The organism is Desulfofundulus thermobenzoicus, assembly GCF_009428905.1.
GTDB classification, from domain to species: Bacteria; Bacillota; Desulfotomaculia; order Desulfotomaculales; family Desulfovirgulaceae; genus Desulfofundulus_A; species Desulfofundulus_A thermobenzoicus.
Window position 1 is genome coordinate 1 of record NZ_WHYR01000029.1, and the last position, 42,482, is coordinate 42,482.

General features: G+C 58.1%; 35 protein-coding genes, 1 tRNA gene, 2 pseudogenes and 1 other annotated feature. Of the genes and pseudogenes, 28 read left to right on the forward strand and 10 right to left on the reverse strand.

Going from position 1 to position 42,482, the window contains the following annotated elements; translation table 11 throughout:
* From GFC01_RS11155 to thiC, 4 genes and pseudogenes are all read left to right on the forward strand, one after another.
* Positions 1–354, forward strand: a pseudogene (locus GFC01_RS11155) (thiazole synthase); the annotation flags it as partial.
* Positions 355–580: 226 nt separating this feature from the next.
* Entirely contained in the window at positions 581–1,684 is a 1,104-nt protein-coding gene (gene thiH, locus GFC01_RS11160) for a 2-iminoacetate synthase ThiH (RefSeq protein ID WP_152947213.1), read from the forward strand.
* A gap of 18 nt (positions 1,685–1,702) precedes the next feature.
* Complete coding sequence (gene thiF, locus GFC01_RS11165; RefSeq protein WP_152947214.1) at positions 1,703–2,359, forward strand: sulfur carrier protein ThiS adenylyltransferase ThiF; 657 nt, start codon at positions 1,703–1,705, stop codon at positions 2,357–2,359.
* 62 nt (positions 2,360–2,421) lie between these two features.
* Positions 2,422–3,717, forward strand: coding sequence for a phosphomethylpyrimidine synthase ThiC (thiC, locus tag GFC01_RS11170; protein ID WP_341473916.1), 1,296 nt, complete (start codon positions 2,422–2,424; stop codon positions 3,715–3,717).
* Positions 3,718–3,790: 73 nt separating this feature from the next.
* Here the strand turns inward: thiC and GFC01_RS11175 are convergent, their stop codons facing one another.
* The 9 genes from GFC01_RS11175 to polA all read right to left on the reverse strand — a co-directional run bounded on the left by GFC01_RS11175 (position 3,791) and on the right by polA (position 14,040).
* Positions 3,791–4,648 carry a hypothetical protein gene (locus GFC01_RS11175; RefSeq protein ID WP_152947215.1) on the reverse strand — a complete coding sequence of 286 codons (858 nt, stop codon included), beginning with the start codon at positions 4,646–4,648 and terminating at the stop codon, positions 3,791–3,793.
* A gap of 15 nt (positions 4,649–4,663) precedes the next feature.
* On the reverse strand, positions 4,664–5,620 hold the full coding sequence (locus tag GFC01_RS11180; protein WP_152947216.1) for a phosphodiester glycosidase family protein: 957 nt from the start codon (positions 5,618–5,620) through the stop codon (positions 4,664–4,666).
* Between the two features lie 94 nt (positions 5,621–5,714).
* The gene (locus GFC01_RS11185; protein WP_152947217.1) at positions 5,715–6,572 is read right to left on the reverse strand and encodes a polysaccharide deacetylase family protein; all 858 of its coding nucleotides are present in this window, start codon (positions 6,570–6,572) and stop codon (positions 5,715–5,717) included.
* 123 nt (positions 6,573–6,695) lie between these two features.
* Positions 6,696–7,700, reverse strand: coding sequence for an ADP-ribosylglycohydrolase family protein (locus tag GFC01_RS11190; protein WP_152947218.1), 1,005 nt, complete (start codon positions 7,698–7,700; stop codon positions 6,696–6,698).
* Positions 7,697–8,398: a lytic transglycosylase domain-containing protein gene (locus GFC01_RS11195; RefSeq protein ID WP_341473917.1), complete on the reverse strand. Its 702-nt coding sequence runs from the start codon at positions 8,396–8,398 to the stop codon at positions 7,697–7,699. Before GFC01_RS11195 ends, GFC01_RS11190 begins: the two co-directional genes overlap by 4 nt.
* Positions 8,399–8,649: 251 nt before the next feature.
* Entirely contained in the window at positions 8,650–9,300 is a 651-nt protein-coding gene (coaE, locus tag GFC01_RS11200; protein ID WP_152947219.1) for a dephospho-CoA kinase, read from the reverse strand.
* A gap of 441 nt (positions 9,301–9,741) precedes the next feature.
* Complete coding sequence (gene ytaF, locus GFC01_RS11205; protein WP_341473918.1) at positions 9,742–10,407, reverse strand: sporulation membrane protein YtaF; 666 nt, start codon at positions 10,405–10,407, stop codon at positions 9,742–9,744.
* Between the two features lie 97 nt (positions 10,408–10,504).
* A complete protein-coding gene (gene mutM / locus GFC01_RS11210; protein ID WP_152947220.1) occupies positions 10,505–11,329 on the reverse strand; it encodes a bifunctional DNA-formamidopyrimidine glycosylase/DNA-(apurinic or apyrimidinic site) lyase in 825 nt (274 codons plus the stop codon).
* Positions 11,330–11,343: 14 nt separating this feature from the next.
* Positions 11,344–14,040, reverse strand: coding sequence for a DNA polymerase I (gene polA, locus GFC01_RS11215; protein ID WP_152947221.1), 2,697 nt, complete (start codon positions 14,038–14,040; stop codon positions 11,344–11,346).
* Between the two features lie 156 nt (positions 14,041–14,196).
* Here polA and GFC01_RS11220 point away from each other — a divergent pair, with 156 nt between their 5' ends.
* The 7 genes from GFC01_RS11220 to GFC01_RS11250 all read left to right on the forward strand — a co-directional run bounded on the left by GFC01_RS11220 (position 14,197) and on the right by GFC01_RS11250 (position 20,349).
* Positions 14,197–15,684 (forward strand): S41 family peptidase, encoded by a 1,488-nt coding sequence (locus GFC01_RS11220; RefSeq protein WP_194174917.1) that lies wholly within the window; start codon positions 14,197–14,199, stop codon positions 15,682–15,684.
* 91 nt (positions 15,685–15,775) lie between these two features.
* On the forward strand, positions 15,776–17,284 hold the full coding sequence (locus GFC01_RS11225) for a DUF7986 domain-containing protein (protein WP_194174918.1): 1,509 nt from the start codon (positions 15,776–15,778) through the stop codon (positions 17,282–17,284).
* Positions 17,285–17,559: 275 nt separating this feature from the next.
* A complete protein-coding gene (locus tag GFC01_RS11230) occupies positions 17,560–18,171 on the forward strand; it encodes a DedA family protein (protein WP_152947223.1) in 612 nt (203 codons plus the stop codon).
* A 167-nt stretch (positions 18,172–18,338) separates the two neighbouring features.
* On the forward strand, positions 18,339–19,598 hold the full coding sequence (locus GFC01_RS11235) for a D-alanyl-D-alanine carboxypeptidase family protein (protein ID WP_243137503.1): 1,260 nt from the start codon (positions 18,339–18,341) through the stop codon (positions 19,596–19,598).
* On the forward strand, positions 19,595–19,756 hold the full coding sequence (locus GFC01_RS11240) for a hypothetical protein (RefSeq protein ID WP_152947224.1): 162 nt from the start codon (positions 19,595–19,597) through the stop codon (positions 19,754–19,756). Before GFC01_RS11235 ends, GFC01_RS11240 begins: the two co-directional genes overlap by 4 nt.
* 129 nt (positions 19,757–19,885) lie before the next feature.
* Positions 19,886–19,960, forward strand: a tRNA-Val gene (locus tag GFC01_RS11245).
* Positions 19,961–19,989: 29 nt separating this feature from the next.
* Positions 19,990–20,349: a hypothetical protein gene (locus tag GFC01_RS11250; protein ID WP_152947225.1), complete on the forward strand. Its 360-nt coding sequence runs from the start codon at positions 19,990–19,992 to the stop codon at positions 20,347–20,349.
* Positions 20,350–20,479: 130 nt separating this feature from the next.
* On the opposite strand, the gene GFC01_RS11255 is transcribed toward GFC01_RS11250, so the two are convergent.
* The gene (locus GFC01_RS11255) at positions 20,480–20,983 is read right to left on the reverse strand and encodes a CBS domain-containing protein (RefSeq protein ID WP_152947226.1); all 504 of its coding nucleotides are present in this window, start codon (positions 20,981–20,983) and stop codon (positions 20,480–20,482) included.
* Between the two features lie 280 nt (positions 20,984–21,263).
* Here GFC01_RS11255 and ytxC point away from each other — a divergent pair, with 280 nt between their 5' ends.
* The 17 genes and pseudogenes from ytxC (at position 21,264) to tnpA (ending at position 42,395) form a co-directional block, all read left to right on the forward strand.
* Entirely contained in the window at positions 21,264–22,163 is a 900-nt protein-coding gene (gene ytxC, locus GFC01_RS11260) for a putative sporulation protein YtxC (RefSeq protein ID WP_341473919.1), read from the forward strand.
* Between the two features lie 219 nt (positions 22,164–22,382).
* Positions 22,383–22,611: a binding site (T-box leader), on the forward strand.
* Between the two features lie 56 nt (positions 22,612–22,667).
* Positions 22,668–24,578: a threonine--tRNA ligase gene (gene thrS, locus GFC01_RS11265; protein ID WP_341473920.1), complete on the forward strand. Its 1,911-nt coding sequence runs from the start codon at positions 22,668–22,670 to the stop codon at positions 24,576–24,578.
* A gap of 251 nt (positions 24,579–24,829) precedes the next feature.
* Positions 24,830–25,375, forward strand: coding sequence for a translation initiation factor IF-3 (gene infC, locus GFC01_RS11270; protein ID WP_341473922.1), 546 nt, complete (start codon positions 24,830–24,832; stop codon positions 25,373–25,375).
* 17 nt (positions 25,376–25,392) lie between these two features.
* A complete protein-coding gene (rpmI, locus tag GFC01_RS11275; RefSeq protein ID WP_152947229.1) occupies positions 25,393–25,590 on the forward strand; it encodes a 50S ribosomal protein L35 in 198 nt (65 codons plus the stop codon).
* 232 nt (positions 25,591–25,822) lie between these two features.
* On the forward strand, positions 25,823–26,182 hold the full coding sequence (gene rplT, locus GFC01_RS11280) for a 50S ribosomal protein L20 (protein WP_152947230.1): 360 nt from the start codon (positions 25,823–25,825) through the stop codon (positions 26,180–26,182).
* 149 nt (positions 26,183–26,331) lie between these two features.
* A complete protein-coding gene (locus tag GFC01_RS11285) occupies positions 26,332–27,702 on the forward strand; it encodes a TrkH family potassium uptake protein (RefSeq protein WP_423244388.1) in 1,371 nt (456 codons plus the stop codon).
* A 101-nt stretch (positions 27,703–27,803) separates the two neighbouring features.
* On the forward strand, positions 27,804–28,448 hold the full coding sequence (locus GFC01_RS11290) for a potassium channel family protein (protein ID WP_152947231.1): 645 nt from the start codon (positions 27,804–27,806) through the stop codon (positions 28,446–28,448).
* Between the two features lie 128 nt (positions 28,449–28,576).
* A complete protein-coding gene (locus tag GFC01_RS11295) occupies positions 28,577–29,365 on the forward strand; it encodes a TrmH family RNA methyltransferase (RefSeq protein ID WP_152947232.1) in 789 nt (262 codons plus the stop codon).
* Positions 29,366–29,459: 94 nt separating this feature from the next.
* Positions 29,460–29,552 carry a YqzL family protein gene (locus GFC01_RS11300; protein WP_152947233.1) on the forward strand — a complete coding sequence of 31 codons (93 nt, stop codon included), beginning with the start codon at positions 29,460–29,462 and terminating at the stop codon, positions 29,550–29,552.
* Positions 29,553–29,784: 232 nt separating this feature from the next.
* Positions 29,785–30,807, forward strand: coding sequence for a phenylalanine--tRNA ligase subunit alpha (gene pheS / locus GFC01_RS11305; RefSeq protein WP_152947234.1), 1,023 nt, complete (start codon positions 29,785–29,787; stop codon positions 30,805–30,807).
* Between the two features lie 20 nt (positions 30,808–30,827).
* Complete coding sequence (gene pheT, locus GFC01_RS11310; RefSeq protein ID WP_152947235.1) at positions 30,828–33,257, forward strand: phenylalanine--tRNA ligase subunit beta; 2,430 nt, start codon at positions 30,828–30,830, stop codon at positions 33,255–33,257.
* A 76-nt stretch (positions 33,258–33,333) separates the two neighbouring features.
* Positions 33,334–33,609 carry a cell division protein ZapA gene (locus GFC01_RS11315; protein ID WP_152947236.1) on the forward strand — a complete coding sequence of 92 codons (276 nt, stop codon included), beginning with the start codon at positions 33,334–33,336 and terminating at the stop codon, positions 33,607–33,609.
* Positions 33,610–33,862: 253 nt separating this feature from the next.
* Positions 33,863–34,981, forward strand: a complete 1,119-nt coding sequence (locus tag GFC01_RS11320) for a hypothetical protein (RefSeq protein ID WP_152947237.1) — start codon at positions 33,863–33,865, stop codon at positions 34,979–34,981.
* On the forward strand, positions 34,960–36,549 hold the full coding sequence (locus GFC01_RS11325; protein ID WP_152947238.1) for a hypothetical protein: 1,590 nt from the start codon (positions 34,960–34,962) through the stop codon (positions 36,547–36,549). Before GFC01_RS11320 ends, GFC01_RS11325 begins: the two co-directional genes overlap by 22 nt.
* A complete protein-coding gene (locus tag GFC01_RS11330) occupies positions 36,539–37,300 on the forward strand; it encodes a DUF6063 family protein (RefSeq protein ID WP_152947239.1) in 762 nt (253 codons plus the stop codon). The genes GFC01_RS11325 and GFC01_RS11330 overlap by 11 nt, the downstream gene beginning before the upstream one ends.
* The gene (locus tag GFC01_RS11335) at positions 37,269–41,735 is read left to right on the forward strand and encodes a coiled-coil domain-containing protein (protein WP_152947240.1); all 4,467 of its coding nucleotides are present in this window, start codon (positions 37,269–37,271) and stop codon (positions 41,733–41,735) included. The genes GFC01_RS11330 and GFC01_RS11335 overlap by 32 nt, the downstream gene beginning before the upstream one ends.
* 220 nt (positions 41,736–41,955) lie before the next feature.
* A pseudogene (gene tnpA / locus GFC01_RS11340) lies at positions 41,956–42,395 on the forward strand (IS200/IS605 family transposase).
* The last annotated feature ends 87 nt before the right edge of the window (positions 42,396–42,482 follow it).

Here is a 42,482-nt window from a genome sequence, read left to right on the forward strand (position 1 = left end):
GGGGCGGCGGCGGTCATGCCCCTGGGTGCACCCATCGGCAGCAACCGGGGGCTGCGGACAAAGGAACTGATCCGCATTTTAATCGAGGAAATACCGCTGCCCATTATTGTGGATGCCGGCATCGGGCGGCCATCCGAGGCGGCCGAGGCCATGGAGATGGGTGCCGCCGCGGTGCTGGTGAACACGGCCATTGCCACCGCCGGTGACCCGGTGGCCATGGGCCGGGCCTTTGGGTTGGCCGTGGAAGCCGGCCGGGCGGCCCACCTGGCCGGGCCGGGCGAGGTGCAGCAGTACGCCCGGGCTTCATCGCCCCTGACCGGCTTTTTAAGGGATGAAAATTTAACCGCATCCTGAATCACCGGAGGAGATCCGGGGTTTACTGCGGCCGCACCGGCCCATTACCTGCGGCAGTGGAAATCCGCCCACCCCTGTGGCAACGGTGCAGTTTACCGGGTGCCCGGGCAGCTTCAGTTACGGCAGCGGGTTTTATAAGCGTATGGGTGCGGGTATTTGTTAAGCACCTGCTTAACCGGCGGTCTGTGATGTATTTTAGTTACCTGTTTGAAAGGAAGCGAATTCCATGAGTTTCTACGAAGTCTACCGGCAATATCAGGACTTTGACTTTGCAGGCTTTTTTTCCTCTGTCACCGGTAGGGATGTGCTGCGGGTTTTGGGCAAGGACCGTCTAAAGCCCCTGGACTACCTGACGCTCCTCTCTCCGGCGGCGGAACCATATCTGGAGGAGATGGCCCAGAAGGCCCACCGCCTGACGGTCCAGCACTTCGGGCGCACCATCCTGCTTTATACACCTCTTTATCTATCCAACTACTGCGTCAACCGGTGCGTTTACTGCGGCTTTCATGCGGGGAATGAACTGGAGCGCAGAAAACTTTCGCCGTCTGAAGTGGAGGCAGAAGCCAGGGTCATTGCCGCCACCGGGTTGAAGCACATTCTCATTTTAACCGGTGAATCCCGGAAAGATTCCCCGGTGTCCTATATTAAAGAATGCGTACAGGTATTGAAAAAATATTTCACCGCCATCTGTATTGAAATTTATCCCTTGAAGGAAGAGGAATACGCCGAACTAATCGCCGCCGGGGTGGACGGCCTGACCATGTACCAGGAAGTATATGATGAAAAGGTTTACGCCCGGCTGCATCCCCCCGGGCCCAAGCGAAACTACCGCTTCCGCCTGGATGCCCCCGAGCGGGGTTGCCGGGCCGGCATGCGGGAGGTGAACGTGGGTGCGTTGCTGGGCCTGAATGAATGGCGCCGGGAGGCCTTTTTCACCGGCCTGCACGCCGACTATCTGCAGAACCGCTTCCCGGAGGTGGAGGTAAGCATTTCGCCGCCGCGCATGAGGCCCCAGCTGGGCGGTTTCTCACCCCCGGTGGAGGTCACCGACCGCAACCTGGTGCAGTACATGGTGGCCTTCCGCCTGTTCATGCCCCGGGGAGGCATTACCATTTCCACCCGGGAAAGGGCCTGGCTGCGGGATCGCCTGGTAAAACTGGGCGCCACCCGCATGTCGGCCGGTTCCTGCACCGCCGTGGGCGGGCGCATTGCGGAATCACCGGTCACCGGCCAGTTTGAAATATCCGATGAACGGGATGTGGCCGCCATGGCCAGAATGCTTTATGAACAGGGTTACCAGCCGGTGTATAAAAACTGGCAGTATCTTTAAGAAACAGGAGTGGGTAGTTTGAACGCCTTTGAGACGACCCTGGCGGCCACCCTGGGGCCGGAAAACCTGGCCCGCATTCAGCAGGTGAAGGTGGGCATTGCCGGAGCCGGCGGCCTGGGTTCCAATTGTGCCGCTTTCCTGGTGCGCACCGGTTTTAAAAGGCTCAAGATTGTGGATTTTGACCGGGTGGAGGCCGGCAATCTGAATCGCCAGTTTTTCTTTGCCGGCCAGGTGGGTCTGTTAAAGGTGGAGGCCCTGGCCGAAAACCTGCGCCGCATAAACCCCGACCTGTTCATCGAGTCGCTGGCACTAAGGATTGAAAAGGACAATGTGGCCGGCCTGTTTGACGACTGCCCGGTGGTGGTGGAAGCCCTGGACCGGCCGGAGTACAAAAAACTGGTGGTGGAGACCTGCCTGGGATTGGATAAACTGGTGGTGGCTGCTTCCGGCCTGGCCGGGTGGGGGCGCAGCGACGGGATTGTCATCCACCGGGTGAAGGAAAATTTCTTCCTGGTGGGCGACCTGGTTTCGGAAGCAGGTCCGGACTGCCCGCCCCTGGCGCCGGGTGTGGCCGTGGCCGCCGCCAAGCAGGCCGATCTGGTCCTGAGCCATGTGCTGGGAAAGGGCCTCCAGAGTCAGACCCCTTTGGGGGTAATCCGGGATTCGCAGGGGTAATTCCGGCTTAAGTCCAGTGACAATGACTGACTACCAACGATTAACCTGGGAGGAATGTAAAGGTGGAATACAGCACCCAGATGAATGCTGCCCGGCGGGGGCTCATCACAAAAGAAATGGAGGCCGTGGCCCGTAAGGAAGGGGTGGCGGTGGAAAACCTGCGGGATTTAATTGCCCGGGGCCAGGTGGTCATCCCGGCCAATAAAAATCATAAAACGCTGGACCCCTGCGGCATCGGCCGGGGCCTGCGTACCAAGATCAACGTCAATCTGGGCGTTTCCAAGGACTGCTGCCATGGGGAAACCGAACTGGAAAAGGCCCGGGTGGCCATAGAGTTAAAGGCCGATGCCATTATGGATTTAAGCTGTTACGGCAAAACGGCGGAATTCAGACGCCGGCTCATAACCATGTCTTCCGTGGCCGTGGGAACGGTGCCGGTTTATGATGCCGTGGGCTATTATGACAAGGATTTAAGGGAGATCACTCCGGAAGAGTTCCTGGGGGTGGTAGAAAAACACGCCGCCGACGGGGTGGATTTCATGACCATTCATGCGGGCGTCAACCGGGAAACGGCAGCCCGGTTCAAAAAAACGCCACGCTTGACCAACATCGTTTCCCGGGGGGGAGCGCTGCTCTTTGCCTGGATGGAATTAAACGGCCGGGAAAACCCCTTTTATGAGTATTTCGATGACTTGCTGGAAATCTGCCGCCGTTACGACGTGACCATCAGCCTGGGGGATGCCTGCCGCCCGGGCTGTCTGAAGGATGCCACCGACGCCGCCCAGATTCAGGAACTCATTACCCTGGGCGAGTTAACCAGAAGGGCCTGGGAAAAGGATGTGCAGGTGATGATCGAGGGGCCCGGACACATGCCTCTAAATGAGATTGGCCCGAACATGCTCCTGGAAAAGAAGTTGTGCCACGGGGCGCCCTTTTACGTTCTGGGCCCCCTGGTGACCGATATCGCCCCCGGATACGACCATATCACCAGCGCCATCGGCGGGGCCATTGCGGCGGCCCATGGTGCCGACTTCCTGTGCTACGTCACCCCGGCCGAACACCTGCGCCTGCCCACCCTGGAGGATATGAAGGAGGGCATCATTGCCTCCCGCATTGCCGCCCATGCCGCCGACATTGCCAAGGGCATACCCGGCGCCCGGCAGTGGGACGACGCCATGAGTGAGGCCAGGCGCAAACTGGACTGGGAAAAAATGTTCCAGCTGGCCATTGATCCGGAGAAGGCCAGGCGCTACCGTGAAGAGTCCCGGCCGGAAAAGGAGGACAGCTGCACCATGTGTGGCGAGATGTGTGCCGTGCGCAACATGAACCGGGTGATGGGGGATCCGGGGCCTGTTTAACAAAAAGGATACCACTTTGGACAACGCGGTATCCTGCCTGTGGCAGCAGTTTTAATGAACTGCTGCGGCCGTTTTATCCCGTAATGTCGCTCAGCTTTAAATCCCGGGTGTCCATGGGGGTTTTTAAATCCCTGTCGTGGGTAAAGCCCACCTGCAGACGCCCGCGGTAAATACTTTCGCCCAGGCCGTCCTGGTTGAGTCTGGTGATATAGATATTGTTTTCATGGTCCACGCCCACCAGACGGTACTTGGCCCCCGGAGGTGATATGACCCGCCAGCTGCCGTTCCCTTCCCGTATATTTACGGTGTTATTGGCCAGGTCATCGTAAATCAGGCAGTCCCGGTCAAACATGGTGGTGATGCGTCCGATGCGGCTGGTGTTTAACGGGATGCGGGCCAGGGTGTGGTTGGCATCGGTACGATAGATGTGGTAAGTATCCCGGCCGGTTTTTACCTGTATATAAATGACATTGGTAGCCGTAGAAAAGGCTACGTCGGTAATCTTGCTGCCGGCAGGCAACTTGCTGATGGTGGTGGATACTTCATGCATTCCTTCCTGGGGGAACAGCTGGGTCAGGGTGGCATAGGTATAGCCGGAAACACTCTGGTAAAGACCCATCAAGGCCAGATCCCGGTCATCCAGCCACTTGAAATAGGAAACCTGTTTGTCTTTCATCTCTACGGTACGAACCAGTTTTTTATTGGGCATGGCATAGATTTCCACCCGGTCCGTTTTGACCAGGGCCATATAGCGGTGGTCCCGGGAGTAGTAGACTTTCCCGCTGGTTACGGTGTCCGATTCCCCGGTGGCACCGCCCACCTGAAAGGAGGAGGCCGGAGCGAGCAACACCTGATCCAGGTAGAAATATATACCCCCCTGTAGCACCAGGGCTGTCGCCAGCCAGACGGCTAATTTAAAGACCTTTCGCACTGGCCGATCCCTCCCCTATTGAACGATAAAGGCAGTGGGGACCATCCGTTCCCCCAGCATATCACAGGGCTTGTTCACCACCCGGCCGTTGTAAAACATGGTGGTGCTGGAACCGCCGTCCAGGTTGGCCGCCACGTAGGCTCCCTGTTCATAGAGGATATTTTGCACATCCAAAAGGGTGGCGCCGATGGAATATCCCGGCTGGCGACCATCCAGCACCAGCAGCAGGATGGTGCCGTCTTTACGCTGGCCGATGGCCGTACGGGGAGCCACACCCCAGCCCCCATCGCCCTTGGTGATGGTTTTGCGTCCGTTGACAATCAGGGGCGGACCGAAGGTAACTCCCTCCGCCACGTGCATTTTTTTCATTTCCTGGACCGTATACTTGCCCGCCACCAGAACTCCCTCCCGGGTCAGGCCCACCAGGTCCACCTGGTCTTTTATTTCTTCACCCACCAGAAACCGGCCGTCGTGAATGATTACCCCATAGGGCAGCCTGCCCGTTCCCGTGCCCTGGGGATCGTAAAAACCACCGGCGTTGATGGCGGCAATGGCGTTATTGTTCAATGCTATGGTGCTTACCGTATCCCCTTTTTCATGCAGGTCCCGGGCGGTGGCCACCTTTACCCGGGTGGGATCGGGCACTTCCAGCAAAAAGCCCTGAAAACGGGTTCCCTTAATGTCCACCAGCCGTAACTGGTCATTATGGCGCCTGGTGGTGAAGCTGAATATATCCTGCCGCACGGAAGGGGTGTCGCTTTCATTGCCCAGAATAGATGAGATTTCTTCAGCGGAAAGAAGCCAGGTGATATATTGGGGGTGGCGCGAATTCAACACGGCACCCACCACACTGCGCTTTATGTTGTTAAAGGGACCGTAAAGCACCACCACTGGCCCGGTCAGCAGGAGCAATATCAGGTTGATGACCAGGAACCGGAAAAGCACCCGGCCGATTATGCGTAATTTGCGCATGGCAGCCACCTTTTGTCAGATGTCACCGTTTATTTTAGGATCGAAAAGTTAAAATTCGATTAAAAACCGGTAAAACCTTCTTTCTGCTGCAAATTTAGATTCTGGAATAATTTTCCCGGGTCAGCCTTTCCTCCAGCCGCCGGAGATCTATACTGTTGCCCACCCATATCCGGTGCAGGGCCAGGGGATTGTCGCCGGGTTGAACCCAGCCCGGCTGCATGGTGAAAGCCAGGCGGAACCCTTTTTTTTGCAATATTTCCATTGTATTTTGGTCGTAACTGCCATAGGGATAACAAAAGTAACGGGTGTCCTGTTCCAGTACACTGTCCAGCGATTCTTTGACCCTGCTTATTTCTTCCTCCTGCTCCCGGGGGGATAGTTTCGCCAGCGGCCGGTGGGTCTGGCCGTGGGCCGCCACTTCCATGCCGGAAGCTTTCATGTCCAGCAGTTCATCCCGGGTGAAGCTCTTTCCTACCTCCATTCCCGGAATAAACAAAACACTCTTAAATTTATATCTTTTCAGCAGCGGTAGAGCAATTTCATAGGTATCCCGGTAACCGTCGTCAAAGGTGATTACCACCGGCTTTGGCGGCAAACCGGCCCCATGGTTTAAATAGGCATAAAGCTCATCCAGGGAAATGGGGCGGTAGTTTTGCTCATAAAGGTAGGTCATATGCTCCCGGAATCTTTCGGGCGAGATAACTGCGTCGTTGTTTTTCTCCGGTCCGATTTTATGGTACATGAGAACGGGTACCCCTGCCGGAAATGAAAGCTCATCTTCCCGCTGCCCTGCCGGAACCAGTTTTTCTCCCGGTTTATCTTCGCCAGTGGCGGTGCGGATGGGGGTGGCCGGCCTGGAAGTATGGTTTTTCGGGACGGAAAAGAAGCTGGTAAAATAAACCAGACCGGCAATGTAAATCAGGACGGCACCTGCCAGAAAGATCCTCTGCATCAGCCTCACCAGGTCTTAAATTCGACACGAGCAGGTAAATATCCTGCGCTATGGTCAGAAATCATCACATTATTGCTGGTAAGCCCCGGGGGATCCACCCGGCATAACGCCGCCGGTTTAAGTTCAGCTTTGACAGGACGGCCAGGTGCTGTATTCTTCTTCGTCTATCGGTTCTGGCGGTTCCGGGTTATGCTCGTGACTTTTGATCAGGCGGTAAAGGCCTTCAATCACTTCATCCAGGGGTTCGGTATTTTTCAGCGCGTTCAACCATCTTTTCGGGATGGCGGCAAATCCGTGGAAGGTGCCGGCCATACCGCCGGTTACCGTACCCGCCGTATCGGTATCGTCCCCCCGGTTGACGGCGGCAATCAATGCTTCTTCAAAACTACCGGTGAAAAGGAAGCACTGCAAGGCAGTGGCCAGGGTATCCAGGGCACTGCCCCGGGGGACGGCTTCCGGCGCACCCCTTTGAATATGGTGGATGATGTACCAGAAAAATTTGGCAGGCTGAATATCCAGCTGGCGGCAGAAATGGTCGGTCAGGTGCAGTGCTTCCGTAACCGCTTCCCGGCGGCTTAAATGGCGCTTTGCACCCAGGAGATATATGAGCAGGTTGTAAAAAAGGCAGCAGGCAGCCCCCTCCTGGCTGTAGTGGGTCATGTAGGCAATTTGTACCGACCACCGGGCCATGGCCGCCAGGTCGTGCCAGTAACCGAAGGTTACCGGCAGAGTACGCATCAGTCCGCCGTTGGAATCCAGCTTGTTCAGGGATTGGGCGGTGATGCGGGAGGCTTCCTTCCAGTTTCCCGTGTGCAGGAAATTGCGGAAGGACATGAGGGTGGTATTGCCGATGTCCCTGGGGCCGGACTGGTACCAGCGGATGAAATGGCGACCAATCTCCTCGATGGGAAAGATAGGATTGGCCAGGATGCCCCGGGCCACGGCCAGGGACATCTGGGTGTCGTCGGTGTATTCCCCCGGCTCCAGATTCAACCAGCCGCCTCCCACCATCTCCTTCAATACCCCGTACTTTTCCCGGATCTCCGCAGCACTCATCAACTCTACCGGGCCGCCCAGGGCATCGCCCACTGCTGCTCCGTAAAAAGCCGCCTTGATAATCTCTTTCAACCATTCTCACCCCTTACATGTAATGAAAATGCCCGGCCGCAACCGTTTTTTTTCATAATTATCCCCCTGGTTTCGCCGGCGTCCTTCAAGGGGAATGCGCCGGTTGTCCCGGTGTTAAAAATGCCCGTTCTATCCGGCGGTGCGTCTCCCATGCTTTTAGCAGTTGTTTCTCCATACAGGTAACTGTACACCCGGTAGTTCCAGAGCACCTTGCGGATGAACTGCCTGGTTTCGGGAAAGGGGATCTGGTCCAGCTTGCTTTTCTCGCCGGTCCAGTGCTGCTGTTCCAGCCATTTCTGAACGTTACCCCGGCCACCGTTATAGGCGGCCAGCACCAGGGTGGTGTCCCGGTTGAACGTGCGGTACAGGTCGGCCAGGTACCAGGTACCCAGGCGAATATTGAATTCCGGGTCGTAGAGCAGGTCCGGGTGGTAATGGGTCAGGCCCATTTTTTCCGCCGCCCAGGTGCCCGTCTCCGGCATTACCTGCATCAATCCCCGGGCGCCCCGGCGGGAAGTGGCCCGGGGATTGAAGTTGCTCTCCGTCTTGATTATTGCCGCCACCAGGAAGGGATCCAGACCATTTCCGGCGGCGTAATTCATGACCGTTTCCCGGTAGGGAAAGGGGTAAAAGATCCTCCCCAGGTGATCAATATTCCACATGGCCAGCAAGATCAGCGTTACAATAAGCAACCGCACCGGAAAGCCTTTTTTTGCCGGGCTAAAAGACAAAAAAACATCACTCCAAAAAGCGGTATATGAACAAGTTTTACCGTCATGGACGAATGGGATCTCCCAGGAAGATGGCCGCCGGTCGTTAGTCGTTGGTTGTTGGATCAAGTAGCCCAACACTCACCGGAATAAGGTAATTGAAATTATGTTAATCCGCGTATAATTTTTCTATAGCACCATCCCGAATGCCTGTAGGTGTCGGGCAGGTCAACCGGTTTTCATTGTTCGCAGAGGGAATGATAAGGTGGGCAACTCCTGCTAATTTGCTCCCCGTTCAGCTTTGCCCACAGGGCGGCCACCTGCCGGCGGGTTTCCTCCGGCGTGCCGCTGTTGTCGATGACCACATGGGCATGGCGTAACTTTTCCCCCTGGGGCATCTGGGCATTGATGCGGGCCAGGGCATCTTCCCGGCTCAGGCCGTCCCGGGACATCACCCGCTGCAACTGCTCCTCCGGATCCACCACCACCAGCCAGATCTGATCCACCTGTTCCTGCATACCGGCTTCAATGAGCAGGGGGGCCTCCACCACCAGCACTTTCCGGTTATCCCTGTGACGGTTGTGAAAGGCCCTTTTCCGCCGTTCCACTTCCTCCCTGATCCGGGGGTGGACAATGGCATTCAACCTGGCCCGGGCCGCCGGATCCCCAAAGACCAGCCGGCCCAGGGCGCTGCGGTCCAGGGTTCCGTCGGGCTGCAGTATTTCCCGGCCGAAGGTGTCCACAATCTCCTGCCAGGCCGGTTTGCCCGGTTCCACCACTTCCCGGGCCACCCGGTCGGTGTCGATAATTTCGGCGCCGTGTTCCTGTAAATAGCGTGCCACGGTGCTCTTCCCGCTGCCGATGTTTCCCGTCAGGCCGATAACCGTCATGGGTTTCCCTCCGTGTTATTTACAACCAATTCGCCCTGCGGGGCCATGTTCCTGCCCGGTACCCGACCGGGGAAGATTAATTAATTGTAAAAATTATGCCGCTGAAAGCCAGTTGATGTGTCCGGCCCATTAGACTTGTTTTCCACGGGTGCCGGTGGGGCAGGCCCACGGGAGTGTCCTGATCATTTTACCCAAAAGGAATACCCGCCATCAAGAGCGGTTGGATAAGGTAGAGGTTTGGGGACGTAGGCGGGGAAAAAACCGGAAAAGTCAAAATCCGCGCTCTGTCGATGTCCGGCAGCGGCACGGGGGTTAGACGGGGAAGAAACCGGAAAGGCGGGATCTCACCCGCCATTTCTGCTTTCCGGGGGCATAGATTGCTTTTGTTATCGCTTTTCCAGGACGCTGATGCCATAATGAAAAGGTAATCACTGGGTTTCGTTATCGTAACTTTAATATCCCCAGCATGATCAGGATGCACCCGGGCAGGGCTGAGAACTGGCGGCCCAGGGCGGTGGTGCCGAAGCCCCGGCCGGCCAGGAGACCGGCGTAGATCATGGCCATGTCTCCGATGCCTACCAGCAGGGTGGTCAGCAGCAGGTTGAACCCCAGCATGGAAAAGGCGAAGCCGGCACTGAATGCGTCCAGGGCCAGGGCCAGGCCCAGCAATACGGCCTCCCGGGCGGAAATGACCCCCGAGCGGTCCAGGTCGGCCCGGTGGGGTTCCCGCAGGACCTGGACCATCACCCCCAGTGGACGGATGCGAAGCTGGACCACCGGCTGGGGCTCCTCTTCATCTTCAATTCCGTCAGAAGACCGCCAGCTCCCCCTGTTTCTTTTTCTTTCCCTCACGGACTGAATGAGAATCCGCAGGCCCATGAGAATTATAATTACACCGCCCAGGTGCCGGGCGAAGGTTTCGGAAATAACCCGGGCCACCAGCTGGCCTGCCGTCATGGACAGGCCGATGGCCGCAACCGACATAAGGCTGATGATGAGTACGGAAGTGAAGGGCAGGCGGATGCCCCGCACGCCGTAAACCACTCCCGTACCAAGGGCGTCCATGTTCAGGGCGAGGGCAAAGACGATGATGGAGAGCAGTTCCACTGACCAGTCCCTCCCGGTCTTTTTTAAAGTCTCCTATCATTTCTATGGAAGGACCGGTCGATTTGTGTCTGGTTACCCGGTTTGTTGAAGAGGTCAACTATTTCTGGCACCCGGGGCAAAAGCAGGCGCTGCGCCCGCCCGTTTTGATGCGGGTGATGGTTTCCCCGCAGCGGGGGCAGGGCAGGCCGCTGCGCCCGTAAACCCTTAATTTATTCTGGAAAGTACCCGCCCGGCCGGTGCCGTCCACGTAGTCCCGCACCGTGGTGCCCCGGCATTTTATCCCTTCCTCCAGCACTTCCCTTATGACCCGGTAGAGGGTTTCCACTTCTGCTGCGGAAAGGCTGCCGGCCTCCCGCAGGGGGTGCAGGCCGGCCCGGTGCAGGGCTTCGTCGGCGTAAATATTACCCAGCCCGGCAATGAACCTTTGATCCAGCAATAGGGGTTTTAAGCGGGTGTGGCGCCCCCTCAATTTTTCCGCCAGGTAGTCCGGGGTGAAGGCCGGGCTCAAGGGTTCCACCCCCAGCCCGGCCAGACCGGAAATGGCCGACAGGCCGGATTCCGGCACCAGCCAGAGGCGGCCGAACTGGCGCATGTCGGCAAAATAGAGCCGGTGGCCGTTGTCCAGGTGCAGGATCAGGTGGGTGTAGCGGGGCACGGGGGCTTCCCTCCCACTGTAAATCAGCCGCCCGGTCATGCGCAGGTGCACCGCCAGGACCAGCCCATCCGAAAGGTTGATTAAGAGGTACTTGCCCCGGCGGTCCACCTTCCGGATGGTTTTTCCGGCCACCTCCCGGCAGAATTCCTCCGGTCCCGGTGCCTTTATGATTTTGGGCAGGAAAATATCCGCTTTCTCAATGACCAGCCCCGGCAAACTTTTCTCCAGTGATCGCTTAATTGTTTCCACTTCCGGTAATTCAGGCATGGTTAGCTCCTTTTTTATTGCCGCGGCGGTTCTCCCGCCGGCTCCTCAATTTTTTTCACTTCATACCAGTTGGGTCCCGCCTTCATATCCACCACCAGGGGTACGTCCAGTACCAGGGCGTTTTCCATGTGCCGGCGCACCAGCTCCTGCACCACGGGCAGCTCTTCCGCCGGCACGTCAAAGATCAGCTCGTCGTGCACCTGGAGGATCATCCGGGCGGCCAGCTTTTTTTCCTGTAGCTCCCGGTGGATGCGTACCATGGCCAGCTTGATGATGTCGGCGGCGGTACCCTGGATGGTGGTGTTCACGGCCGTGCGCTCGCCAAAGCTGCGCACGGTGCGGTTGGCGCTGAACAGGTCCGGCAGGTAGCGCCGCCGGTTTAAAAGGGTGGTGACGTATCCCTTTTCCCGGGCCTCCCGAATGGTGCGGTCTATATAATCCTTTACTCCCGGGTAACGGGTGAAGTAGTTGTTGATATATTCCCGGGCCTCCTGCCGGGAGACGTTGATGTCCCTGGCCAGGCCGAAATCGCTGATGCCGTAGACAATGCCGAAGTTGACGGCCTTGGCCCGGCCGCGCATACCGGCAGTCACTTCGGTGATGGCCACGCCGAACACCTCGGCCGCCGTCCGGGTGTGGATGTCCTGGCCCTGGCGAAAGGCTTCTATCAGGTTCGGATCCCCGGCCATGTGGGCCAGCACCCGCAGCTCAATCTGGGAATAGTCGGCGGCCAGAATCAGGTTTCCCTCCCGGCGGGGGATGAAGACCTGCCTGATCTTACGCCCTTCCTCCATGCGGATGGGTATGTTCTGTAAATTGGGGTCGGAACTGGAAAGGCGCCCCGTGGCCGTTACCGTCTGGTGAAAGGTGGTGTGCAGCCGCCCCGTGGCCGGGTTGATCAGGGCTGCCATGCCGTCCACATAGGTGGATTTCAACTTAACCAGCTGCCGGTGTTCCAGCACCAGGGGGATAATGGGGTGGGAGCCGGCCAGTTCCTCCAGCACCGAGGCGTCGGTGGAATAGCCCGTTTTTGTCTTCTTCACCACGGGCAGTTCCAGCTTCTCAAAGAGTATGTTTCCAAGCTGGCGGGTGGAATTGATGTTGAACTCCTCCCCGGCCAGGTGGTATATTTGCCGGGAGAGAGCCGCAATCTTGCCTTCCAGTTCACGGGACATTTCCTTGAGGCGCTCCCCGTTTACGGCTACCCCGGTCATTTCCATCTCCGCCAGCACGCCCACCAGGGGCAGTTCCACCTCATAAAACAGCCTTTCCATTTCAGCCAGCCGGAGCTTTTCCCCCAGCACCGCCGACAGGCGCCAGATGGCGTCGGCCCGGGCGGCCAGGGCTTCCTCGCTCCGGGAGGGCAGGACCAGGTCCAGGTGTTCCAGGGCCAGGTCCGCCGGATCCCGGCCGGCGTCCGCCGGATTCAAAAGATAGGCCGCCACCATGGTGTCAAAGGCCAGGTTCTTGAGGGGGATTCCGTGATGCTGCAGGAGCCACAGGGCCGTTTTACCGTCATGGAGCAGCTTTTCTATTTCCGGATCGCGGCAGACGGCACCCAGGGTTTCCAGGGCGGCCGTCCTCAGTGCCGGGGCGTCCAGGTCCAGGTAATGGACGGTCGGGCCGGGCCCCTCCTTTTCCGGGGGCTGCAGGGCCAGGGCCGCGGCGGCCGGTCCTTCCCCCCGGCGGCCGCAGAGGGCCAGGGCCACCCGGCCGGACCGGCGGCACAGCTGGAGCAGCAGAGACAAATCTTCCCCCCTCTTTACCTGCTGGAAGGGTACCCGGTGGGTTTTTAGCTGTTTTTCCCCGGGGGAAGGTTTGTCCTTCCCATCCTCCGCCTGTCCCAGTTTTTCCCTGATGGTCCGCAGAAAGGTTTTGAACTCCAGCCGGCTGAAAACAGGCAGCAGCCGGTTATAATCCGGCCCGGCCCAGCGGCAGCCATCCAGGTCTATTTCCAGGGGTGCGTTCCTTTCAATGGTGGCCAGCTGTTTGGACAGCAGCGCCTGCTCCCGGTAATCACGCAGTTTTTCCTGCTGGCGGGCGGGCAGGTCGTCTATCCTGGACACCACTTCCTCCAGCCGCCCATATTCTTTTAATAAGGCGGCGGCCGTCTTGCTGCCGATGCCGGGCACGCCGGGTATATTGTCCGAGGGGTCGCCCACCAGCCCCTTGAAATCGGCAAACTGGTCCGGCGTAACGCCGAAACGTTCCCACACCCGGCCTTCGTTGAATTCCTCCAGCTCACTGATGCCCTTGCGGGTGAGCAGCACCCGGGTCATGGGGGAGACCAGCTGAAGGGCGTCCCGGTCGCCGGTGAGGATGATGCAGGAGAGGCCCTCCTTTTCCGCCCGGGTCACCAGGGTGCCGATGAGGTCGTCGGCCTCGTAGCCTTCGCATTCCAGCACCGGAATGGCCATGGCCTCCAGCACTTCTTTGATTAAGGGAAACTGGGGGCGCAGGTCCTCGGGGGTGGCCGGCCTGTGGGCCTTGTATTCGCCGTACTGATCGTGGCGGAAAGTAACTTTACCCTTGTCGAAACAAACGGCCACCAGATCCGGCTTGATCTCGTCCAGCACTTTGAACAGCATACTGGTAAAACCGAATACGGCGTTGGTGGTTACGCCCCGGCTGGTGGCCAGGTGGGGTATGGCATGAAAAGCCCGGTGGGCCAGGCTGTTGCCGTCTATAATTAGAAAGGTGGTTTCCGGCAATTCTGTACACCTGCCTTTTTTTTCGTAATTATTTCACCACCCCGGGTGGCAATACCTTCTCTTTAATGATTTTCTGGGCGCCTTAAGTTTTAATGCAGGAGATTACCAAAAGGGGGCGAATTACCAGTTATGGATATGAAAAGCGGAGTGGTTTTTATGTTCAAAAGACTGGTCCCCCTGTGCCTTATTCTTTCCCTGCTGTTCTGGCCGGTGCTGCCCGCCGCGGCGGGTGATGTGGACCGGGGCGCCTCCACGGTTAAAGAAATAATGGACTATGTTCACCGTTACCACATCGGTAAGCCGGAGGTGGGCCAGCTGGTGGATGGGGCCGTGCGGGGCATGCTGGAAAACCTGGGCGACCCCTATACGGAATATTTAAGTCCCGAAGGCCTGGACCAGTTTACGGGCTCCCTGGAGGGAGAGATGGCCGGAATTGGCGTGGAGCTGGAAGGGTGGCCGCCCTACCCGGCAGTGGTGAAGGTAATGCCCGGTTCCCCGGCCACCCGGGCGGGTATCCGGGAGAAGGACCGCATTATCCGGGTGGACGGCCAGGAAGTAGGGGGATTGCCCCTGCAGCAGGTGGTGGAGAAAATCCGCGGCCCGGCCGGTTCCCGGGTGGTCCTGACCATCCGCCGTTCCGGGGGACAGGACCTTACCGTGGAAGTAAACCGGGAAAATTTAAACCTTCCCACACTGGAATGGCAAATGCTTCCGGGGAATACCGGTTATATTAATATCCGTACCTTTGGTTCCCGGACGGCCGAGGAACTGAAAGCGGTGCTGGAAAAGTGGCAGCCCGCCGGTATTTCCGGGCTGATCCTGGATCTGCGCAGCGATCCGGGGGGGTACCTGCAGGCGGCCGTGGACATAGCCGGCTATTTTCTGCCTGCCGGCCAGCTGGTGGTTACCACGGTTGACCGGGATGGGCGGAAGGAAAACTATTATACTGCAGGCAGGGCCATGGCTGCGGGGATACCCCTGGTAGTACTGGTGGACGGCATGACGGCCAGCGCCGCCGAAGTACTGGCCGGTGCCCTGCAGGATTATAAAGCGGCGGTGCTGGTGGGCGACCGCACTTACGGCAAGGGTGTGGTACAGGCCATCATCCCCCTGGAAGCGGGGGGTGCGTTAAAGATCACCGTTGCCCGCTATCTGACACCCCGTGGGCGCTCCATCGACGGCAGCGGCCTGGCGCCCGACCGGTGGGTTTTGACCCCGGCCCTGCAGTTGCCGGCCGCCCGGCAGGAACTGCATCCCGGGGCACCCCGGACCGTTATTTTTGACTTAAAGGGCGGTGCCGTTATGGTGGGCGGGGAAGAATGCCCCGGCGGCCTGCCGGCGCAGGTTCGTTCCGGGGATGTTTACCTCCCCCTGCGGTTTACCCTGGAAGCCCTGGGGTTTCAGGTACGCTGGCAGGAAGAAGGGCGTCTGGTTTTTATAGATGCCCCCGGGCGGAAGGCGGTGCTGCATGTGGACCGGAATACCGTCACCATCAATGGTCTCGAGCAGCCCCTGGGCGGCACCTTATACTCGCCGGCAGGCAGCCTGTACGCGCCCCTTTCCCTTTTCACCACCCTGGGGGTGACGGTTTCCCCGCCGGAGGAACATTTAAAACTGGAATTATCACCGGGAAAGCAGGAATAGGCCTGCTGGTGTTGAATTCTCTTGAAGAAGACCGAATAAGAATGAAAATATGCGGGTAAAGTTCCCTTTGCCAGTAAAGGAGGTGGCCAGAATGACCGGAGTGAAGGATTTTCCCTGCCCCTGCGGAAGCGGCAGGCCCTACGACCAGTGTTGCGGGGCCAGGTCAAAGGTCGTTTCCCTGGAGCAGTACCGCTGGCGCCGGACCGGTCAGCAGCTACGGCGTAAGCTGGGTGAATTTGCCGATAGCCAGTCCTTTGCCCGGGAAGCGGCCAGGGCCCAGCAAATATATCTGGAGTGCCTGGATCCGGAGGTGGTGGACCGGGATGACGAATTTAACATGGAGCGTTGTTTCGAATGGTTTATCTTTGATTACCGGTTGCCCGGCGGTTCCACCATTGTCGAAACCTTCGGCAGGGAGCAGGGATTGTCTGAATGGGAGCGGGCTTTGCTGGCAGAGTGGGCCGCAGCCAGGGTTTCTCTCTATGAAGTTTTATATACCCTCCCTGGAAAGGGTGTGGCGGTTAAGGATTTGCTGCACCGTAAGGAATTAAGAATACATGATGTCAACGCGGCAGCAGATATTCAGCCCGGTGCCATCCTGTTCATGCGGGTTTTAAAGGTGGGCCAGGAATACGAGTTTTCCACCAGCGGCCTGGCCCTGCCGGGGTTTTGCAAGAACGCCCTTTTAAAAAAGCTGCGCCAGGATCTGCATGCTTTCGCCCGCAGGCAAAAGCGTTCGTCCAGGGAAGCGCTGGATGATTATCTCAGGGAACGCTCCCATATCCTCAACGCCATGGTGGTGGAGATGGGTTTTAATTATTCCTTCCTGCCCCACCTGGTGGAAGGGGAGGAGGAAGAGGAGCTTAACGGGATGATATCCGACATGCTCATGGATAGCCTTTCGGCCCGGATTGCCCAGCGCATTACCGACGCCTTTCTGGACGATTATTATGATAAATGGATTGACCGGCCGCTGCAGGCCCTTTCAGGCAAGACTCCCCGCCAGGCCTGCCGTACTCCCGATGGCCGCGCCCGGGTGGAGGAATTGCTGAGGGAACTGGAGTTGATTGAGGCCGGCCGGGAAAGAAATGGGGAGCCCCATTATGATCTTCAGAAGGTGCGCCGGAAACTGGGTTTGGTGGCGGACGACAGGGAGAATGAGGATACCTGTCCGGCAAAACCCTGCAGAAAAGCCGAGGATTATCAGTGGCCGGCCGAAATTCATGCCCGTGTGGCCCGGGGTGTGGTGGAAGATTTGCGCCTGCGGGGCTATGGGCCGGGCCAGGTGGAGGGTGCACTGCACCTGTGGCATGATTATTGCTCCCAGGTGCGTCCAACCTTTCGCAAGCCGGCTCTTTGGGTGGCCACGGTGATTTATGCCATGGCCCGCCTGGAGTTTGATCAAAAAATCAGCCAGCACGAGCTGGCCCGGCAGTATAACGTGGCGGCTTCCAGTATATCCAACAACTTCCGGTCCCTGTGCCGTGCCCTTGACCTGGTGGCCTTTGACCGGCGTTACTCCACCCGGAAACCGCCCCTGGCCGGTCTGGAGGGAACCGATCCCCTGCTGGCCCAAATCCTGGAAAACCTCAAGCTTTAGAAATAAGCATTCTTGTGGAGAACCGCCGGGGGTAGCGCAAATTTGTGTCATGGGTTTCAGACCCCTTTAAGGACTTGCCAGTTAATTGTTTTTACGGGTAATTGTACGTTTACCGTCAGGGGGCGGGTGCTCACCCGCCCCCTTGAAGCGCCCGGATGGATACAAAGGGGAGGTAAATATTCACTGAAACCGGTGATTGCGGAGCACAGGAGTGAGCGGGACAACGCCGTGCCTGCACCGGTTTTACTGTATAGTTACAAAATGGAGGTATTATTATGGACTTTCTTTCTTCCCTGCTGGAACCGGTCATCCAGCGGACGGTGGCCTTTATTTCCGCCCTGGGTTACTGGGGCATAGCCATCGGCATGGCCATTGAGAGCGCCAACATACCCCTGCCCAGTGAAGTGATATTGCCCTTCGGCGGCTATCTGGTGTCCACGGGCCGGCTGGACTTTTTCTGGGCGGCCATGGCCGGGACCATCGGTGGTACCGTGGGGTCCATTTTTTCTTATTTTTTGGGACTATGGGGCGGACGCCCTTTTTTGCTCCGGTATGGCCCGTACGTGGGTATTTCCCGCAAACACCTGGAACTGGCCGAGTACTGGTTTGAACGCTACGGTGAAGTTACCGTTTTCTTCACCCGTCTGATGCCCATTGTGCGCACCTTTATTTCCCTGCCGGCCGGCATCTCCGGTATGAATTTTCCCCGGTTTGTCATTTACACTTTTCTGGGCTCACTGCCCTGGAGTTTTTTCCTGACTTATCTGGGGTTGAAGATGGGCCAGCACTGGCAGGATTTAAAATACTGGTTCCACCGGCTCGACCTGATGGTGGTGGGTATTTTGCTGGTGCTTCTGGCGGCTTGCCTCTTCAGGCGGAAGCGGTAGGAACAAGCTTAAAGGCAAATGAATTAACAGGCGAGTACGTTGTCCCGCCCTCCGGCCGGGATCATTGCGGATCCTGGCTTATTTTGTCCCCGGGGCTAGATTTTCCCTTTCATAAAAGCCTTCTTCACCGGTGGAAACTAAAGAAGGGAAAAGGAAGGGATTCGCCCTTGTACGGAGGGGAAATTATTGCTCAAAAAGTAAAACGGACGATTACCGGCGAAGGGTTTTATACCAGGATATGCCGGTTACATTCCATGGCCGCCGGATGGCGGTTCGCCATGATTTGCCGGGCGGTGCTGTTCCTCTGCCTCTTTTTGTTTCTGATTTTCCCTGCAGCCGCCGGCGCCAACCCCCCCGGTGTTACCGCCGATGCCGCCGTGCTCATGGATGCCCGCACGGGGCAGATTTTTTACGATAAAAGGGGATCCCAGAGGCGGGAGCCGGCCAGTTTGACCAAAATCATGACCGCCATCATTGCCCTGGAATACGGGCGGCTGGACGATGTGGTCACCGTCAGCCGCAATGCAGCCTCCGTAAGCATGGGTTCCGTGCTGGACCTGCGGGCCGGGGAAAAGATCACCCTGGAAAACCTGCTTAAGGCGGCCCTGATCATATCGGCCAATGACAGCACGGTGGCCATTGCCGAGCATGTGGGCGGCAGTGAAAAACGGTTTATCAGCATGATGAACCACAAAGCCGTAGTCCTGGGGGCTTTGAACACCCGCTACGCCAATACCAACGGTTATCACCACCCCCGGCATTACACCACTGCCCGGGATCTGGCGCTGATCACCCGCTATGCCCTGCAGAATCCCGTGTTCAACCGCCTGGTCGCCACCCGGGAGGATACCATTGTTTTTTGCGACTCCAAAAGAAAAGAGCCGGTGGCCAATACCAACCGGTTGTTACGCCACAACGGCTACCCGGGCATTGACGGGGTGAAAACCGGCTCCACCCCCCGGGCCGGCAATTGTCTTGTGGCCTCGGCCACCCGGGGCGACCGCCGCTTGATTGCCGTGGTGCTCCACAGCCAAAACCGCTACCGGGATGCGGCCGCTTTGCTGGATTACGGCTTTACGGAGGTACAACAGGTGGCCCTGGGCCGGCCGGGGGAAGAAGTGGCCCGGGTGAAGGTGACCGGCGGCCAGGTGGAAAGTCTCCCCGCGGTTACCGCCGGTACTGTGCAGGTGGAAGCGGTACGGGACCAGTTGCGTCGGGTGGAGAGGGAAATAAAGTTGCTTTCCCCTGTCCAAGCCCCGGTTAGGGCCGGACAAAAGGTGGGGGAAGCGGTTTACCGCCTGGACGGCCGGGAACTGGGCCGGCTGGATCTGGTGGCCGCGCGGGATGTACCGCGGCATACCTGGTTTTACCGGTTCAGGCGGATGTTTACTGGCGGAAGCAATACCTCTTTTACGTGGGGGGATTGAACGGTTCCGGGTTCAGAGCCAGCCGCTCCACCACCCCCTTTACCCTTTCCGCCAGCCCGGTGGTGGCGGCGGCTACGGTTGTTCTGGTGGATGACGTTACGGACCGGGTCTGGTTGAACGGCACCGTAAACTGGCAGATATCTTTGGCGGGCGCTTAAAAACAAAAAAACAGCACCGCCGCGTTCCAAGCGATGCTGTTTTGGGGTTGGGGAAAAACTGCCCCCTTGACATTTCCCCTGGTTTGAGTAATAATATATTTGCGATTTTGAAAAAGAGCAATGAAATGTGGGCGGGTAGTTCAGTGGGAGAACGTCTGCTTGACGCGCAGAAGGTCGTGGGTTCAATTCCCTCCCCGCCCACCATTTTTTTACCGGGAAGGGTGGGTTTATAGATGCCGGATAATAACGAACTGGCCAGTATGCTGCGCGCTATTATCCAGCAGGAGTTACAACCCTTTCGGCAGGAGTTCGAAGAATTCCGCCGGGAAATGTATGATTTCCGTCAGGAGATGTATGATTTCCGTCAGGAGATGTATGATTTCCGTCAGGAGATGTATGATTTCCGTAATGGCGTTAATATGCGTCTTGAAGCGCTGGAGAATGGCCAGCAAAAACTGGAAGACGGTCAAAAGAAATTGCAGAAGGATGTTTCCACCATTAAAAACGAATTGCGATATGTGTGGGAAGATATCCGCAGGTTAAGTAACCGTCTGACCAAACAGGAGGAAATAACAGCGGGTCTGCAGAGGTGAGGGGCCGGACCAATATGTCCGGCTATTTTTCATGTGTTTTAGCAACCCCTCTTTGGAGCCCATTGTTCACACCTGTCCCGCAACGGTGGCGCAAGATGGGCGCCGGGTGATCGTGGGACCGGACTGGCCTTTAACCCCCCGGCCACTGTTTTACCTCCCCATTCCCCAGAACCTCACCGATGATCTCGAAAAAGTCTATGGAGCGGACGATACCCACCACTTTGCCCTGGTCCATCACCGGCAGGATGTTCACCTGACTGCGCAGCAGAACGTGGATGGCCCGGGTTACGGTATCGTTTACGCGTACGGAGGGTTTAAGCACCGGGCGCATTACCTCCCGCACGGGCATGTTCAAACCGCTTTTGATTACCGGTCCGGCGAAGAGGCTGGCCCAGGATGGTCCAATGGACTGCACTTCAATGGCTTTTAAAATGGTTCTGATGGTAAGAATGCCCACCAGGTCGTTGTTTTCATCCAGCACCAGCACCGACCGGTGTCCGCCAACCACACCCTTTTCATCCCGGTGAAAGGATTCCCGCAGCACCCTGATGGCTTTGAGCAGCGGGTCGTGGCTGTAGACGGTGGCATATTCGCTTACCGGAATCATGATTTCTTTTACCAGTTTTTCGGTCATGGTATTCTCCCGGCCGGATAAACTTTGCCGGCCGGAATACCTCCTTTCCGCCAGAATGGGGTAAACCGCCCTTTAATCATTTTACCGGTGGGCTTTTTTTCATTATTATGGCCCTTTTTCTGTACATTTCAACTGTCTACCGGCAAATGAACGATTTATAACCGTTAAAAGGCACCAGTAAAGTCGGGGGTTTCACAAGCCGTGGTGATCCCGGTAAAGGCTGGCTGTATACCCCTTTTTAGCGGCACATATACTATCAAACAGAAAAGGGGTGACGGCCGTGGCGCAAAACATCTCCATCGGTACTGCCCGGCATGTCGATTTGATCCGGGCCGGATTGGGGCGGGAACTGAAAGCCCTGGAAGGGGAAGGGCTGAAAGTGCAACTGCAGGAGCGCCCGGCCGGCAGGTATACTTTTCTGTCCTGCCAGGTAACCAGTTATGGAAAAGACAAGTATAAGGGGAAAGATAAAGAAGCCCTTTTCAGATACCGGGTGGCCCATTTTCTTTCGGAACTGATCCTGGACCAGTGGGAAAAGCTGCTGGTCGAGGAAATGATCCGGGAAAACTACTATTATTTTAACGAAGATGAGCGGCGGAATATATTTGAATATACCCTGGGATACATAGGGCATCCGGCCGGCGGTGTTCCCGGACAGGGTCAGATTTTTCGTTCCCGTTTAAAGAGGGCGATCATTGAAAAAATTATGGACTTTTTACGTCAGCATAACCAGATCATCATTGAAGGATTCATCCGTTTCCGCTTAAAAGATTATGTGGATGAGCTGCAGCAGGCCATAGAGCGGGCAGTGGATGATTTTCTCATGGAAAGGGAATACCGGGAATTTATTCAGCTGCTGCGCTATTTCGTGGAAATTCAGGAGTCCCGGATTGACCTGGTTCATGTGCTCATCCACCCCGGCGGGGTATTCCACCTGCTGGATGAGCGGGCACAGGTAATCAGCAATGAATCCCTGGAAGGCTTAATCATGGAGCTGGTGGATGGAAAAATCAATAACGAAGACATGTTGATCAGCGCCCTGATTACCCTGGCTCCCAGGCAGGTGGTCTTTCATTGCGCCGGTACAGGGGAGCATGAGACCACTTTAAAGACCATCCGCGGCGTTTTTTTCGGCCGGGTGCGGGAATGCCGGGGCTGTCCCCTGTGTCGAAAGGAGTGAAGGGCGTAAATATCCAGAGAGCGTAAGGGTGCTGTTACCGGCGCTCCGCCCGGCACTCACTGGCGTATAAGATTTTCGTAGCATTATAAAATTTAAGATCGGATGCAGAGTAACTTCTGGTGAGTGCCGGTCGTTCGCTTTAAGCCAACGCCGTGCCCCGGGTATTAACCGTAGGCGTTGCTGTTGACAATCTTTTAATTCTCCAATATAATAACCACTGTAAATGTGATGAAGGGGAAGAGAGGCACGGGTACCCGTCCCCAGAGAGGAGGCACCGTGGCTGAAAGTGCCTCCGGACCGGGCCGGCCGAAAACCACCCCGGAACTGCCCGGCCTAAAGCCTGGAAAGGCCGTTAAGCGGGGCCGGTGATGCCGTTATCATCATGGAGCCGGGCCGGTCTGTTTTGCCGGCCAAGCAGGGTGGAACCGCGGCCTCAGTCGTCCCTGAAAAGGGGCGTTTTTTATTTGCCTGTTTTACATATACCTGTGGAAAGGAGTCTTTCAGGTGGTTAAGGTAACTTTAAAGGATGGTTCGGTGCGGGAATATCCCTCCGGTACCCCCCTGTCCCGGGTGGCTGCCGGCATCAGCCCCCGGCTGGCCAAAGAAGCACTGGTGGCTTCCGTGGACGGGCGGCTGGTGGATTTGAGCTTCCCGCTGGAAAAAGATGCAGCGGTGCAGTTTTATACCTTTGAAGACGAGCAGGGCCGGGACGTCTTCCGGCATAGCTCCGCCCACGTGCTGGCCCAGGCCGTAAAGCGGCTTTTCCCGGAAGCAAAGCTGGCCATCGGCCCGGCCATTGCCGGCGGGTTTTATTACGACTTCGATGTCCGGCGGCCCTTTACCCCGGAGGATCTGGAGCGTATCGAAAAGGAGATGCAGCAGATAGTGCAGGAAGACCTGCCCTTTGCCCGGATGGAAGTGTCCCGGGAGGAGGCCCGGGAAAGGTTTGCCGCCGCCGGCGAGGATTACAAGGTGGAATTGATTGACGACCTGCCGGAGGATGCGGTGATCTCCATCTACCGTCAGGGGGATTTTACCGACCTGTGTGCCGGGCCCCACATACCCTCCACCGGCCGGCTGAAGGCCCTGAAGCTCACCGGGGTGGCCGGGGCCTACTGGCGGGGCGATGAGCGGAACAAAATGCTGCAGCGCATTTACGGCACCGCCTTCCCGAAAAAATCCCAGCTGGAGGAGCACCTTTTCCGCCTGGAGGAGGCCAGGCGGCGGGATCACCGCAAACTGGGGGTGGAACTGGATCTTTTCAGTATCCAGGAAGAGGGGCCTGGCTTTCCCTTTTTTCATCCTAAAGGCATGGTGCTGCGCAACCAGCTGGAGCAGTACTGGCGTGAGGAGCACCGGCGGCGGGGTTACCAGGAGATCCGTACCCCCATTATTTTGAACCGTACCCTGTGGGAAAGGTCCGGGCACTGGGAGCATTACCGGGAAAACATGTATTTCACCCGTATTGACGAAACGGACTTTGCCGTTAAACCCATGAACTGCCCGGGGGCCATTCTGGTCTATAAAAGCCGCCTGCACAGCTACCGGGACCTGCCCATACGCCTGGCGGAACTTGGTTTGGTACACCGGCACGAGCTTTCCGGAGTGTTGCACGGCCTGATGCGGGTACGCTGCTTCACCCAGGACGATGCCCATATTTTTATGCTGCCCTCCCAGATCCGGGAAGAGATCACCGGCGTCATCGACCTGGTGGATGAGTTTTACCGGGTCTTCGGCTTCAACTATAAGGTGGAGCTGTCCACCCGGCCGGAAAAATCCATGGGTTCCGATGAAATCTGGGAAACGGCCACCGCCGCTCTGGAGGACGCGCTGCAGGCCAGGGGCATGGAGTATAAGGTCAATGAAGGGGACGGCGCCTTTTACGGGCCCAAAATAGATTTTCACCTGGAGGACTGCCTGGGACGCACCTGGCAGTGCGGCACCATTCAGCTGGACTTTTTAATGCCCGAGAAGTTCGACCTGACCTACGTTGGTGAAGACGGGCAGAAACACCGGCCGGTGATGATCCACCGGGTGGTTTTCGGCAGCATCGAGCGTTTCATCGGTATTCTCACCGAGCATTTCGGCGGTGCCTTCCCCACCTGGCTGGCGCCGGTACAGGTGCGGGTGCTGCCCATTGCCGACCGGCATATGGACTACGCCCGGCAGGTGGTGGAGCGCCTGGACGCCCGGGACATCCGGGTGGAGCTGGATGCCCGCAACGAAAAGGTGAACTACAAGGTGCGGGATGCCCAGGCCCAGAAAATACCCTACATGCTGGTGGTGGGGGACCGGGAGGCCGCCGAAGGTACCGTGGCCGTGCGGCACCGCTCCCGGGGGGATGAGGGAGCCCTGCCCCTGGACCATTTTCTTTCCCGTTTGGAGGAAGAAATCCGTACCAAAGCCATTGGTTAAGGGATGGGGGTATCCGCAGGTATCCGCGGTTGCCCTTGACGTTTTCTGATGGGCCGTGCTATAATAGGCGGGATAAGAGAATAACCAGATCATGACAAGTAGAAGCCATCCGCTTCTCACCCTATGACGCCGGGCAGGCTGTCTTTAGGGTTCTCATCCGGTGGAAGCCTGTTCCATTTATCTGGAGAATACTGGCGGGTGGAGTCTGCCCGCCTTTTATTTTACTCATTTGGAAAAGGAGGTGAATAAGTATTACCAAGGATTTCCGGGTAAATGAAGAGATTCGGGTCAGGGAAGTAAGGGTAGTGGATACCTCCGGCAACCAGCTGGGCATCATGCCCACCCGGGAAGCCCTGCGTCTGGCGGAGGAGCGGCAGCTGGACCTGGTGGAAATCGCTCCCACGGCCAAGCCTCCGGTTTGCCGTTTAATGGATTACGGCAAATATAAATACGAGCAGAGCAAACGGGAAAAGGAAGCCAGGAAAAAGCAACGCATTGTAAATATCAAAGAAGTCAAGCTGCGGCCAAATATCGAAGAGCATGACTTTCAGGTGAAGGCCAGGAATGCGGCCCGTTTTTTAAAGGACGGCGATAAGGTCAAGGCCACCATTATGTTCCGGGGCCGGGAGATCGTGCATACCCAGCTGGGGCACCAGCTCTTGTTGCGTCTGGCCGGGCAGTTGAAGGACTTATCCATTATTGAAAGACAGCCCAAGCTGGAAGGAAAGAACATGATCATGATTTTAACACCGCGGCAGGATATCAAGATGGAAACCAAAGAAATTAATCCAGAATAAGAAAGGAGCGGCCTTCCTTGCCCAAAATTAAAACACACCGGGGTGCCGCCAAGCGGTTCAAAAAAACCGCCGGCGGGAAGTTTAAATTCAATCATGCCTTTCATAGCCACATCCTGGAGAAAAAAAGCGCCAAACGCAAGCGTCGGCTGCGTAAATCCAGTATATTGAGCGCCACCGATGCCAGAAAGGTTAAACGCATCCTACCTTACTTATAAAGAACTTATAAAGAGTCACCCCTGTCGCTAATAGCGATACCGGAAAGGATGGAAATGTCTTTTAAAAAAGCAGGTAATTCTGCCCAGCCCTCACAGATGTTCAGATGTTGCTAAAAAAATATACACACATAATCACATTTCATTTCGAAATTACATGCATCGGCGAGTGCTGGGCCACTTAACCCGTGGACTGACATCTGTCGTTCGATGACTTTTAAAGGAGGAGATGGTCATGCCACGCGCCAAAAGCAGTGTGGTATCGCGCAAAAGACATAAAAAAATTCTTAAACTGGCCCGTGGTTACCGGGGGGCCAAGAGCAAGCTCTACCGGATAGCCAAACAGCAGGTGATGAAGTCCCTGGCCTACGCCTACCGGGATCGCCGGAACAGAAAACGGGATTTCCGCAAGCTGTGGATTGCCCGCATCAACGCGGCCGCCAGGATGAACGGCATTACTTACAGCCGTCTGATGAACGGCCTGCGCCGGGCCGGGGTGGAAATAAACCGCAAAATGCTGGCCGACCTGGCGGTGAACGATTCCCGGGCTTTTGGCCAGCTTGTTGAGGTGGCCAAGTCCAGGGCCGGATCTTAATTGGGGTGCTTACTGTAGTAACTTTTCTGTTAAGACAAAAACTAAGCATGGTCAGTCCGCCATGCTCTTAGTTTTTTCTGGACTTTTTATCCGGAGTTTTCTATAATAACCCTTGTAATCTTTGAATGGAGAATAATTCCTTGTCCATCATGGAGCAGAGTTGGGAAAAGCATAAGGTCAAAATGGGTTCGGCGAAGGGGTTTCCCCTGCATTTGAGTCCTCCCCAGGTGCTGGTGCTGGGTTTTGCCGGGGTGATCCTGGCCGGGGCTTTGCTGCTCATGCTGCCCGTGTCCACCGCCTCCGGCCGGGGGACCGACTTTCTCACCGCCCTGTTTACCGCCACCTCGGCCGTCTGTGTGACGGGGCTGGTGGTGGTGGATACGGGCACCTACTGGTCCACCTTCGGGCAGGTGGTTATCCTGCTACTCATCCAGGTGGGCGGGCTGGGTTTTATGAGCATGGCCACCTTCTTTTTTGTGATTATGGGGCGGCGCATCGGTTTAAAGGAACGCCTGCTCATCCAGGAGTCCCTGAACCAGCTGCGGGTGGCCGGGGTGGTTCGCCTGGTGCGGGCGGTATTGATTTTTACCGTTCTTACCGAGGGTACCTTTGCCCTCATCCTGGCCCTGCGTTTTTCTCTGGACTACGGCTGGCCTAAGAGCCTGTGGCTGGGGCTGTTTCACTCGGTGTCGGCTTTTAATAACGCCGGGTTCGACCTTATGGGGGGGTTCCGCAGCCTGACCGGCTATGCGAGTGACCCGGTGGTGAACCTGTCCATCACCACCCTGATTATTCTGGGCGGCCTGGGCTTTGCCACGGTAATGGAAATTTACCGCTACCCGCGCACCCGCCGCCTGTCCCTGCATACCCGGCTGGTCCTGCGGGTAACCGGGCTGCTCATTCTGGGTGGGTCGTTCCTCTTCGGCCTTTTGGAATGGGGCCACATTTTAAAGGATCTGCCCCTGCACGGGAAGATCCTGGCTTCCTATTTCCAGTCCGTCACACCGCGCACCGCCGGCTATAATACGGTGGATATCGGACAGCTTTACCCGCCCACCCAGTTTTTAATCATCATTCTCATGTTTATCGGCGCTTCCCCCGGCTCCACCGGGGGCGGTATAAAAACCACCACTTTCGGGCTTATGAGTGTGACCATCTTTTCTTTGAGCAAGGGTAAGGAAGATGTGGAGCTCTTCCGCCGGCGCATACCCCCCTGGCAGGTATACAAGGCCCTTTCGGTAACTTTGCTGTCCATCGGGCTGGTAACCCTGGTCACCATGATTCTAAGCATCACCGAGGGGGGCAATTTTCTGGCCGCCCTGTTTGAAACCACTTCGGCCTTCGGCACCGTGGGGCTGACCATGGGCATCACTCCCGCCCTGACTCCGGTGGGAAGGGTGGCCATTATTCTGACCATGTTTGCCGGCCGCCTGGGACCGTTGACCCTGGCCTACGCCTTTGCCCAGAGAAGGCGCAAGACCATGGTGCGTTATCCCGAAGAAAAAATAATGGTGGGGTAGTTCCCGGAAATATGTAATATTTATGTGGGGCTTGCAAGGCACCTGTTTTTTCCAACAACTGACGACTGACGACCGATGACTGATAGAGGTAGGGATCCCCAATGAAACAGTTTGCCGTAATCGGTCTGGGGCGTTTCGGCTCCAGCGTGGCCAGGACCCTGTCCCGCATGGGCTATGACGTTCTGGCGGTGGACACCAATGAAGAGCGGGTCAATGCCATTACCGAGGAAGTGACCTATGCGGTGCAGGTGGACGCCATGGACGAGCAGGCGCTGCAGTCCCTGGGCATCCGCAACTTTGACGTGGTAATTGTGGCCATCGGGCAGGAGGTGCAGTCCAGCATCCTGGTGACGGTGATGCTCAAGGAGATGGGCGTACCCCGGGTGGTGGCCAAGGCGGTCAGCGACCTGCACGGCAAGGTGTTGCAAAAGGTGGGCGCCGATATGGTGGTCTTCCCGGAGCGGGACATGGGGGTGCGGGTGGCCCATGCCCTGGTCTCCAAAAATATTGTGGATCAGATCAATCTTTCGCCGGAGTACAGCATTGTGGAACTGGTGGCCCCGGCCGAGTTTGTGGGCAAGACACTGCAGGAATCGGCGGCCCGGCGGGAATACGGCGTTACCGTGCTGGCCATCCGCCGGGGCGGGGATGTGATCATTTCCCCCGGTGCCAAGCAGGTGGTGCATGACGGCGACATTCTGGTGGTGGTGGGCCGGAACGAAAAGCTGAAGACCCTGGGCGGTTAAATGGGTAATGGCCGGCCGTGATGGCTTGGCGGTGATTGTTGTTGACGGCCGCGGTTTGTCCGGAGCAGCGGGGCCCCACCGGGCACCCGGCAGAGGTATGGTTACCAAAATGGGGATATGGCCAAACTATGGAGATCAAAAGCCACGGCAATAACCTGATCAAGTATGTGCGGCGCCTGTCCCGCCGCCGGCAGCGGGAAAAGGAAGGCCGCTTTTTGCTGGAAGGGGTGCGCCTGGTGCAGGAAGCGCTCTCCAGCGGCTGGCCCGTGGAGGTATTGTTATATACCGGCGTGGTGGAGGAAAGGGCCGCCGGTCTTCTGGAACAGGCCCGGCAGAAGGGCATCCGGACGGTGGCGGTGGCGGAAAAGCTCCTGATGGAGCTAACCGATACCGTTAATCCCCAGGGTGTGCTGGCGGTGGTGAAAAGACCCGGGTACACCCTGGGAGAATTGTTTCAAGACGCACCCACCCTGCTGGTGCTGGTGGAGGGTGTGGCCGATCCGGGCAACCTGGGCACCATTATCCGCAGTGCCGATGCGGCCGGGGCCGGCGGGGTGGTTCTGCTGCCCGGCACGGTGGACCTGTACAACCCCAAGACCATCCGCTCCACCATGGGTTCCCTTTTTCACCTGCCGGTGGTGCCGGCCGGCGAGGAGGAACTCCTGGCCTTCCTGCATTCCAGCGGCATCCAGGTGGTGGCCGGCGTTCCCCGGGGCGGCACTCCCCTGTGGACCGTGGACCTGACCCGGCCTTCGGCCCTGCTGGTGGGTAGTGAGGCGGCCGGTATTTCTTCTTACTGGTGGGACCGGGCGGCGCACCTAGCAATTATTCCCATGCCCGGCCGGGCCGAGTCCCTGAACGTGGCCGCGGCCGCCTCCATCATGCTTTACGAGGCGGTGCGCCAGCGGCAGTCCTAACCGATTTTTCTGGAAACTTTCTTGTTTTCACAGGGGGCTTGTGATATAATCAACTGCGAAGGGTCCCCAAAAAAACAGGAAAGGTAGTGGTTAAATGTTTTTAACCGCCGAATTTTTTTGGAGGCTGTTCGAAGCAACCGGCTCCATCCGGGCTTATATACTGTACAGGAGGTTCGCACTGCATTAGGTGGCTGCGGTTCCAATGGTGATAAAAAGGGTAAGCCCCATTCAGGACAGTTTAATTGGGACGTTTGATAGGGGTATCCGGTTTTCGTGCTTATACCGGTTCGGGAAGTGAAGGATGCTGGTGAAGTGGTGTTTGCCGGCCGCAGGTAGCGCGGAATTTAGATTCCCGTCCCTGGAAGGGGCGGTTTTTGTGTTTTGGGGAAAAATATGTCGTAAGGAGGGGGATTCCTGCTTTGGAGGAACAGTTACATAATCTGGCAGAGAAGGCAGGACAGGAACTACAAGGGGCCGGGAGCCTGGAAGAACTGGAAAAAATCCGCATCCATTACCTGGGCAAAAAGGGCGAACTGACCCGTATATTAAGGGGTATGGGCAGCCTGCCGGCGGAAGAGCGGCCGAAAATAGGGCAGCTGGCCAATGAGATCCGGGAGGAACTGGAGCAGCAACTGGCCCGGCGCACCGCCGAGATTAAAGAAAAGGTCGGGCAACTGCGTTTACAGGCCGAGACCATCGACATTACCCTGCCCGGGACGTCCTTTTTCCCGGGGAAAAAGCATCCCCTGACCGTGGTGCAGGAGGAAATTGAGGATATTTTCCTGGGCCTGGGTTTTTCCATTGCCGAAGGGCCGGAGGTGGAACTGGACTACTATAACTTCGAAGCGCTGAACCTGCCCAAGGATCACCCCGCCCGGGACATGCAGGATTCCTTCTTTATTGCCCCGGAGGTGCTCCTGCGCACCCATACTTCACCGGTGCAGGTGCGGACCATGGAGCGCACCGCCCCGGCCCTGCCGGTGAAGATCATCGCCCCGGGTAAGGTCTACCGCCGGGACGACGATGCCACCCACTCACCCATGTTTCACCAGGTGGAAGGCCTGGCCATCGATAAAAGAATTACCTTCGGAGACTTAAAGGGCGTGCTGGATGTCTTTGCCCGGGAGATGTTCGGTGCTGACACCCGCACCCGCTTCCGCCCCAGCTACTTCCCCTTTACCGAACCCAGCGCCGAGATGGATATTTCCTGTGTCATGTGCGGCGGCCGCGGCTGCCGGGTTTGTTCCCACACCGGCTGGCTGGAGATCCTGGGCTGCGGCATGGTCCACCCCCGGGTGCTGGAAATGTCCGGCTACAATTCCGAAGAAGTGATTGGCTTTGCCTTCGGCATGGGCATAGAGCGCATCGCCATGCTCAAATACGGTATTGACGACCTGCGCCTGTTCTTTGACAACGACCTGCGTTTCTTGACCCAGTTTTAACCGGAAAGGAGATTACTGCTTTGCGGGTTTCGTGGAAATGGCTGAAGGAATATGTGGATATACCGGTTAACCCGGCGGATCTGGCCGACCGGCTGACCATGGCCGGGGTGGCTGTGGAAGGGCTGGAGGAACCGGGAAAAGGGATCACCAATGTGGTTACCGGCCGCATTGTAAAAATCGAGCCCCACCCCAATGCGGACAAACTGGTGGTCTGTATGGTGGACACCGGTGAGGGGGAACTGCGGCAGATCGTTACCGGCGCCACCAACGTGCGGGAGGGCCATGTGGTGCCCGTGGCCGTGGAAGGGGCGCACCTGGCCGGCGGGCTGGTGATTAAAAAGGCCAGGCTGCGGGGTGTGGAATCCCGGGGCATGCTCTGCTCCGGCCAGGAACTGGGCCTGGACCCCAAAACCATGCCTGCCGACCAGGCCCACGGCATCATGATCCTTCCCGGCGACACCCCCATTGGCCTGGATATCCACCCGGTAATCGGCCTGGACGATGTGATCCTGGAGCTGGACCTGACGCCCAACCGGGGGGACTGCCTGTCCATGATCGGCGTAGCCCGGGAAGTGGCCGCCCTCTTCGGCACCACCTTACGCTTTCCGGAAACATCGGTGCGGGAGGTGCCCGCTCCCACCCTGGAAGGGCGGGTGCGGGTGGACATTGCCGACCCGGACCTCTGCCGCCGCTATGTGGCCCGCCTGTTTACCCATGTGCAGGTAAAACCATCCCCCCTGTGGATGCAGGAGCGGCTGCGGGCGGCGGGAATCCGGCCCATCAGCAACATTGTGGACATCACCAACTATGTGATGATGGAGTTGGGCCAGCCCCTGCACGCCTTCGACTATGACACACTGAAAGAGGGCCATATTATTGTCCGCCGGGCACGGCCAGGGGAGGTGATTGTTTCCCTGGACGGGGTGGAGCGGCGCCTGACCGGTGAAATGCTGGCCATCACTGATCCCGGCGGGCCGGTGGCCGTGGCCGGGGTCATGGGCGGCCTGGCCACCGAAGTGACGGACAACACCACCACGGTGCTTTTAGAATCGGCCTGGTTCCACCCGGTGAGCATCCGCCGCACCTCCCGGGCCCTGGGGCTGCGTTCCGAATCCTCCACCCGCTTTGAAAAGGGCATCGACCTGGAGGGATGCCTGACGGCTGCCAACCGGGCCGCCCACCTGCTGGAGAAAATCGGCGCCGGGGCAGTGGCCGGCATAGTGGTGGACAACTACCCGCAGCCCGCCCAGCGCAAAACGGTCATCGTACGCCCGGAGCGGGTGGGGCATGTGCTGGGAACGGACATTTCCCCGGAAGAAACCAGAGATGTTTTAAACCGCTTGGGCTTTGGTGTGAAAAGGGCGGATAGCGGTGAAATCCTGGTGGATGTGCCCGGCCACCGGGTGGATATCGGCCTGGAAATCGATCTCATTGAAGAGGTGGCCCGCCTTTACGGCTATAACCGCATCCCCGCCACCCTGCCCTACGGCAACACCACCAGGGGCGCCAGGACCCGGGAACAGGTATTGTTAAAAAGGATAAAGGACCTGCTGGCCGGGTGCGGCCTTTCCGAGGTGATTACATACAGCTTCACCAGCCCGGCGGTGCCGGACCGGTTTAAAGTACCCGCCGGAAGCCCACTGCGTCAGATGATCCGTCTGCAGAACCCCTTGAGTGAGGACCAGTCGGTGATGCGCACCATGCTGCTGCCCGGCCTGGTGGAAGTGCTGCAGCGCAACTTCAACCGCCGGGTGACCGATGGGGCCATTTTTGAGATCGGCAGGGTATTCCTCTCCAGGGAAGGAGAACCCTTGCCCGAAGAACGGCCGGTGCTGGCCATGGCGGCCATGGGCCGGCTGCCCGGCGGCTGGAACAGGGCCGGGACACCCCTGGATTTCTATTACCTTAAAGGTGTGCTGGAAACCCTGGGCGAGAGAATGGGCCTGGGCCGGCTGGTTTTCCAGCCGGAAAGGGAAAATCCCGCCTTTCACCCCGGGCGCACCGCTTATGTGCAGGTGAACGGGGAAAGGCTGGGCATCCTGGGCGAGATCCACCCCAACGTGCTGGAAAACTACGGGCTGGACACCCGGGTCACCGGCTGCGAGCTGGATTTGCAGGCATTTCTTTCCCTGGCCGGTGCCGTGCCTCGCTACCGCCCCCTGCCCCGCTTCCCCGCCGTGGAGAGGGACCTGGCCGTGGTGGTACGCCGGGACATCCCGGCCGCCGATGTGCTGCGGATCATCCGCAAGGTCGGCGGGCACCTGCTGCAGTCGGTGCAGCTGTTTGATGTTTACGAAGGGGAGCAGATTAAGGAAGGCCACCGCAGCCTGGCCTTTGCCCTGAAATTCCAGGCGGAGGACCGCACCCTGACCGATGAGGAAGTGATGGCCCACACGGCGGCCATTGCCGCGGCCCTGGCCAAACAGCTGGGGGCGGAATTGCGGAGTTAAAAAATCTGTCATTTTGGCAGGAGTTTCCCCTTTCAGGGCGAAGATAAAAACCAATAAAAACCGGGGGGAAACGGCCATGGCGGAAAAGGAAACCCAGAAGGAAACCCGGGTGGAAGTGGAGATATTTGGCGAATATTATACCCTGAAGGGCGACGCGCCGGAAGAATACCTGCGCATGCTGGCCCAGTATGTCAATAAAAAGATCCGCCAGGTGATCACCCGCAACCCCCGCCTGGGGCTGACCCGGGCGGCGCTGCTCACGGCCCTGAACATAGCCGATGAACTGATGAAGCTGCAGAAGGAGTACGATGAACTGGCGAAACTGCTGGAAGTGGACCGGAAGGTGAAGTAAGACGTAATTGTTCAGTAAAACCGCTACTATCAGCATGGTGCCGCGTTGTCCAAAGCAACGACCTTGCGGAGCACTGGATAGCGTGGATAACGAGGCACCATAGCGGGGTACCGGTGGCGTTATTGAACTTTGAGCTAAAGCGGGCTGGTCCCTGACCTGATGAGTGTATTATGGGGCTTGAAACGGAAATTCACCTGCCGGGCGGGCCGGTTCCCGCCCGCTTTTGTTTAAAGCCCATAGCGAAGGGATGAGCATGGTGACTATGCTTGACGGGGTGCGGCGGGTGGTGGCGGCCAGCCGGCATAAAATGCTGGATCTGGTGGCGGACATTGAGGAGCCGCTGATCCGGCAAATGGGCCGGGATTGGGAAAATGCCGGCGGGTACCAGGCCCTTGCCCGGGCGATCAACCAGCTGGTCCAGGAAGGGTTGCTCCGGCCGGTAAAGGCAGCCGGGGAAAACGGCCGCCGGCCCCCACTGGCTTTACGTTACCGCAGGCTATCGCCCTCCCTGGAGGATTATTCCTGGGCCGTCCAGGAGATGCTGACCACCTATCAATCGGGAATGAGCCTGGCCTACTTTCTGGATCATCCTCAGGAATATGTACCTGTGCGGCAAATTTTAAAGAGCATCGACAGCTACCTGGTGGAAAAGGCCGGTTGCCCTCCCCTGGTATGGGATACGGTTAACGAGCGGTCCTTCTGGCTGACCGGCGATGAGAAATTCCTGGCCAGTACTTCCGGAAAACAGCTTTTAAAAAGGCTTAAGCTCACGCTGGAGGACCTGCATTGCCTGCCGGCACCGGAACCCTTTTTTTACTGGTCCACCGGTCTTCCAGCCCGGGACGGGAACGTCTTTTGCCTGGTGGTGGAGAACAAGGATACGTTTTTTTCCTTTAAAACGCTGCTGGCCGCCGGTAAACTGGTCACTGTCCCCGCGGTGCATTTCCTGATTTATGGCGAGGGGAAGAAAATTCTGCACAGTTGGCCGTTTATTTTTGAATGCGTTGCTAGTAATATCCAGCCAACTTTCTTTTATTTTGGCGACCTGGATCCCCAGGGGGTGGCCATCTGTGCCGGGCTAATGGCGGCGGTGGCCGGGGGGCAAGAGGGAGCCAGGCCCTTTCCCGTGCTTCCGGCTGAGCCCCTGTACCTGCAGTTGCTGGAAACGGGGCGCAGCCGCCCCCTGACCAGCGACCAGTCCCGGGTGAACCCGCAGGAAATGCAGAGCTTTTTCCAATGCTGTTCCCCTGACCTGGGGGAACGTATTCAGCGCCTGTGGGAAGATGGCCTGGTGGTTCCCCAGGAGGCCCTGGCCGCCAGCATCCTGGCAGCTAGAGGGGAGGTGTGCCTGTGGCCGGCCTGCCGGCGTTAAACGCCCTGCCCCCGCGGCCGGCGTCGCCCTTCCCCGGCCCGCGGCCGGAATTGACCAGCTTTGATGATCGCCTGGCTTCCCTGGCGGCGGTTTTCCCCCTGTATGATCTCAGGAATAAGCACAGCCTGCGGGAATTTCATGGACTGGAATTGGGGCTGTGTCTTATGCTTTTTATCCTGGAAAAAATGCTCCACTATGAGCCGTGTACCTACGAGGATGCCGAGGGTTTTGTGGCCGCCGTGGTGCCCCGGCTCACGGGGAAGCAGATCTCCCGGACGGAAGGGGTTCAACTCACGCAAAAGCTCCTGGACGAGCTGACCAACCAGGGACGGCCCTTTATCTATGAATTCCACAGTCCGCTGGACGGCCAGGACCACCAAATAAAGTTTCGCCTGCTGGAGCAGCAACCCCTCTCCCTGCCCGACCGGGATACGGTAAGCATCCGGCTGACTGAGACCGGGCTGGATCTTCTCTTCAAGTCCCGGGAGATTTACCGCGACCTGCAATTCTCGGTAATGCAGCTGTACCTGGACCAGCAGATTCGCCGGGGTACCTTCGAAGGGGCGCTGCAGACGGTTAACGAGCTGGGGGTAGCGGTAACAACCATGGAACGGGAGGTAGAGGCCCTGCGGGACCAGATCCGGCGCAATGTGGTGGAAGCGGTGGAGGCACCCGCCTACCAGCGCCTGATCAACCGCATGAAGCAGCAGCTGGACCGGGAACGGGAAACTTTTGCCAACCTGATTTCCCTGGTACGGGAAACGCGCCGGAACCTGGCCTCTGCCTCCTCCGGGGAAGATGAGCGGCTGGCCAGCGTGGAGCGCCTGGACAGGCGCCTTTATGAGGTGGCCCAGCGGCACCTGGACCTGTTTAACCACAAGCTGGAGCTGAACTTGCTGGTGGAAGAGGCCCTGCTGGCCAGCCTGCGCAGCACCCTGACGGTGCGTTTTCACCTGGAAAAGGAGTTTCTGGCCGAAGTGCTGCGCCAGAATCCCCCGGGGCAGGTCTTAACCCGGGTGGGGCTGCTGCCTCTTTTGCGGGTGCGCTTGCCGCGGCTTTTAGGTCTGAATACTTTCCTGGGACCGCAGGCGCTGATCGGCCGGGAACGGGAACGCCCGCCCGAGGCGGTGCCGGAAGAAATGGACGAGGCAGCCCGGCGGGAACTGGAGGCCGCGGAGGAGGAACGGCAGGCCAGGACTGTAGACTTGCTGCAGCGTTGCCTGCGGCTCCTGCTGGAGCCATTGACCACGGGATCTGCAGTGCATTTAAGCAGGGTGCTTGCCGGGGCGGCCCTGGATGGCTGGCCGGAAGAAGAGGTGCGGGCCTTTGTTTACCTGGTGCTTCTTTTGCACCAGGCGGGTAAAATACCGGCTTATCTGCCCTGGGATTATGTTCCCGGGGGCAGTGACCTGGCCGAATTTGCCCTCTATCAACTTTTACAAAAGGAACCTTCCCTGGCCGGCCTGGGTGTGGTGACCGTGGCGGCCGGGGAAGGAACGGTGACCCTTCCTTACGGCATAGAAATCACAGATCTGGTTTTAAGGCGGGGGGATGGGGATGCAGTATGAACAGTCTACAGTAACCACGGCACTGACCCTGTTGCGGGAGCTGTTAAAGGAGCCGGTGGTCAACCGGGAAAACAACGGCAGCCTGATCTTACGGGTGCAACAGGATCCGGATGTGCTCAACCTCTGGCAGGAGGTGCTGGAACCGGTCTTCGGGATTAAACTCCTTCATGCCGGCGACGAATTTTACCTGACCGCCGGTATGGAGGAAGACAGTATTTTTAATTACTCAAACGCGGAACTGCGGGATCAATTAAAGGTGGATACAAACACCGAACTGTATCTCTGTTCCTTTATCGTATTGACCCTGCTGGCCGCCCTTTACAACAGCGACGATACCACCGGCCCTTCCCGGGACTTTATCCCCCTGGCGGAACTGGAACGCCTGGTCAGCAGCAACTTTCAGGCCCTGCTGGCCCGGGAGGACGTGGAGGAACTGGAGAACAGGGCCAGGATGAACCTGGTGGAGCCGGCCCGTCTATGGAATGACCTGGCCCTGCAGCGGCCGGAGGCGGTGCGTCCCCGCAGCACCAATACCCGCTGGGGCTACCTGTTGCGCACCCTTGCTTTTCTGGAGGAACACCGGCTGGTCAAGATATATGACAACCGCCAGGTTTACCCCCTGCCCAGGCTCAACAGCATGGTGGCCCACTACTACAACCACCAGCAACGCAAGAACCTGATCCTGGAACTGCTCCAGGGCAGTGGAGGAGGTGCCGGTTATGCCCAGGATCAACCGGATACGCCTGCATAATATACGCTATGATAAGGGCAACCGCATTTTTGATAACCTCATCTTAAACCTTGGCGGGTATAACGGTCTCTTGCTCCTGCACAACGGTGGCGGCAAGACCTTGCTCCTGCAGCTGATCGCCCAGGTGGTTTGTCCAAACGTGCCCTTGCAGGGCCGCAGGCTGGCGGGCCTGGTGCAGGAAGTACCCTTCACCGGGCACGTCCTGGTGGAATGGCTGCTGGACGGCAACCGCTACTGGTACCTGTTGACCGGTTTTTGTTTTGCCGAGAACCTGGGCAGCGCCCACCGTGATATCGATTATTTTACCTACCTTACCGAATATGGCGAGCGCAATCCCTGGGATCTGGAGTCTTTTCCCCTGCTGGGTGAAGACGGGCGGACCCTTAATTATCGCCAGCTCAGGGAAAGGCTGGCTGCCAGCGGCTCCCGGGTGCGTACCTTTGCCTCCGACCGGCGCCGGGAGTACCAGCGGGAATTGCAAAGCTACATGATTGACCCCTGGGAATGGGAGCAGGTGCTGATCACCAATTCCTCGGAGGGCGGGGTGGGCAAATTTTTTGAGTCCTGCAGCAAAACACCACAGCTATTAGAGCGACTTTTGATTCCTGCCTTTGATGGTGTGCTGGGACGTACCGCTGATGGAAATGACTCCCTGACCCGGGCTTTTCAGCAGGCAGCGGAAGAGTTAATGCGCCTGCCTGAACTGAAGGCTAACAAAGGGGCGCTGGAACAGTTAAGCCAGCGCCTGCCCCGCCTGGCAGAGGCACTGGAGCAGGTCAGGGAGGCCGGTGATCAGGTAGAGGAGGCAGAGGGGGAGCGCTGTTCCCTTTATGCCACCCTGGAACGGGGTATACCCCGGCTGGACCTGGCCATCCGGCGCCTGGACGCGGCCAGGGAGAGATGCCGCGGCAGGATTCAGGAGATTCAATTCCAGATGGACTCCCTGGTGGTGGAAGAAAAGAAACGGGAAAAGGAGCGGCTGCAGGTTGACCTGGAAAAGGCAACCATGCGGTTTAATGACGTACGCCGGGATTATGACCGGGCAGAAGAGTCCTACCGCCGCCATAAAGCCTGGCGTTACTGGGGAAAATACCAGGACAAGACAGCCAGTTTACGGCAGGAAGAAGAGCGTAAACGGCAGTTGATGGTAGGGCGGGAACAGCAGGAAAGGGAAATCCAGTCCTTGCGGGAAAAGGTGTGGCCGTTATACCGGGCATTGCTCCATGGCTGGCGGCAGAGGGAACAGCTGGAAAAGGACCGCCTGCAGGAATTGCAGCGGGAACTGCAATCCATCGACCGGGAAATCGGCCGCAGGGAAGCGCGGCTGCAGGAATGCCGGGAGAAACGGGCCAACCTGCTGGGTTTGCGGGAAGGTTTTGTTAAGCTTAAAGACAGCGTGGCCCGGGAAATGGGCAGGGAAGGCCTGGCCATACCGCTGGAGGAGCCGGAACCGGCTAAAGCCCGGGTGGTTGCCGAAAAGAACCTGGCTGAGGAAGCCCTGAAACACTGGAAGGAAACGGCCGCCACGGGGTGGCGGGAGCAGGACGCAGTGAGGAAGGAACTGGAGGGCCTGCGGACCAGGGAGGGCGTCCTGCAGCAGGAGATCCGTGAGACAGAGCAACAATATGAAGCCTGGCGCAGGGATTTGCTGTCCCTGCGGGAGACACTGGCCCTGGCCGGGGTCGTCTCACCCGACCCGGTGGCGAATCCCGCGGGTTTAAAGGCAGAACTGGCCCGGCAGATTGCGCACCTGGAGGCCGGGAAGGTGCGCCTGGAAGTGGAAAAGAACCGGCTGGAAGAACGGCGGCTGCTCTTTTCCGGTGCTGGCGGTCCCCTGCCCAATGCCGACGTGGCCCGCCTGCAGGCAGTCCTGGAGGAGTACGGGGTAAAGAGCGTAACGGGTGCGTCCTGGCTGCAGGGCCTGGACAGCGATGCCCGGCGGCAGGCCTGGGTGACCCGTTTCCCCTGGCTGCCCTACGCCCTGATCGCTGAAGGGGAGCAAATCGTCCGGCTGGTAGAGCGGGGGGTGGAATTAAAAATAGACCTGAGCGCGGCGGTACCGGTGGCGGCCCGTGGCAGCCTCCAGCTGGATGGCGGGGAAGAAACACAGGTTTACTTTTTCCGGAATAAAGGCCTGGAGCCCTTTGTGTACCCCGCCCGGGCCGCCGCTCTTATCCAGGAAATGGAGGCGCAGGGGGAGGAACTGTCAGAACAAATCAACCGCCTGGGCCGGGATATGGAAAGCCGGCGGCAGGCGGCGGCAGCCCTGCAGAAGTGGCAGGAAGGCCACCGTTACAACCGGGAAGAGGAGTGGGAACTGGTACTGCGGGAAAAGGCCGGTGCCCTGGAACAGTTGAAGAAGGACCTGGAGGCAGCGGCAGGTAGAATGGCCGCCCTTTCGGGCGAACTGGCAGCGGCACAGGAGCAGGAGCGGCGGATGGAAATGCGGGCGACCAGGCTGGGTTCCCTGCTGGAGCGCCTGGCGGAGTACAATGCGGAATGGTCGCTGGAAATGGAGCGGTGTGAACAGGAAAGACACCTCCTCATGGAAGAGGCCGCGCTGGCAGGGGAAATAAACAACCTGGCCCGGCAGCGGGAGTCCCTGCAGGAAGAGCAGGAAAGATTAAAGGAGCAGGCCAGGGCCACCGCCAGCAGGATAAAGGAAATGGAACAGGATGGGGTGGAAATGTTCCCACCCGGTTATGCCGGGGCACCTGTTGAAGATCAGTTGACCACCTGTCCGGTAACGGACCCGGCCTGCCTGAAAGAGTATACGGAAATGGCGGGTGTTTTAAAGGCGAAGATAGCCGTTCTGGACCAGGGAAGTGGTGAGCTTGGGGAAATTGAAAAACGCATCCGGGAGTATGCGGAAGAATTAAAAGACCTGGACCGGGAGATCCGGGAAACCGGGGTGGCGCCGGAAGTGGTGCGGGATCTGTTCCGCCCGGTGACCGATGACGAACTGGATTCCTGGCGGCAGAAGGTAGAAGTTTTACGCAGGGAACTGGAACAGGCCGAAAAAGAGCAGCGGGAGGCCCAGAGACAGGTTGACCTGGCCACCGGTGCCTACAATACCGAATACCAGCGGGTAATGGACAAATATGGCCGGGCTCCGGCGGATCTGGACGGGATAGACCTGGAGCAGCACCGGCTGGATTTAAGGAACCGGAGGCGGAAACTGGACGGTGCGGATTCAAAACTACAAGGGCGCCGGGATTTTATGGCTCAACTGAGGAACTCCTATGCTAACGCTGCGGCCGATCTGGCTGCGGACGGGGTGGGTGACGGCGGGCTGCCGGCCTGGGATAACAGGCAGGAAAAGGAAACATTACGGCGGGATCCCGGGGCGCCCGGCGCAGCGGTTAGAGAAGCAAACCGGAAGCTGGCCCAATGTCGCCAGGCAGTGGAGCACAGCCACAGCCAATGGCTGCAGCTGGTGAAAGCCTGCCGGGAGGAACTGGCAGTGCTGAACAACCGGGATATCGACCAGTTTTTCCGCCAGCTGCAATCCAGAACGGAATTGCCGGGGTGGGAAAGGGACACCGTCCCCGTTGCCGCCAGCCTGACCCATGTCTCCCGGGTGATTCAAAATGCTCTAAGCGAGGTGGAACGCCGCCTGGCTGAGGCCAACCAGGTGATGGAAGAGATGGTGGACCGCTCCTACCGGCAGGCGGCGGCCATTCTGGATGAGCTGAAAATGCTCCAGACAAAGTCGCGGGTAGAGCTGAGGGGAGACAAGGTTCCCCTGATCAGCGTGGACCTGCGCCAGCCGGATGTGCAGGAAGCCAGGGAAAGCATCCGGCGCCACCTGCACAGGGCCATTGACGATGCCGTGCAACAGCGGCAGGCCGGTAAAGATGACGACAGCATTCGTGCCGGCCTGGCCGCAGCGGTGCGTTCTTCCGCCCTGGTGCAGCAGCTGGTGCCACTGGAGGAAATCCGTTTCGCCGTCTTAAAGCCCCGCTCCGATAGCCAGCCCTACCAGAACAGGGATTACCAGAGCTGGGATGCCCTGCTGAGCTGGTCGGAGGGCCAGCGCTACGCCGCCCGTTTTGCCGTATTCGTGGTATTGATGGCCCACCTGCGCCAGCGCCGCAATCCCGGGCAGCAGCACAGCGTAATCATTGCCGATAACCCCTTCGGGGGGGCATCCAGCGGCCATATCCTGGAGATGGTCATGGCCGTGGCGCGGCAGACCGGGGCGCAGCTTTTCTGCGTTACCGCCCACCGCCAGACCGAAATCATGCGGGAGTTTAACGTCCTGTACAGCCTGGTACCCAGGCCGACATTGAGCGGCCAGCAGCGGATGATCCCGGTGGATGAAAGCCAGCCGGGTATTTACCGGGTAGGCGTGGAACCTGCCCGGGCCAGCGTGCCCGGGGCCGGCCGGGTGGAGTGGGGCGAGGATCTGGGCGGGCAGCTGCGCCTGTTTTAGTCCGGGACAATCCGGGATCTGGATGGGCCGGACAGGCGTGATCTACGGTTTATTAAAGCTGGTGCGCTAAATCATACAGGGCGGCCGGGTAATAGCCGGCCCCCCTTTTATAGAAACCGCCCCTGAAAACCCACCCCCTTGTGGGGTGGATCGAGCGGGGCATCGCCCGGCAGGGCGATAAAATATGTCCAAACATTTGCTCTCATGGTATAATTGAACCATGGAAGGGAAAACGAACCATTGCGTCTACAACATCAATTACCATAGCGTGTTTTGCCCCAAATACCGGCATAAGGTAATCACCGGCGGGGTGGAAGATACCGTAAAATTGACAATTCAGGAAATCTGCAACGATTACGGATACACTCTCATTCAGATGGAAACCATGCCGGATCACCTACACATTTTCCTATCGGCCCCGCCCACGGTGGCTCCCACCGATATTGTCAGGAAGCCAAAAGCATTACCGCCAACAAAATATTTGCCGCTTTCCCCAGCCTTAAAAAGAAATACTTTTGGGGCAGCGGGATGTGGAGCAGGGGTTACTATATTGGCACTGCTGGCAACGTAAGCGCCGAGACTATTCGCAAGTACATCGAAGCCCAAAAATCACCCCGGAGGGAGGTTTGCAGCAGCTACCAGTATCCCAATAATACTTGACAAAATATAACAATAATGCTACCATAAAATTATGGAACTGTTAACCATCAGCAAAGCGGCAAAAAAATTAGGTGTACATCCCAACAG

Excerpts from the sequence above, each read along its gene's own strand:
- thiH (WP_152947213.1), top strand. The coding sequence starts at position 581 with ATGAGTTTCTACGAAGTCTACCGGCAATATCAGGACTTTGACTTTGCA.
- GFC01_RS11180 (WP_152947216.1), bottom strand. The coding sequence starts at position 5,620 with ATGCGCAAATTACGCATAATCGGCCGGGTGCTTTTCCGGTTCCTGGTC.
- GFC01_RS11185 (WP_152947217.1), bottom strand. The coding sequence starts at position 6,572 with ATGCAGAGGATCTTTCTGGCAGGTGCCGTCCTGATTTACATTGCCGGT.
- coaE (WP_152947219.1), bottom strand. The coding sequence starts at position 9,300 with ATGACGGTTATCGGCCTGACGGGAAACATCGGCAGCGGGAAGAGCACC.
- mutM (WP_152947220.1), bottom strand. The coding sequence starts at position 11,329 with ATGCCTGAATTACCGGAAGTGGAAACAATTAAGCGATCACTGGAGAAA.
- GFC01_RS11220 (WP_194174917.1), top strand. The coding sequence starts at position 14,197 with ATGTTCAAAAGACTGGTCCCCCTGTGCCTTATTCTTTCCCTGCTGTTC.
- GFC01_RS11225 (WP_194174918.1), top strand. The coding sequence starts at position 15,776 with ATGACCGGAGTGAAGGATTTTCCCTGCCCCTGCGGAAGCGGCAGGCCC.
- GFC01_RS11230 (WP_152947223.1), top strand. The coding sequence starts at position 17,560 with ATGGACTTTCTTTCTTCCCTGCTGGAACCGGTCATCCAGCGGACGGTG.
- GFC01_RS11250 (WP_152947225.1), top strand. The coding sequence starts at position 19,990 with ATGCCGGATAATAACGAACTGGCCAGTATGCTGCGCGCTATTATCCAG.
- GFC01_RS11255 (WP_152947226.1), bottom strand. The coding sequence starts at position 20,983 with ATGACCGAAAAACTGGTAAAAGAAATCATGATTCCGGTAAGCGAATAT.
- rplT (WP_152947230.1), top strand. The coding sequence starts at position 25,823 with ATGCCACGCGCCAAAAGCAGTGTGGTATCGCGCAAAAGACATAAAAAA.
- GFC01_RS11285 (WP_423244388.1), top strand. The coding sequence starts at position 26,332 with ATGGAGCAGAGTTGGGAAAAGCATAAGGTCAAAATGGGTTCGGCGAAG.
- GFC01_RS11290 (WP_152947231.1), top strand. The coding sequence starts at position 27,804 with ATGAAACAGTTTGCCGTAATCGGTCTGGGGCGTTTCGGCTCCAGCGTG.
- GFC01_RS11295 (WP_152947232.1), top strand. The coding sequence starts at position 28,577 with ATGGAGATCAAAAGCCACGGCAATAACCTGATCAAGTATGTGCGGCGC.
- GFC01_RS11300 (WP_152947233.1), top strand. The coding sequence starts at position 29,460 with ATGTTTTTAACCGCCGAATTTTTTTGGAGGCTGTTCGAAGCAACCGGC.
- GFC01_RS11315 (WP_152947236.1), top strand. The coding sequence starts at position 33,334 with ATGGCGGAAAAGGAAACCCAGAAGGAAACCCGGGTGGAAGTGGAGATA.
- GFC01_RS11320 (WP_152947237.1), top strand. The coding sequence starts at position 33,863 with ATGGTGACTATGCTTGACGGGGTGCGGCGGGTGGTGGCGGCCAGCCGG.
- GFC01_RS11330 (WP_152947239.1), top strand. The coding sequence starts at position 36,539 with ATGCAGTATGAACAGTCTACAGTAACCACGGCACTGACCCTGTTGCGG.
- GFC01_RS11335 (WP_152947240.1), top strand. The coding sequence starts at position 37,269 with ATGCCCAGGATCAACCGGATACGCCTGCATAATATACGCTATGATAAG.